General features: G+C 66.7%; 51 protein-coding genes and 1 pseudogene (2 of these 52 cut by a window edge). 16 read left to right on the forward strand and 36 right to left on the reverse strand.

What is annotated here, in order from left to right:
- Nucleotides 1-367 carry the final stretch of an ABC transporter substrate-binding protein gene (locus V6W80_RS01055; RefSeq protein WP_064309189.1) on the forward strand. Its footprint begins 1211 nt before the window's first position, so the window shows 367 of its 1578 coding nt (coding positions 1212-1578); its start codon lies off the left edge, out of view; the stop codon is at nucleotides 365-367.
- A gap of 36 nt (nucleotides 368-403) precedes the next feature.
- Here V6W80_RS01055 and V6W80_RS01060 read toward each other — a convergent pair whose 3' ends face one another.
- From V6W80_RS01060 to V6W80_RS01105, 10 genes are all read right to left on the reverse strand, one after another.
- Nucleotides 404-733, reverse strand: a complete 330-nt coding sequence (locus V6W80_RS01060) for a Na+/H+ antiporter subunit G (protein WP_093255117.1) — start codon at nucleotides 731-733, stop codon at nucleotides 404-406.
- Nucleotides 734-747: 14 nt separating this feature from the next.
- Nucleotides 748-1017: a K+/H+ antiporter subunit F gene (locus V6W80_RS01065; protein WP_007159900.1), complete on the reverse strand. Its 270-nt coding sequence runs from the start codon at nucleotides 1015-1017 to the stop codon at nucleotides 748-750.
- Complete coding sequence (locus V6W80_RS01070) at nucleotides 1002-1499, reverse strand: Na+/H+ antiporter subunit E (protein ID WP_026083993.1); 498 nt, start codon at nucleotides 1497-1499, stop codon at nucleotides 1002-1004. Before V6W80_RS01070 ends, V6W80_RS01065 begins: the two co-directional genes overlap by 16 nt.
- Complete coding sequence (locus V6W80_RS01075; RefSeq protein ID WP_338545654.1) at nucleotides 1496-2995, reverse strand: monovalent cation/H+ antiporter subunit D; 1500 nt, start codon at nucleotides 2993-2995, stop codon at nucleotides 1496-1498. The genes V6W80_RS01070 and V6W80_RS01075 overlap by 4 nt, the downstream gene beginning before the upstream one ends.
- The gene (locus V6W80_RS01080; protein ID WP_017642337.1) at nucleotides 2992-3321 is read right to left on the reverse strand and encodes a Na+/H+ antiporter subunit C; all 330 of its coding nucleotides are present in this window, start codon (nucleotides 3319-3321) and stop codon (nucleotides 2992-2994) included. Before V6W80_RS01080 ends, V6W80_RS01075 begins: the two co-directional genes overlap by 4 nt.
- Nucleotide 3322: 1 nt before the next feature.
- Nucleotides 3323-6130, reverse strand: coding sequence for a monovalent cation/H+ antiporter subunit A (locus tag V6W80_RS01085; RefSeq protein WP_338545655.1), 2808 nt, complete (start codon nucleotides 6128-6130; stop codon nucleotides 3323-3325).
- Between the two features lie 431 nt (nucleotides 6131-6561).
- Nucleotides 6562-7995: a TolC family protein gene (locus V6W80_RS01090; protein ID WP_338545656.1), complete on the reverse strand. Its 1434-nt coding sequence runs from the start codon at nucleotides 7993-7995 to the stop codon at nucleotides 6562-6564.
- Nucleotides 7992-11168, reverse strand: a complete 3177-nt coding sequence (locus V6W80_RS01095) for an efflux RND transporter permease subunit (protein WP_338545657.1) — start codon at nucleotides 11166-11168, stop codon at nucleotides 7992-7994. Before V6W80_RS01095 ends, V6W80_RS01090 begins: the two co-directional genes overlap by 4 nt.
- Nucleotides 11169-11323: 155 nt before the next feature.
- Complete coding sequence (locus V6W80_RS01100) at nucleotides 11324-12541, reverse strand: efflux RND transporter periplasmic adaptor subunit (RefSeq protein ID WP_338545658.1); 1218 nt, start codon at nucleotides 12539-12541, stop codon at nucleotides 11324-11326.
- A gap of 197 nt (nucleotides 12542-12738) precedes the next feature.
- A complete protein-coding gene (locus V6W80_RS01105; RefSeq protein ID WP_017642332.1) occupies nucleotides 12739-13659 on the reverse strand; it encodes a LysR family transcriptional regulator in 921 nt (306 codons plus the stop codon).
- A gap of 150 nt (nucleotides 13660-13809) precedes the next feature.
- On the opposite strand from V6W80_RS01105, the gene V6W80_RS01110 reads away from it, so the two are divergent.
- Nucleotides 13810-14826 carry a zinc-dependent alcohol dehydrogenase family protein gene (locus V6W80_RS01110; protein ID WP_017642331.1) on the forward strand — a complete coding sequence of 339 codons (1017 nt, stop codon included), beginning with the start codon at nucleotides 13810-13812 and terminating at the stop codon, nucleotides 14824-14826.
- 69 nt (nucleotides 14827-14895) lie between these two features.
- Here V6W80_RS01110 and V6W80_RS01115 read toward each other — a convergent pair whose 3' ends face one another.
- Both V6W80_RS01115 and V6W80_RS01120 read right to left on the reverse strand, forming a co-directional pair.
- Nucleotides 14896-15957, reverse strand: a complete 1062-nt coding sequence (locus tag V6W80_RS01115) for an acyltransferase family protein (RefSeq protein ID WP_017642330.1) — start codon at nucleotides 15955-15957, stop codon at nucleotides 14896-14898.
- 303 nt (nucleotides 15958-16260) lie between these two features.
- Complete coding sequence (locus V6W80_RS01120) at nucleotides 16261-16557, reverse strand: YciI family protein (RefSeq protein WP_017642329.1); 297 nt, start codon at nucleotides 16555-16557, stop codon at nucleotides 16261-16263.
- A gap of 197 nt (nucleotides 16558-16754) precedes the next feature.
- Between V6W80_RS01120 and V6W80_RS01125 the strand changes: the two genes are divergently transcribed.
- Nucleotides 16755-17708 (forward strand): sulfonate ABC transporter substrate-binding protein, encoded by a 954-nt coding sequence (locus V6W80_RS01125; RefSeq protein WP_338545659.1) that lies wholly within the window; start codon nucleotides 16755-16757, stop codon nucleotides 17706-17708.
- A gap of 5 nt (nucleotides 17709-17713) precedes the next feature.
- On the opposite strand, the gene znuB is transcribed toward V6W80_RS01125, so the two are convergent.
- The 3 genes from znuB to V6W80_RS01140 are packed head-to-tail and all read right to left on the reverse strand — an operon-like array spanning nucleotide 17714 to nucleotide 19744.
- Nucleotides 17714-18499 (reverse strand): zinc ABC transporter permease subunit ZnuB, encoded by a 786-nt coding sequence (gene znuB, locus V6W80_RS01130; RefSeq protein ID WP_133860006.1) that lies wholly within the window; start codon nucleotides 18497-18499, stop codon nucleotides 17714-17716.
- Nucleotides 18492-19262: a zinc ABC transporter ATP-binding protein ZnuC gene (gene znuC / locus V6W80_RS01135; protein ID WP_295516927.1), complete on the reverse strand. Its 771-nt coding sequence runs from the start codon at nucleotides 19260-19262 to the stop codon at nucleotides 18492-18494. The genes znuB and znuC overlap by 8 nt, the downstream gene beginning before the upstream one ends.
- On the reverse strand, nucleotides 19259-19744 hold the full coding sequence (locus V6W80_RS01140; protein WP_338545660.1) for a Fur family transcriptional regulator: 486 nt from the start codon (nucleotides 19742-19744) through the stop codon (nucleotides 19259-19261). Before V6W80_RS01140 ends, znuC begins: the two co-directional genes overlap by 4 nt.
- Before the next feature lie 65 nt (nucleotides 19745-19809).
- Between V6W80_RS01140 and znuA the strand changes: the two genes are divergently transcribed.
- The 4 genes from znuA to V6W80_RS01160 all read left to right on the forward strand — a co-directional run bounded on the left by znuA (nucleotide 19810) and on the right by V6W80_RS01160 (nucleotide 23899).
- The gene (znuA, locus tag V6W80_RS01145) at nucleotides 19810-20799 is read left to right on the forward strand and encodes a zinc ABC transporter substrate-binding protein ZnuA (protein WP_338545661.1); all 990 of its coding nucleotides are present in this window, start codon (nucleotides 19810-19812) and stop codon (nucleotides 20797-20799) included.
- Nucleotides 20800-21316: 517 nt separating this feature from the next.
- Nucleotides 21317-21994, forward strand: coding sequence for a response regulator transcription factor (locus V6W80_RS01150; protein WP_017642323.1), 678 nt, complete (start codon nucleotides 21317-21319; stop codon nucleotides 21992-21994).
- Complete coding sequence (locus V6W80_RS01155; RefSeq protein ID WP_026083992.1) at nucleotides 21991-23385, forward strand: ATP-binding protein; 1395 nt, start codon at nucleotides 21991-21993, stop codon at nucleotides 23383-23385. The genes V6W80_RS01150 and V6W80_RS01155 overlap by 4 nt, the downstream gene beginning before the upstream one ends.
- A 61-nt stretch (nucleotides 23386-23446) precedes the next feature.
- Nucleotides 23447-23899 (forward strand): thioesterase domain-containing protein, encoded by a 453-nt coding sequence (locus V6W80_RS01160; protein WP_017642321.1) that lies wholly within the window; start codon nucleotides 23447-23449, stop codon nucleotides 23897-23899.
- Between the two features lie 251 nt (nucleotides 23900-24150).
- Here V6W80_RS01160 and V6W80_RS01165 read toward each other — a convergent pair whose 3' ends face one another.
- Entirely contained in the window at nucleotides 24151-25854 is a 1704-nt protein-coding gene (locus V6W80_RS01165) for a peptidoglycan D,D-transpeptidase FtsI family protein (RefSeq protein ID WP_338545662.1), read from the reverse strand.
- A 129-nt stretch (nucleotides 25855-25983) separates the two neighbouring features.
- Between V6W80_RS01165 and V6W80_RS01170 the strand changes: the two genes are divergently transcribed.
- Entirely contained in the window at nucleotides 25984-26298 is a 315-nt protein-coding gene (locus tag V6W80_RS01170) for a YkgJ family cysteine cluster protein (protein WP_017642319.1), read from the forward strand.
- A 723-nt stretch (nucleotides 26299-27021) separates the two neighbouring features.
- On the opposite strand, the gene V6W80_RS01175 is transcribed toward V6W80_RS01170, so the two are convergent.
- Complete coding sequence (locus V6W80_RS01175; protein WP_160924246.1) at nucleotides 27022-27426, reverse strand: YkgJ family cysteine cluster protein; 405 nt, start codon at nucleotides 27424-27426, stop codon at nucleotides 27022-27024.
- 3 nt (nucleotides 27427-27429) lie between these two features.
- Nucleotides 27430-28002 carry a xanthine phosphoribosyltransferase gene (locus V6W80_RS01180; protein ID WP_160924245.1) on the reverse strand — a complete coding sequence of 191 codons (573 nt, stop codon included), beginning with the start codon at nucleotides 28000-28002 and terminating at the stop codon, nucleotides 27430-27432.
- Nucleotides 28003-29595: 1593 nt separating this feature from the next.
- On the opposite strand from V6W80_RS01180, the gene V6W80_RS23895 reads away from it, so the two are divergent.
- Complete coding sequence (locus V6W80_RS23895; RefSeq protein ID WP_430707830.1) at nucleotides 29596-30240, forward strand: methyl-accepting chemotaxis protein; 645 nt, start codon at nucleotides 29596-29598, stop codon at nucleotides 30238-30240.
- 52 nt (nucleotides 30241-30292) lie between these two features.
- On the opposite strand, the gene V6W80_RS01190 is transcribed toward V6W80_RS23895, so the two are convergent.
- From V6W80_RS01190 to V6W80_RS01240, 11 genes are all read right to left on the reverse strand, one after another.
- On the reverse strand, nucleotides 30293-30559 hold the full coding sequence (locus V6W80_RS01190; protein WP_058791715.1) for a hypothetical protein: 267 nt from the start codon (nucleotides 30557-30559) through the stop codon (nucleotides 30293-30295).
- Between the two features lie 89 nt (nucleotides 30560-30648).
- Nucleotides 30649-31761, reverse strand: a complete 1113-nt coding sequence (locus tag V6W80_RS01195) for a hypothetical protein (protein ID WP_338545664.1) — start codon at nucleotides 31759-31761, stop codon at nucleotides 30649-30651.
- A 77-nt stretch (nucleotides 31762-31838) separates the two neighbouring features.
- Complete coding sequence (gene bioD / locus V6W80_RS01200; protein ID WP_338545665.1) at nucleotides 31839-32510, reverse strand: dethiobiotin synthase; 672 nt, start codon at nucleotides 32508-32510, stop codon at nucleotides 31839-31841.
- A gap of 112 nt (nucleotides 32511-32622) precedes the next feature.
- Complete coding sequence (bioC, locus tag V6W80_RS01205) at nucleotides 32623-33456, reverse strand: malonyl-ACP O-methyltransferase BioC (protein WP_338545666.1); 834 nt, start codon at nucleotides 33454-33456, stop codon at nucleotides 32623-32625.
- On the reverse strand, nucleotides 33437-34162 hold the full coding sequence (locus V6W80_RS01210) for an alpha/beta fold hydrolase (protein ID WP_338545667.1): 726 nt from the start codon (nucleotides 34160-34162) through the stop codon (nucleotides 33437-33439). The genes bioC and V6W80_RS01210 overlap by 20 nt, the downstream gene beginning before the upstream one ends.
- Before the next feature lie 7 nt (nucleotides 34163-34169).
- Nucleotides 34170-35345: an 8-amino-7-oxononanoate synthase gene (gene bioF / locus V6W80_RS01215; RefSeq protein WP_338545668.1), complete on the reverse strand. Its 1176-nt coding sequence runs from the start codon at nucleotides 35343-35345 to the stop codon at nucleotides 34170-34172.
- Nucleotides 35346-35428: 83 nt separating this feature from the next.
- Entirely contained in the window at nucleotides 35429-36478 is a 1050-nt protein-coding gene (bioB, locus tag V6W80_RS01220) for a biotin synthase BioB (RefSeq protein WP_007159868.1), read from the reverse strand.
- Between the two features lie 429 nt (nucleotides 36479-36907).
- On the reverse strand, nucleotides 36908-38458 hold the full coding sequence (locus V6W80_RS01225; protein ID WP_338545669.1) for a phospholipase D family protein: 1551 nt from the start codon (nucleotides 38456-38458) through the stop codon (nucleotides 36908-36910).
- Nucleotides 38455-39735, reverse strand: a complete 1281-nt coding sequence (locus V6W80_RS01230; protein WP_338545670.1) for an NAD(P)/FAD-dependent oxidoreductase — start codon at nucleotides 39733-39735, stop codon at nucleotides 38455-38457. The genes V6W80_RS01225 and V6W80_RS01230 overlap by 4 nt, the downstream gene beginning before the upstream one ends.
- A 36-nt stretch (nucleotides 39736-39771) precedes the next feature.
- Entirely contained in the window at nucleotides 39772-40581 is an 810-nt protein-coding gene (locus V6W80_RS01235; RefSeq protein WP_338545671.1) for a class I SAM-dependent methyltransferase, read from the reverse strand.
- A gap of 67 nt (nucleotides 40582-40648) precedes the next feature.
- Nucleotides 40649-41137 carry an Lrp/AsnC ligand binding domain-containing protein gene (locus tag V6W80_RS01240; protein WP_007159864.1) on the reverse strand — a complete coding sequence of 163 codons (489 nt, stop codon included), beginning with the start codon at nucleotides 41135-41137 and terminating at the stop codon, nucleotides 40649-40651.
- A gap of 157 nt (nucleotides 41138-41294) precedes the next feature.
- On the opposite strand from V6W80_RS01240, the gene dadA reads away from it, so the two are divergent.
- The 4 genes from dadA to V6W80_RS01260 all read left to right on the forward strand — a co-directional run bounded on the left by dadA (nucleotide 41295) and on the right by V6W80_RS01260 (nucleotide 44817).
- Nucleotides 41295-42593, forward strand: a complete 1299-nt coding sequence (dadA, locus tag V6W80_RS01245; protein ID WP_160924236.1) for a D-amino acid dehydrogenase — start codon at nucleotides 41295-41297, stop codon at nucleotides 42591-42593.
- Nucleotides 42568-42924 carry a RidA family protein gene (locus tag V6W80_RS01250; RefSeq protein WP_059313211.1) on the forward strand — a complete coding sequence of 119 codons (357 nt, stop codon included), beginning with the start codon at nucleotides 42568-42570 and terminating at the stop codon, nucleotides 42922-42924. Before dadA ends, V6W80_RS01250 begins: the two co-directional genes overlap by 26 nt.
- A 90-nt stretch (nucleotides 42925-43014) precedes the next feature.
- Entirely contained in the window at nucleotides 43015-44085 is a 1071-nt protein-coding gene (gene alr / locus V6W80_RS01255; protein ID WP_338545672.1) for an alanine racemase, read from the forward strand.
- Between the two features lie 177 nt (nucleotides 44086-44262).
- Nucleotides 44263-44817: a cupin domain-containing protein gene (locus tag V6W80_RS01260; RefSeq protein WP_064309213.1), complete on the forward strand. Its 555-nt coding sequence runs from the start codon at nucleotides 44263-44265 to the stop codon at nucleotides 44815-44817.
- 253 nt (nucleotides 44818-45070) lie between these two features.
- Here the strand turns inward: V6W80_RS01260 and V6W80_RS01265 are convergent, their stop codons facing one another.
- Entirely contained in the window at nucleotides 45071-45622 is a 552-nt protein-coding gene (locus tag V6W80_RS01265; protein WP_338545673.1) for a DinB family protein, read from the reverse strand.
- A gap of 148 nt (nucleotides 45623-45770) precedes the next feature.
- Between V6W80_RS01265 and V6W80_RS01270 the strand changes: the two genes are divergently transcribed.
- Both V6W80_RS01270 and V6W80_RS01275 read left to right on the forward strand, forming a co-directional pair.
- Nucleotides 45771-46748: a glycosyl hydrolase 53 family protein gene (locus V6W80_RS01270; protein WP_231357184.1), complete on the forward strand. Its 978-nt coding sequence runs from the start codon at nucleotides 45771-45773 to the stop codon at nucleotides 46746-46748.
- A gap of 284 nt (nucleotides 46749-47032) precedes the next feature.
- The gene (locus V6W80_RS01275; protein ID WP_338545674.1) at nucleotides 47033-49645 is read left to right on the forward strand and encodes a cellulase family glycosylhydrolase; all 2613 of its coding nucleotides are present in this window, start codon (nucleotides 47033-47035) and stop codon (nucleotides 49643-49645) included.
- A 419-nt stretch (nucleotides 49646-50064) separates the two neighbouring features.
- On the opposite strand, the gene rep is transcribed toward V6W80_RS01275, so the two are convergent.
- Both rep and V6W80_RS01285 read right to left on the reverse strand, forming a co-directional pair.
- Entirely contained in the window at nucleotides 50065-52074 is a 2010-nt protein-coding gene (gene rep / locus V6W80_RS01280) for a DNA helicase Rep (protein WP_338545675.1), read from the reverse strand.
- Nucleotides 52075-52135: 61 nt separating this feature from the next.
- Nucleotides 52136-52828: a hypothetical protein gene (locus tag V6W80_RS01285; RefSeq protein ID WP_064306873.1), complete on the reverse strand. Its 693-nt coding sequence runs from the start codon at nucleotides 52826-52828 to the stop codon at nucleotides 52136-52138.
- A 173-nt stretch (nucleotides 52829-53001) separates the two neighbouring features.
- Between V6W80_RS01285 and V6W80_RS01290 the strand changes: the two genes are divergently transcribed.
- Complete coding sequence (locus tag V6W80_RS01290) at nucleotides 53002-53586, forward strand: flavin reductase family protein (RefSeq protein WP_257704778.1); 585 nt, start codon at nucleotides 53002-53004, stop codon at nucleotides 53584-53586.
- A gap of 38 nt (nucleotides 53587-53624) precedes the next feature.
- Here the strand turns inward: V6W80_RS01290 and V6W80_RS23900 are convergent, their stop codons facing one another.
- The 4 genes and pseudogenes from V6W80_RS23900 to V6W80_RS01305 all read right to left on the reverse strand — a co-directional run.
- A complete protein-coding gene (locus V6W80_RS23900) occupies nucleotides 53625-54359 on the reverse strand; it encodes a methyl-accepting chemotaxis protein (RefSeq protein WP_430707831.1) in 735 nt (244 codons plus the stop codon).
- Between the two features lie 12 nt (nucleotides 54360-54371).
- Nucleotides 54372-55586, reverse strand: a pseudogene (locus V6W80_RS23905) (methyl-accepting chemotaxis protein); the annotation flags it as partial.
- A 91-nt stretch (nucleotides 55587-55677) separates the two neighbouring features.
- On the reverse strand, nucleotides 55678-56007 hold the full coding sequence (locus V6W80_RS01300; RefSeq protein ID WP_037063379.1) for an Arc family DNA-binding protein: 330 nt from the start codon (nucleotides 56005-56007) through the stop codon (nucleotides 55678-55680).
- Nucleotides 56008-56038: 31 nt separating this feature from the next.
- Nucleotides 56039-56351, reverse strand: partial view of a LysE family translocator gene (locus tag V6W80_RS01305; protein WP_017639876.1) — the end only. Its footprint extends 329 nt past the window's final position; 313 of the gene's 642 nt are visible here — the last part of the coding sequence; the start codon falls outside the window, past its right edge — the gene reads right to left on this strand; the stop codon is at nucleotides 56039-56041.

Consider the following 56351-nt stretch of genomic DNA (forward strand, 5'->3'; position numbering starts at 1 on the left):
CGAATTGATCCGCCGCGCCAAGACCGGCGAACACGATCTGCTGTTCATGGGCTGGGCTGGCGACAATGGCGACCCGGACAACTACCTGACACCGCAATTCTCCTGCGCCTCGGTGCAGTCGGGGCTGAACTTCGCCCGTTATTGCGACAAGACCCTGGATGGCGCCATCAGCAAGGGCAAGACCCTGTCCGACCAGATGGCCCGGGCCACGGTGTACCACCAGGCGCAGCGCATCATCCACGACCAGGCGCTGTGGCTGCCGTTGGCCCATCCGACGGTAACGGTGCTGGCCAAGAGCGGCGTCGAGGGCTATCAGCCCAATCCCTTCGGGCGGCAGGACTTCAGCAAGGTCAGCGGCGGTCGCTAGGACCGCCTGCGGTGCGGCGAGCGGTGCGCGGTCAGCCTAGCGCCAGGGCTGGCCGTCGGTGCGCTCCACCTGCTTGACCTTCTGCTGGATGGCGGCGCGCGCCAGCATATGGGCGCTGACCGGCGCGGTGATGAAGATGAACAGGGCGATCAGCAACTCGTGCAGGCTGAGACCTTCGCCCTGGCTGCTGAAGAACAGCATCGAGGCGATGATGGTGCTGCCCACGCCCAGGGTGGTGGCCTTGGTCGGACCGTGCAGGCGCATGAAGAAGTCCGGCAGCCGGTACAGGCCGATGGCGCCGATGAGGGCGAAGCTGCTGCCGATGAGCAGCAGGGCGCAGATCAGGAGTTCGAGCCAGAAGGGCATTGGGTAGCTCCCTGTTAATCGATGATTTCGCCATGCAGCATATGCTTGCCCAGCGCCACGGTGCCGACGAAACCGGTTACGGCGATGAGCAGCGAGGCTTCGAAGAAGACGTCGGTGGCCAGCCAGATACCGAACAGGATGATGATCGCCAGGACGTTGATGTAGAGGGTGTCCAGGGCCAGCACCCGATCCGGGATGTCCGGTCCCTTCACCAGGCGATAGACGTTGAGCACGGCGGCCACGCCCATCATCCCCATGCACAGCAGGGTCACGTAGGTGAGCATTCGAAGATCTCCTTGAGCGGGGCTTCATAGCGCGTCTTGACCTGATGGATCACCGCGTCCTTGTCCGCGACATCGAGACCGTGTAGCAGCAGGGTCTTGCGATCGCCGCTGAGGCCGGAGGAAACGGTGCCGGGGGTGAGGGATACCACGCAGGCCAGCAGGGTGAGCAGGAATTCGTCCTCGATGTCGATGGGCACCTCGATGAACGCCGGCTTGAGCGCCTCGGTCCGGCCCAGCACCAGGCGGGCGACGTGCAGGTTGGCGACGATGATGTCGTATACCACCATCAGCATGTAGCGCAGCAGGAGGACCGGGCGGCGCAGCCGGGGCGCGTGCAGCAGGAAGTCCTGGCACAGCAGCGGGATGCCCCAGCCAAGCAGCAGACCCAGCAGCAGCTGGCCCAGACTCAGGCTGTTGTTGAGCAGCAGCCAGGTCAGGGTCAGCAACCCGGTGAGCAGTGGGTGCGGTAGCCAGCGTTTCATGGGCCAACCCCCCGGACGATGTCGAAGTAGGGTGTGACGTCCAGCAATTGCCGGGCGGTTTCCAAGGCGTAGCCGTGCAGCGGCGCGGCCAGCGCCATCAGCAGCGGGCTGCCCAGCAGCAGGCCGAGGGTGGCGGCGAGCTGGACCGGATCGAGGCGGACGTCCAGGGCGGCGCTGTTGCCGCGCCAGAACAGCGTGGTGCCGGCGCGGGACAGGGCGATGATCATGCCCAGGCCGCCCAGCAGCACCACCGGCCAGATGATCAATGCCGGCCAGGCGGTGCCGGTAGCCTGCAAGAGCATCACCTTGCCGAGAAAGCCGGGGAAGGGCGGCAGGCCGGCGACGGATAACGCACCGAGAAAGAACAGGCCACCGAGCAGTCGTGGGTGAGCCAGCTGCGGACCGCTGTTGAGGGTATCGCCCTGCGCCCCGCGTTGCTGGGCGATGAGATCCGCCAGCAGGAACAGGGCGCCGGCGATCCAGGTGCTGTGCACCAGGTAGAAGAAGCTGGCGGCCAGGCCCGCGACGCTGCCCAGGGCCACGCCGGTCAGCAGCATCCCTACCGAGATGACCACCAGGTAGCCAAGCAGGGCCTTGAGGTGATGGGCCGCCAGGGCGCCGAACACCCCGGCCGCCAGGGTGACCGCCGCCAGCGGCCAGAGCCAGGGCAGGACATAGTGGGCCAGGGGGCCGGCGGCCGTGCCGAATACCAGCAGGAAGACGCGGACGATGGCGTAGAGCCCGACCTTGGTCATGATGGCGAACAGGGCGGCGACCGGGGCGCTGGCGGCGGAATAAGCACTGGGCAGCCAGAAGTACAGCGGCAGGATGGCGCCCTTGAGACCAAAGACCACCAGCAGCAGAAAGCCCGCGGCGGCCAGCAGCGGTGCCTGTTCGGGATCGGCGTTGGCGACCCGGAGGCCGAGGTCGGCCATGTTCAGGGTGCCGAGCAGGCCATAGAGCAGGCCGATGCCGATCAGGAACAGCGCCGAGCCCACCAGGTTGAGCACCACGTAGTGCAGGCCGGCGCGGACCCGGGCGGGGCCGGCGCCATGCACCAGCAGGGCATAGGAGGCGATCAGCAGGATCTCGAAGAAGACGAAGAGGTTGAACAGGTCGCCGGTGAGAAAGGCGCCATTGATGCCCAGCAGCTGGAACTGGAACAGCGCATGGAAATCCGGGCCACGCTTGTCGTCGCCGCGGCAGGCATAGAGCGCCGCCCCGGCGGCCAGCACCGCCACGCTGACCAGCATCAGCGCGGCCAGGCGATCCAGCAGCAGGACGATGCCGAAGGGCGCCGGCCAGTCGCCCAGGGCATAGACCTCCAGCTGACCGCTGTTGGCTCGCTGCAGGAGCAGCAGTGCCAGCGGCAGCAGGGTCCAGGTGGCCAGCAGCGACAGTCCGCGCGCGGTGCTGGCGGACAGCCGCGGACGCATGAGCAGGAAGGCGCCCATGAACAGCGGTACGAGAATCGGCAGGATGATCAGGTGCTTCATCGGCGCGGCTCCTCGCCATCCACGTGGTCGGTACGCAACTCGCCGAGGGCGCGTAGCGACAGGGCCACCACGAAGGCGGTCATGGCGAAGCCGATGACGATGGCGGTGAGCACCAGCGCCTGGGGCACCGGATCGGCCTGCTCGGCGGCCTTGCCGATCACCGCCGGCACGCCGGTGCGCAGGCGGCCCATGGCGAACAGGAAGAGATTGACCGCGTAGGAGAGCAGGGTGAGGCCGAGCACCACCGGATAGAGGCGCGCCCGGAGCAGCAGGTACACGCCGCTGGCGGTGAGGACCCCAAGGGCCGTGCAGAACAGGATTTCCATGTTAGAGCACCTCCTGGCTGGAGCCGTCCTTGTCCGTCTCGTCCCGGCTGACATGGCCGAGGTTGGAGAGGATCAGGAGGGTGGCGCCGACGACGGCGAGGTAGACGCCGAGATCGAAGATCAGGGCGGTGGCCAGTTCGGTCTTGCCGATCAGGGGGATGGCGAAGTAGTCGAAGGCGGTGGTGAGGAAGGGGTAACCGAAGGCCAGCGAACCCAGTCCGGTCAGGGCGGCGATCAGCACGCCGAGGCCGCAGATGGCGTGGTAGCTGATCGGCAGGCGCCGCTGGGTCCAGGTCACGCCATGGGCCACGTACTGCAGGATCAGGGCGATGGCGGTGATCAGGCCGGCGATGAAGCCGCCGCCGGGCAGGTTGTGGCCACGCACGAAGATGAAGGCCGATACCAGCAACGCCAGCGGCAGCAGCACCCGCGCCACGTTGTTGAGGATCATCGGGTGGCTGTCGCGGGACCAGGGCGTGCCCTTGGGGTCGACCAGCGGATGCGGCAGATGCAGGTGCTTGAGCAGGCCGTAGACGCCGGCGGCGGCGATGGCCAGCACGGTGATCTCGCCGAGGGTGTCGAAACCACGGAAGTCCACCAGGATGACGTTGACCACGTTGTAGCCACCACCCCCGGACACCGAGTTGGCCAGGAAGAAGTCGCCGATGCCCTCGTAGGGGCGGGTCAGCACGGCATAGGCCAGCAGCGCCACCAGCAGGCCCAGGCCGCCGGCCAGCAGGACGTCGCGCAGGCCGCGCAGGCTGCTGGATTCGATGGGGGTGCGATCCGGCATGAAGAACAGCGCCAGCACCAGCAGGATGACCGTCACCACCTCCACCGACAGCTGGGTCAGGGCCAGGTCCGGAGCCGAGTAGCGGGCGAACAGCAGCGAGACGATCAGGCCCACGGTGCTCAGGGTCATCAAGGCCTTGAGCCGGTTGCGGTGGAAGAACACCGTCAGCACCGCGGTCAGCATCAGGATGCCCAGGCCCAGGGCGGTGAGCGGATCGAAGGGCGACAGCGCGACCGGACCGTGGAGGCTGTCCAGCCCCGACAGTGCCGCCACCAGCAGCACCAGGGTGGCCGCCAGCATCAGCGCGATGTAGCCCTGCAGCGAGCCGCTTTCCAGGCGCCCGGTGAGCCGCTGGGCGAAGCCGATCAGCCGGTTCAGGCTCTGCTCGAAGACCAGGCGGGCGTCGACGTCGGGCAGTCCCTCCTGCCAGCGGAACAGGGGCTGGCGGAAGGCATAGACCAGTACGCCGCCGACCATGGCCAGGATGCTCATCACCAGGGCGGTGTTGAAGCCGTGCCAGATGGCCAGGCTGTAGTCGGGCAGGCTGCCGCCAAGGGCGGCGCTGGCACCTGCGGCCAGCAGCGGCGCCACGGTGTAGCCCGGTACTACGCCCACCAGCAGGCAGAGCAGCACCAGGATCTCCACCGGGATCTTCATGTAGCGCGGCGGTTCATGAGGCGGGTAGTGGGGCAGGTCGCGTGGCTCGCCGTTGAAGAAGACGTCGTGGATGAAGCGCAGCGAATAGGCCACCGAGAAGACCCCGTAGAGCACCGCCACCGCCGGCACGACCCAGCTGAAGCTGCCGAACAGGCCGTGATTGAGGGTCTCGTTGAAGAACATCTCCTTGCTCAGGAAGCCGTTGAGCAGGGGCACCCCGCCCATGGCCGCGGCGGCGACCATGGCCAGCACCGCGGTATGCGGCATGTAGCGCCAGAGCCCGGCCAGACGGCGCATGTCGCGGCTGCCGGTCTCGTGGTCGATGATGCCGGCGGCCATGAACAGCGAGGCCTTGAAGGTGGCGTGGTTGAGGATGTGGAACACCGCCGCCACGGTGGACAGCTGGGTGTCGAGGCCGAACAGCAGGGTGATCAGGCCGAGATGGCTGATGGTGGAGTAGGCCAGCAGGCCTTTGAGGTCGTGCTGGAACAGCGCCAGGATGGCGCCCACCACCAGGGTGGTGAGGCCGGTGAGGGTGACGATGTAGAACCACCACTCCGAATCGGCCAACGCCGGATAGAGCCGCGCCAGCAGGAAGACCCCGGCCTTGACCATGGTCGCCGAGTGCAGATAGGCCGATACGGGCGTCGGCGCGGCCATGGCCTGGGGCAGCCAGAAGTGGAAGGGAAATTGCGCGGACTTGGTGAAGACGCCCAGCAACACCAGGATCAGCGCCAGTGGATAGAGGGCATGGCCGGTGATCAGCGGGCCGGCGGCGAGCACGTCGGTCAACTCGAAGCTGCCGACGATATGGCCGATCAAGAGGATGCCGGCGAGCAGGGCCAGGCCGCCGCCGCCGGTGACGGTCAGGGCCATGCGCGCGCCCTGGCGGGCTTCCTTGCTATGGCTCCAGAAGCCGATCAGCAGGAAGGACGACAGGCTGGTCAACTCCCAGAACACCATCAGCAGCAGCAGGTTTTCCGCCAGCACCACGCCCAGCATGGCGCCCATGAACAAGAGCAGGTAAGCGAAGAAGCGCCCGACCGGCTCGTCCTTGCTCAGGTAATAGGTGGCATAGAGGATCACCAGCAGGCCGATGACCAGGATCATCAGGGCGAACATCAGCCCCAGACCGTCCAGGCGCAGGCTGAGATTCAGCCCCAGGGCCGGCAGCCAGTCCACCCGCTGCAGCAGCACGGTGCCGTCCAGCACCGCTGGGAGTTGCGTGGCCAGCAGGGCCAGGGCCAGGGCGGGCGCCACGGCGGTGCCCAGGGCGCAGGCGCGCCGACCGAAGCGATCGGTCGCCAGCGACAACAGTGTTCCCAGGAAGGGCAACGCGATGATCAGCGCCAATACCATGCCTGCATCCTTTAGCTGAGCGCCTCACGGCGGTGGATAGATGGTGCTCCCTCGAGACCTCGAGCGGCATTCGATGCGTCCACGCAGAGATCGCCAAGACGGCGAGAGGTGTCGGAATCGATCTTCGAGTTTCGTACAAGAACCGAAGGTTTAATAACCTAAGGTGATAATAAAAGAGAGACCACAAAATCCTAGCCCTGTCTCCCTTACAAAATATTAGGAAACAGGCACGCCGTGTCCAGCACGGGTCTCAAACACTTGGCAGGCGCTGTGCGGGTCTCACTAAGACCTCTAATACGGGCTTTTGCTCAGATCTGTGCGGAGGAGGGCACCCGGTGCGGCACCCTGGGCGCCGCACCGGGTAGTGCGAAGAAAAAACCCGACACGCCAAAGGAGCAAGAGAACACGCGTGTCGGGGGTAAGCGCCAGCGTCAGAGCGCCGGCGCGGGGGAAGCGTTACCCTGGGCGAGACGGGCGGGCTGCACGTCCCAGCCGCCACCCAGGGCCTTGTAGAGGGCGACGATGCCGCGATAGAGCTCGATCTCGCCCTGGGCCTGCTGGTCCTCGGCGGCCAGGCGTTCGCGCTGGGCATCGAGCAGCACCAGGAAGTCGGTACCGCCTTCGCGATAGCGGATCTCGGCCTGGTCGGCGGCGGCACGACTGGCCACCGACTGGCGGATCAGCGCCTGCAGGCGCTCCTGGCGCCGCCCGTAGTCGCTGAAGGCGTTGGCGCTCTCTTCCAGGGCGGTCAGCACCTGCTGCTCGTAGTTGGCCAGGGCCTCGTCGGAACCGGCACGGGCGCCGCGCAGGCGGGCGCGCACGCTGCCCAGGTCGAAGGCGGCCCAGCTGATGCTCGGGCCGAGGCCCCAGGCGCGGGCGGCACTGCTGCCGATCTGCGAGCCGCGTCCGGCGGTGAAGCCGAGAAAGCCCGAGAGACTGACCCGCGGGAAGAGATCGGCGGTGGCCACACCAACGTCGGCGGTGGCGGCGGCCAGCCGGCGTTCGGCGGCCGCCACGTCCGGACGGCGGCGCAGCAATTCGCCGGGATCGCCGATGGGCAGGCGCTTGGCGATGGCCGGCAGGGCCTTGGGCGAGAGATCCACGCTCAGGGCATCCGGGCGTTGGCCGAGCAGGGTGGCGATGCGATTGCGCGCTCGGGTGGCCTGGGCCTGGAATTCCGGCAGACTGGCTTCGGTGGCCGCCAGGCGCGCTTCGCTGCGCTGCACGTCCAGGTCGCTGCCCATGCCTTCGTCTCTGAGGGTCACGGTCAGGCGGCGCGCCTCGCGTTGGTTACCCAGGTTGTCACGGGCAATGCGTTCGCGCAGCTGGGCGCCGCGCAGGTCGCCATAGGCGTCCACCAGTTCGGCGATCAGGCTGACCTGCAGCGCGGCGAGATCCGACGCCGCGGCTTCGGCGCGGGCATCGCTGGCTTCCAGGGTATGGCGGACGCGCCCGAACAGGTCCAGCTCCCAGGCCATGTCCAGGCCCAGGTCATAGCGTTCGCTGTTGACCCGCTCTTCGGTCAGACCGGGTTGCTGGGCCTTGCCGAGCTGGCTGCTGGCACGGCTGGTAACCGTCGGATAGAGGTCGTTGGCGTCGTCGTCGCGCAGGGCGCGGGCGGCGCGCAACCGGGCGAAGGCGGCGCGCAATTCGCGGTTGCCGTCCAGGCTGCTGGCCACCAGGGCGTTGAGGGTCGGGTCCTCGAACTGGCGCCACCAGAGCGCCTCGAAGCGGCCCTGGTCGTAGGCGCTGGGCTGCTGGCTGGCCTTGAGTTGCGCGGGCGCCTGCTCAGGCGCCTGGTAGTGCGGGCCGACGGCGCAGGCGGAGACCGCCAGCGCCAGCAGCAGGGGAGCGAAAGCCTTCATGCCTGGGCCTCCTGGGCAACGGCGGAGCGAGCCTGGCGACGCTCCACGAAGGCGCGTACCAGCACATAGAAGAGCGGCGTGAGCAGCAAGCCGAAGAAGGTCACCCCGAGCATCCCGGAGAACACCGCGACGCCCATGGCATGACGCATCTCGGCGCCGGCGCCAGTGGAAGTCACCAGGGGCACCACACCCATGATGAAGGCGAAGCTGGTCATCAGGATGGGTCTCAGGCGCAGGCGGCAGGCCTCCAGCACCGCGGCGACGCGGTCCTTACCGGTGGCCTGCTGGTCCTTGGCGAACTCGACGATGAGGATGGCGTTCTTGCACGCCAGGCCCACCAGCACGATCAGCCCGATCTGGGTGAAGATGTTGTTGTCGCTGCCGGCCAGGATCACCCCGGTAATGGCCGAGAGCAGGGTCATGGGCACGATCAGGATCACCGCCAGCGGCAGACTCCAGCTCTCGTACTGGGCGGCCAGTACCAGGAAGGCCAGCAGCACGCAGAGCGGGAACACCAGCAGGGCGGTATTGCCGGAGAGGATCTGCTGGTAGGTCAGCTCGGTCCATTCGAAGGTCATGCCGTTGGGCAACTCCTGCTTGAGCAGCGCCTCGATGGCCGCCTGGGCCTGGCCGGAACTGTAGCCCGGGGCCGGCGCACCGTTGATCTCGGCGGTGAGGAAGCCGTTGTAGTGCATCACCCGGTCAGGCCCCGCGGTATCGCTGATCTTGACGAAGGTGGACAGGGGCACCATCTCGCCGCGGTCGTTGCGCACCTTGAGCTGGCCGATCTGCTCGGGCTCCAGGCGGAAGCGCTGGTCGGCCTGGACGTTGACCTGGAAGGTACGGCCGAAGCGGTTGAAGTCGTTGGCGTAGACCGAGCCCAGGTAGGCCTGCAGGGTGTCGAAGATGGCGTCGATGGGCACCCCGTGGGTCTTGGCCTTCTCGCGATCGATATGGGCATCGATCTGCGGCACGTTGACCTGGTAGCTGGTGAACAGCGACTCCGGTGCCAGCTCCGGCAGCTGCCGGGCCTTGGCCAGCACGCTCTGGGTCTGGGTGTAGAGCTCCTCGTAACCCAGGTTGCCACGGTCTTCCACCTGCAGGCGGAAGCCGCCGATGCTGCCCAGCCCCTGCACCGGTGGCGGCGGGAAGATGGCGATGATGGATTCCTGGATGGCGGCGAATTCACCGTTCAGCTGGGCGGCGATGGCGCCGGCTGACAACTGGGGATCACGGCGCTCCTCGAAGGGCTTCAGGGTCACGAAAACGATGCCGCTGTTGGGGCTGTTGGTGAAGCCGTTGATGGACAGGCCCGGGAAGGCCACGGTGCTTTCCACGCCGGGGTGCTTGAGGGCGATGGCCGACATGCGGCGGATGACCTCCTCGCTGCGATCCAGGGTGGCGGCGTCGGGCAACTGGGCGAAGGCCACCAGGTACTGCTTGTCCTGGGGCGGCACGAAGCCAGTGGGGGTCTTGATCAGGCCCAGGCCCGTCAGGCCGAGCAGCACCACATAGAGCACCAGCACGATGGAGCCACCGCGCAGTACCCGGCGCACGGCGCCGACGTAGCCGTGGCTGGCCTTGTCGAAGAAGCGGTTGAAGGGCGCGAACAGCCAGCCGCCGAACAGCCGGTCGAGCAGCCGCGAGAAACGGTCCTTGGGCGCGTCGTGGCCCTTGAGCAGTACCGCGGCCAGGGCCGGCGACAGGGTCAGGGAGTTGAAGGCCGAGATCACCGTGGAGATGGCGATGGTCAGGGCGAACTGGCGATAGAACTGCCCGGTGAGGCCGGAGATGAAGGCGGTCGGCACGAACACCGCGCAGAGCACCAGGGCGGTGGCGATGATGGGCCCGGTCACCTCGCCCATGGCGCGCCGGGTGGCGGCCACCGGATCGAGGCCGAGGCCGATGTTCCGTTCGACGTTTTCCACCACCACGATGGCGTCGTCCACCACGATGCCGATGGCCAGCACCAGGCCGAACAGGGACAGCGCATTGAGCGAGAAGCCGAAGGCGTGCATCACCGCGAAGGTGCCGATCAGCGACACCGGCACCGCCGCCAGCGGAATGATCGAGGCGCGCCAGGTCTGCAGGAACAGGATCACCACCAGCACCACCAGGATGATGGCCTCGAACAGGGTGTGCACCACGGCCTCGATGGAGCCGCGCACGAAGATGGTCGGGTCGTAGACGATCTCGTAGTCCATGCCCTGGGGGAAGCTTTGCTTGAGCTCGGCCATCTTGGCGCGTACCTGGTTGGACAGGTCGATGGCGTTGCTGCCGGGGCGCTGGAAGATCGGGATGGCCACCGCCGGCTGATTGTTCAGCAGCGATCTCAGGGCGTACTGGTTGGAGCCCAGTTCGATGCGGGCGATGTCGCGCAGCCGGGTGATCTGGCCGTCGCTGCCGGCGCGCACGATGATGTTGGCGAATTCTTCCTCATCCACCAGGCGGCCCTGGGTGTTGATGGCCAGCTGGAAGCTGGTGCTGCCCGGGGCTGGCGGCGCGCCGAGGGCACCGGCGGCGACCTGGCGATTCTGCTCGCGGATGGCGGTGACCACGTCGCTGGCGGTCAGGCCGCGCGAGGCCACCTTGTCCGGATCGAGCCAGACGCGCAGGGAATAGTCGCCCATGCCGAACAGCTGGACATCGCCCACGCCGTCCAGCCGTGCCAGCTCGTCCTTGACGTTGATCAGGGCATAGTTGGACAGATAGAGCATGTCGTAGCGCTGATCCGGCGAGGTCAGGTGCACCACCATCGCCAGGTCCGGCGAGGCCTTGTCGGCGGTCACGCCGAGGCGCTGCACCTCTTCCGGCAGCTTGGGCAGGGTGCGGGTGACGCGGTTCTGCACCTGCACCTGGGCGGTGTCCAGGTTGGTCCCCAGGGCGAAGGTGATGGTCAGGGTCAGCTTGCCGTCGGCGGTCGACTGGGACGACAGGTAGAGCATGTGCTCCACGCCGTTCATGGCCTGCTCCAGAGGCGCGGCCACGGTCTCGCCGATCACCTTGGGGTTGGCGCCGGGGAAGGTGGCGCGCACCACCACGGTGGGCGGGACCACCTCGGGGTATTCGCTGATCGGCAACTGGAACAGCGAGATGGCCCCGCCGATCAGGATGATCAGCGAGAGCACGGCGGCGAAGATCGGCCGGCGGATGAAGAACTGGGAGAAGTTCATCGGGCTTTCCTTGGGCAACAGGCGGCCGTCGCGCTCATCGCGGCCATGGGCCGCTCCTACAGTGGTGTCCGTGCCTGTAGGAGCGGTCCACGACCGCGATACCGCGATGCCTGGACGGGTAGAAGTCTGAAACGGGACGGGGTGGAGCCTGGGGTCTAGCGACTACCCACCTTGAGCGGCTGGGTGGGCGCCGGCAGGCTGGCCAGGACCGCGTCACGCTGGCGCTTGAGGGCGGCCAGGGTGGTGGCATCGGCCATGGGCACCGACTGGGCGTCGACGGTCATGCCCGGGCGCACCCGCTGCAGGCCGTTGACCACGATGCGATCGCCGGCTTCCAGCCCCTTGCGCACGATGCGCAGGCCTTCCAGGCGCGGACCCAGGTCGACGGTGCGATAGGCGGCCTTGCTCTGGCCATCCACCACCAACACGAATTTCTTGCCCAGGTCGGTGCCTACGGCGGCGTCCTGGATCAGGGTGCCTTCGTAGGTGCCGCTGCCCACCAGCCGCAGCCGGGCATAGAGCCCCGGGGTGAAGCGGCCGTCGGCGTTGTCGAACACGGCGCGGCCATGGATGGTGCCGGTGCGTGGATCGAGCTGGTTGTCCATGAAGTCCATGTGGCCTTCGTGGGAGAACGCGTCCTCGTTGGACAGCGCCATGTAGACCGGGCTGGCCGCGCCGCGTTGACCCTGGCGGGCGAGGGCCTGCTGCTTGAGGAAGACGCGCTCGTCGGCGTCGAAGTAGGCATAGACCTTGTCGGTGGAGACCAGGGTGGTGAGGCGGGTGTCGCCGGCGTTGACCAGGTTGCCGGCGGTGACCTCGGCACGGCCGACGCGCCCGTCGATGGCGGCGCGCACCTCGGTGAAGCCCAGATTCAGGCGCGCGGCGTCCAGTTGCGCCTGGGCGGCGGCGACGCTGGCCTTGGCTTCCTGGGCGGCGCTGCGGCGGGCCTCGACGATTTCCGCGGAGATGGCGTTGCTGCTGCGCAGGCGTTCGCCGCGGGCGGCTTCGTCGGCGGTGCGGCTGGCGTTGGCGCGGGCCTGTTGCAGCTCGGCTTCGAGGCGCTTGACCTCGGCCTGGAAGGGCCGCGGATCGATCTGCAGGAGGAGGTCGCCGCGCTTGACCCGGGCACCCTCGTGGAACAGGACGCGGTCGACGTAGCCGGAGACGCGCGGACGCACCACCACGGATTCCGGCGCTTCCAGGCGGCCGGTCACCTCGTCCCATTCCACCACCGGCTGGCGCAGCACCTCGGCGGCGCTCACCTTGGGCGCGGGCGGCGCGGCGCTGGCCTGGGGATGGGAATCGCCGCAGGCGGCAAGCAACAGCGTTGAAGTCAGGGCCAGGGGGCCGAGGGTTTTCGCGAAGAGATCCATGTTCGAGTCCGCCCGAGGTGGAAAGAGGTCAGGGAGGCGAGTCTGCCGCCGGGTAAGGTCGGCGACGAATCGAAGGGCTCGAACTTATTTATCGATGGCGATGATGGTTTTGCTGTAGGTATCGCTGGCGGTGATGGCCCTTGCTGGAAAGGGCCGCGGTTGAGCCCTTCTGCCGAATCAAGAGCAGAATCCGTTTCTCAAAGGCTGTCCGGATCGCCAATGAACATCTGGATGCGCGACCTCAGCCAGCGCTCGCCGGGGTCGTGATCCTGGGCACCGCTCCAGGCCATGGGCAATTCATGGCCGCCGTCGTTCAGCTCGGCGGGCGGGTCTTCGTAGCGAAGGCCGCCGGTGCTGGCCAGCAGGCGTGCGGTGTAGTCCGGCACCATCACCAGCAGATCGGTTTCCGCCAGCAGCGAGCCCAGGCCATTGAACTGGGGTACCGCCAGCACCACCCGGCGCTGGCGGCCGAGCTTGTCGAGCAATTCGTCGATATAACCGGTGAGGTCGCCGGCATAGGACACCAGGGCATGGGGGCGGGCGCAGTATTCGTCCAGGGTCAGGCGCCCGGGCTTGCTGTCGGCGCGCAGCACCTTGAAGCCGAAGCGGCGCACCGGGCGGCGCTTGGCATTGGCTGGCAATTCCTCGGTATAGCCCACCGCCACGGTGATCTCGCCGGAGGCCAGCATGCCGGCGGCGGTCAGGTAGTTCATTCGTCGCACCACCAGGGTGGTGCCCGGCGCCTCGATGCGGATGCGCCTGAGCAGCGGCGGCAGCAGGGCGAATTCGACGTCGTCGGACAGGCCGACGCGAAACACCCGGTCGGCGCTGGCCGGCTCGAAACTCTGGGTCCGGCTCACCGCGCTGGAGATCTGGTCCAGCGCTGGAGACAGCAGGGCGGCGATCTCCTGGGCCCGGGGGGTCGGCTCCATGCTGCGCCCGGTACGCACGAACAGCGGATCGTCGAACAGGGTGCGCAGTCGCGCCAGGGCGGCGCTGATGGCCGGCTGGCCGAGAAACAGCTTTTCCGCGGCACGGGTGACGCTGCGCTCGAGCATCAGGGTCTCGAACACGATGAGCAGGTTGAGGTCGACGCGGCGCAGATCGGTACGGTTCATTCAGGCCCCGATAGGGAGTGGATCGATACCCCCGATGTCCATTATCGATGGGGATGCATAGAATCCTAAGGCAAGGCTGGTTAGAGTCCTAGCCATAAGCAGTCCGCCTCGGCAACGGTTCCGGGGTCGGCATCAACGCGAGGTAGTGCCATGTCCCGCCTGATCCAGTTCACCCAATTCGGCCCGCCGGAGGTGCTCGCCTGCATCGACCGGCCCACGCCCGTGGCGGGGCCAGGCGAGGTGCTGGTGCGGGTAGAGGCCATCGGCGTGAGCTGGTACGACGTGCTCTGGCGGCAGAATCTGGCTCCTGAGCAGGCCGTGCCCCCGGCCGGTCTCGGCTGCGAGCTGGCCGGGGTGGTCACCGCCTTGGGCGAAGGCGTGGCCGACCTGGCGGTGGGCGATCGCGTGGCCAGCTTTCTCGGCCACGACATCAATCGCTATCCGGCCTATGGCGACGACCTGGTCTATCCGGCCACCTCCCTGGTGCGCTACCCGGACGTGCTCACCCCGGTGGAAGCCGCGGTGCACTACAATCCGCTGCTCACCGTCTATACCGCGCTGATGCACCAGGCGCGGCTGCAGCCCGGCGAATGGGTGCTGATCACCGATGCCAGTCGCTGTTGCGGTCCGGCCTCCATCCAGCTGGCCAAGGCCCTGGGTGCCCGGGTCATCGCCAGCACCCACGACGCCGCCGACCGTGACTACCTGCGCGAACTGGGCGCGGAAAGGGTCATCGCCGCCGAGGAAGAGGATCTGGTCAGCCGCATCGCCAGCATCACCGACGGCGTTGGCGTGCACGTGGCCCTGGATGCCCTGGGCGGTCCGCAACTGGCGCTGCTCGGCGAGGCCATGGCGCCCCGCGGCCGGTTGCTGCTCTACGGCCTCAACGGCGGCAACCAGACCCCCTTGCCGGCCTGCGCGGCCTTCAAGAAGAAATTCAAGCTCTACATCCACTGCGTGCAGGACTTCACCGGCCAGCCGGAGATGGGCCTGGAAGCCGATTGTGCCGCGGTGCGGGAAGCCTTGCAGCACATCGACCAACTGACCCGTGATCGCCTGCTCAAGGCGCAGATCAAGCAGGTCTTTCCCTTCGCGCAGTTCGTCGAAGCCCATCGCTGCATGGAGCAGTGCCCTACCCGCGGTCGCGTCGTCCTCAGCGTCGAGTGACGGGCCAGGCAATAAAAAACCCACGCCAAGGCGTGGGTTTTTTCATGACCGGTCGCCCTTGCAGGTCGCCTAGGCCGTGGCTTTCTTTTGCAGCGGCGGCGTGGCGCGATTGACTCGCGTCTTGGCACCAAAGAAGGCCACGCTGAGGAAGTGCAGCGGACTGATCCGTTCCAGCACCAACTTGAGCGCCACCGGCAGGAACAGACCCATGACCATGCTGACGGTGAACACCACCCAGGTGTCGTGCACCTGCAGCTTGTTCAGCACGATGCGCGCCCCGGCGGTGCCGAAGACGTGGAACAGGTAGATCTCGAAGGAGAAGTACCCTAGCCAGGCCAGCGGCTTGAAGTAGAAGCGGCGGGCGATCAGCAGGCTGATGGCGGCAAGACCCAAGGCGGTACCGATGATGGCCATGTCGGTCTCGTCGAGATCGACCAGTTCGAACAGATAGGCCTGGTCCATGGCCACCAGGATCACCAGGGCCACGGCCATGGTCACGACATTGCGTTGGGTGATGAGCTGCGCGCCGAAGCGGTAGAGACCCAGGCCCAGCAGGAAGAAGGGGAACAGCTGGACCGCCTTGTAGAGGCTGAACAGGTCCGGGAAGCTCTCCCAGGCGAAGGACGCCGCCAGGGCCACGGCGAACACCAGGCCGAAGTTGCGCAGGGTCAGCAGCAGTCCGGCCTTTTCCAACAGGGCGATCACCACGAAGATGCAGAAGATCGACTGCAGGAACCAGAAGTGTGCGTAGCTGAAGAAGTAGATGCTGAAGATGTCGGTCAGCTGCGGCTTGTAGTTGGTGTTGGGCACCGCCATCTGCAAGGCGAAGAACAGCGTCGACACCACCAGCAGAGGAATGCCGATGCGTTTGAACTTGCCCTGGTAGAAGCGTGACAGGTCGCTGCCGGTATTCACCGGGCGCAGCGCATAGACGTAACCGGAGATGGCGGTGAACAGCGGCATCCGTACGTAGACGAGAGAATCGTAGAGATAGCGCAGCACGGAGTCGTCCGGCACCTTCATGCCGAGGGTGGACGAACTGCCGATCACGTGGCCCGCTACCATCAGAAACAGCGCCAGTCCGCGGATCGTCTCGATGCGCAGATCCTTTTCAGGCGTGGTCTTGGTCATGCTGAGTCCTCTGTACTAGCTAAGCGAGACAGCGTCTCCACGGGCGTGGGGAACGGATGTCGGCGCATCAGATCATCTGAGCCCGGTGAGCTTAGGCTAGTTCGTTAGCTTCCTTGCGGTAGCGGCGGGAAAACTCCGGCTTTTCTTGCGCTGCATCACTTTTCTGTGAAGCGATTACTAGAAGTGTGAACTTGCAACGGCGGCGAACAACGTTGATTCAGATGGCATTGTGCCAGGCTTAAGGTGTTCTTAAGCCAGCTTGCGCTAGGCAGCGGCGGCCTGGGCAGACCGCCGTGGCTTGGCTCAGACGAAGGCCTTGCCGTCCAGAATCGCCTTGCGCCAGCGGGTGATACGCACCTCGCCAGGCAGCCCGGCAGTGGTGAAGGGATCGCGGGCAATGAAGGCTTCGGCCTCGGCGCGGGTTTCCACATCGACGATATAGACGCTGCCGCTGGCGGTCTCGCCGTCATCGCTGAGCTTGGCACCGCAGGCCAGCAGGGCGGCGGCGTTCTCGCGCAGGAAATCCAGGTGAGCCGGGCGATGCTGCTGGCGCAGGGCCAGGCTGTCCGGCTTGTCGAAGGTCTCGATCAGAAAAGGCATGGCGGGCTCCGATAGGCTCGGCGGCCCCGATGGCCGCCGCTGGCGCAGGGTGGCGTGATCCTGGGGCCAGCGTCAATCGGACCTTGGCCGTCCATTGATGCCTGGCCTGGGCATAGCCTTAGCAGAGAAATGTATTAAACATTCAGGTCTAGATAGGCCAGGCTGACCTTTCCAAATGGAATATAAGGAAGGTCACCATGGTTCGTTCCTCTCTCCGACGATGGCTGGCGCAAGGCGCTGTTCTGCTAGCCGCACTCGGTGTGCTCGCTTCGGTACAGGCCGCCGACCAGCCGTTGCGCATCGGTTATCAGAAGGGCGGCGGTCTGCTGGCCGTGCTCAAGGCCCAGGGCACCCTTGAGCAGGCCCTAGGGGACCAGGGCTATCAGGTGAGCTGGCGCGAGTTCCAGGCTGGGCCGCAATTGCTGGAAGCCCTCAATGCCGGCAGCATCGACGTCGGTTATACCGGCTCCCCGCCACCGATCTTCGCCCAGGCGGCGGGGATCGATCTGGTCTACCTGGGCGCCGAACCGGCCAGCGAGGCGGTGGAGGCCATCCTGGTGCCGGACGGTTCGCCGATCCGCGACGTCGCCGAACTCAAGGGCAAGAAGGTGGCCGTGCAGAAGGGGTCGAGCGCCAACTTTTTGCTGGTCGCGGCTCTGGAAAAGGCCGGGCTGAGCTTCAAGGACATCCAGCCGGTCTATCTGCCGCCGGCCGATGCCCGCGCCGCCTTCGTCAACGGCTCGGTGGACGCCTGGGTGGTCTGGGATCCCTATCTGGCGGCCATCCAGCAAGGCCAGCCGGTGCGAGTGCTGGCCGACTATAAAGGTCTGCTGCACGCCAACAGCTTCTATGAGGGTTCGCGGCGCTTCGCCGATGCCCATCCCGAGGCGATCCGCCTGTTGCTGGCGGAACTGGCCAAGGCTGGTGCCTGGGCCAATGCCCATAAGCCGGAGGTGACGCGCATCCTGGCCGAGCAGATCGGGCTGCCGGAAGCGGTGATCGCCACCTGGCAGGCACGTACCCACTACGGGGTGACGACGCTGACGCCAGAGATCATCGCCACCCAGCAACAGACCGCCGACATCTTCAAGGCCCAGGGGCTGATTCCCCGGGCGGTGGAGGTAAGCCAAGCGGTCTGGCAGGCGCCCTAGGACGACTAGGCGCGACGAGGCAGCAGGTAGCCCAGCAGAAACATCCCGGCAGCGGCCACTACCACCGAGGGTCCGGCCGGGGTGTCCTGGTACCAGGACAGGGTCAACCCCAGGCACACGGCGGCCATGCCCAGCAGGCTGGCGCCACAGGCCATCTGCTCGGGGCTGCGGGCATGGCGCTGGGCGGTGGCGGCGGGAATGATCAGCAGCGAAGTGATCAGCAGCACCCCGACGATCTTCATGGCCACGGCGATGACGATGGCCACCAGCAGCATCAGTGCCAGGCGGATCCAGGTCACCGGCAGGCCTTCGACCTGGGCCAGCTCCTCGTGCACGGTGATGGCCAGCAGCGGGCGCCACAGGCAGGCCAGGGCCACCAGCACCACGGCGCTGCCGCCAAGGATCCAGCGCAGATCGGCCGGGCCCACCGCCAGCAGATCACCGAACAGGTAGCTCATCAGGTCGATGCGCACCTCGTGCATGAACGACAGCGCCACCAGGCCCAGGGACAGGGTGCTGTGGGCAAGGATGCCCAGTAGGGTGTCGGCGGCCAGGCCGCGGCGGCGCTGCAGCACCACCAGCACCACGGCCAGCGCCAGGCAGCCGACGGTGACGGTCAGGGTCGGACTGACATCCAGCAGAAAGCCCACGGCGACCCCGAGCAGGGCAGCATGGGACAGGGTGTCGCCAAAATAGGCCATGCGCCGCCAGACCACGAAGGAGCCGAGGGGACCGGCAACGAGGGCGAGGGCGAGACCGGCGAGCAGGGCATACAGCAGGAAATCAGCCATGCTTGCAGTGGGCTCCATGAACATGCGGCGTCTTGACCACGCTGCCATGCAGGTCGTGGGCGTGATCGTGGTGATGGTGATAGACGGCGAGGTTGCGCGCACTCTGGCCGAACAGCGCCTGATAGGCCGGATCGCCGCTGACCTGCTCGGGATGGCCGGAGCAGCAGATGTGGCGATTCAGGCAGATCACCTGGTCGGTGGCGCCCATCACCAGATGCAGGTCGTGGGAAACCATCAGCACGCCGCAGCCATGGCGCTCGCGCAACTGGCCGATCAGCCGGTACAGCTCGCTCTGGCCGTTGATGTCGACGCCCTGCACGGGCTCGTCGAGCACCAGCAGCTCGGGCTGGCGAAGCAGCGCGCGGGCCAGCAGCACCCGCTGCAGCTCGCCGCCGGAAATGCTCTGCAGGGGACTGTCGATGACGCCCTCGGCGCCTACCTCACCCAGGGCGGCCAGGGCACTGGCGCGATTCACGCCCGGCACCAGGCGCAGGAAACGCAGCACCGACAGCGGCAGGGTGGCATCCACCTGCAGCTTCTGCGGCATGTAGCCGATGCGCAGCCGCGGGCGACGCCAGACACTGCCGCGATCGGGCGTGAGCAGGCCGAGCACGCTGCGCACCAGGGTGGTCTTGCCGGCGCCATTGGGGCCGATGAGGGTGACGATGCGGCCGGGGTCCAGGGTCAGGCTGACCTGATCGAGCACCGGCTGCCCGGCAAAGGTCACGCCGACATCCTGCAGCCGGATCAGCGCCTCGCTCATGCCTGCTTCCGGCAGGCGGCGCACTGACCGACCACTTCCACGGTCTGGCCTTCCACCTGGAAGCCCACGGCGCTGGCGCCATCGAGGATCGCCTGGTGCACGGCGGGCTGTTCCAGTTCGATGCTCACCTGGCAGCTGCGGCAGATCAGGAACTGCCCCTGGTGGGCCTCGCCGGGATGATTGCAGCCGACGAAGGCGTTGAGCGAGGCGATGCGGTGCACCAGGCCGTTCTCGACCAGGAAATCCAGTGCCCGGTAGACGGTGGGCGGCGCCGCGCGGCGACCGTCCTGCTCGCTGAGCACGGCCAGGATGTCGTAGGCGCCGAGCGGCTTGTGGCTTTGCCAGACCAGCTCCAGCACCCGCTTGCGCAGCTCGGTGAGGCGCACGCCGGCGCGGCTGCAGAGTTCGTCGGCCTCGGCCAGGGCGTGGGCGACGCAGTGCGAATGATCATGGGGCCGAAAGGCCAGGGGGGCGTCGGACATGAAACGGTACCTTGAGAGCCAGGACGTTATTATATTGCACCTCTCTTAAGAATCGGGATTTTCACGTGCCACGCCTCCTACCCCTCGTCGCTTCCCTGCTGCTCGCCTGCACCCTGCTGCCCGCCCAGGCCGAGGTGAAGGTGTTGACCAGTATCAAACCCCTGCAACTGATCGCCGCGGCCATCCAGGACGGCGCCGGACAGCCTACCGTGCTGCTGCCGCCGGGCGCCTCGCCGCACCATTACGCCCTGCGGCCCTCGGACCTGCGCCAGGTACGCGAGGCCGGGCTGGTCTACTGGATCGGCCCGGATCTGGAGACCTTCCTGCCGACGGTGCTCAAGGAACGCCAGGGCCCCAGCGTGGCCATCCAGGACTTGCCGGGCCTGCACCTGCGTCGCTTCGGCGCCGAGCACGCCCATGAGCCGGGCGACGATCATGACGAGCATGAGCACGAGCACGAGCACGAGCACGAGCACGAGCACGAGCACGGTGCGGCGCCCGGGTACGCCCACGACCATGACCACCGCCCCGGTAGCCTGGATGCCCACCTCTGGCTTACCCCGGCCAATGCCCGGGTGATCGCCACGCGCCTCGCGGCCGACCTGAGCCAGGCCGATCCGGCCAACGCCAGTCGCTACGCGGCCAACCTCAAGGCCTTCGAGCGTGGACTGGCCGCCAAGGACCAGGCCCTGCGCGCCCAGCTGGCGCCGCTGGCCGGCAAGCCCTATTTCGTTTTCCACGAGGCCTTCGACTATTTCGAGGAAGCCTATGGCCTGGGGCATCGTGGCGTCTTCGCCCTGGGTGCCGACGTCCAGCCCGGCGCGCGCCATGTGGCCGCCATGCGTGAAGAGCTCAAGGCGGCCGGTCCGACCTGTGTCTTCACCGAACCGCCGCTGCAGCCGAAGATCGCCACCACCCTGAGCAGCGGCCTGCCGGTGACCCTGGTGGAGCTCGATCCCCTGGGGGCCCGCATTCCGGTCGATAGCCAGGGCTATGCGACCCTGCTGCAACAGGTGGCCGACACCCTCGACGGCTGCCTCGGCAAGCTCCCCTGAGCCCCCCGGATAACGATTCGGCAAGGGCTACCGTTCGTCGCCCTTGACCTGCCCTGGTGATCGTTCAGCTGGCGTTCAGGACGAGTTCAGGCAGCGTTCAGGGCCCTTGGCCTAATCTGCAACTGTCAGATCAGCAACGCCGAGGTCGCCCGGATATGTTCACCCTAGCGCAGCTCCCGCTAAGGCAGATCGTCCGGACACTTCGACCCGACCTGGCGATGTTCATCCTTGTAACTCCACTGCAGGGTCACCAAGTCAGCTCTGGTCCCCTGTAGCCGTCTCACGACGGAGCCGTCCCCCAACGGCAGTTTCCGATCCCCATGAAGTGCTCCTTACCTCTCCAACCGGAGAGGTTTTTTTTGCCTGGAATAAAGTAAGTGTCCCCATCCATCCGCTCCCTGCTCTCGCCGTCAGCCGGCTCCAGGCGCCATAATCGGGCCCAGGGCGCTGCTGCGCGACGTACGCGACAGATGCAGTCGCAGCCACAGAAAGTCTCGTTAGCTGTTCAGGAGTCTGCATGAAGATCCTCGTCGTCGAAGACGAAAACCTGCTGCGCCACCACCTCAAGGTGCGTCTGGGTGAAGCCGGTCATGTCGTCAATGCCGTGGCCGATGCGGAAGAAGCGCTCTACAGCGCCCGCGAATTCCATCACGATCTCGCCATCATCGACCTGGGCCTGCCCGGCATGAGCGGTCTCGATCTGATCCGCCAGCTGCGCAACCAGGGCGCCACCCTGCCGATCCTCATCCTCACCGCCCGTGGCAGCTGGCAGGACAAGGTCGAGGGCCTGGGTGCCGGGGCGGACGATTACGTGGTCAAGCCCTTCCAGTTCGAAGAACTGGAGGCTCGCCTCAATGTGCTGTTGCGTCGCTCGGCGGGCTTCGTCCAGCCGAGTATCCGCGCCGGCTCGCTCAAGCTGGACCTGGGGCGCCAACAGGCCTTCAACGAAGACCAGCCGCTGCAGCTGACCGCCTACGAGTACCGGCTGCTGGAATACCTGATGCGCAACCATCAGCAGGTGATCACCAAGGAGCGGCTCATGGAGCAGCTCTACGACGATGACGGCGAGCACGACAGCAACGTCATCGAGGTGCTGGTGGGGCGCCTGAGGCGCAAGCTGGAAGCTAACTGCCAGATGCAACCCATCGAAACGGTCCGGGGCCGCGGCTACCTGTTCACCGAGCGCTGCCAGTGATCCGTTCGTTCCGGGTACGGTTGCTGCTCAGCGCGGCGCTGCTGGTCATCGTCTGTCTGGCGTTGATCGTGCCGGCGATCCGCAATGCCTTCGACCGTACCGTGGAAAACTTCGTCGCCGCGCGCCTGGAGGCCAACGCCAACACCCTGATCGGGGCGGCGCGGGCCATCGACGGGCGCCTGGCGATGCCGGAGATGATCGCCGAAGAGGTCTTCGACCGACCCGGTTCGCCCATCCTCGGCTACGTCTACGACCAGAACGGTCGCCTGCTCTGGCGCTCGCGCTCGGCGATCAAGGAGCGGCCCAACTACCGGCCGACCTTCGACGGCGGCGGGGTCAAGCTGGTCAAGGCCACCGACGACCAGGGCCAGGGTTTCTTCGTCTTCGATCGCGAGGTGCTGCTGGGCAATCCGCCGGTCGCCGGCTTCAGCGTGGTCACCATGCAGCCGGCCGAGGAGTACGAGCGGTTGCGCGCGACCTTCGTCCACCAGGTGATCCTCTGGCTGGTCGGGGTGCTGGGTGCGCTGCTGGTCCTGCTCGCTCTGGTCATGCAATGGAGCCTGCGACCGCTGCGCCGCCTCAGCCAGCAACTGGACGCGGTGGAAACCGATCAGCGCGAGTTGCTCGACGAAAACAACGTACCCAGCGAGATCAGTCGCCTGATCCGTTCGCTGAACCGCCTGCTCGATCACGAACGCCTGCAGCGCGAGCGCTACCGCGACACCCTGGGCGATCTGGCCCATAGCCTGAAGACGCCGTTGGCGGTCTTGCAGGGAGTGACCGAGGAATTGCGCCGTCGGCCGCAGCTCGACCAGGAGGTCGGCACCCTGCAGACCCAGATCGAGCGCATGAACCAGCAGGTGATGTACCAGCTGCAGCGGGCCACCCGCCAGGGCGGCGCGGTGCTCAGCCGGCCGCTGGAGCTGGCGCCGCTGGTGGAGTCGCTGTTCAGCACCCTGGACAAGGTCTATGCCGAGAAACGCGTGCAGGCGGAAATGGATTTGCCGCCGAATCTGCGGGTGCAGGCCGAAGAAGCCGCCATGCTGGAGGTGTTCGGCAATCTCCTGGAAAACGCCTATCGCCTCTGCCTGACCCAGGTGCGGGTCAGCGCCCGCCGTCATACCGAGCACTGGATCCTCGACATCGAGGACGACGGCCCCGGCATTCCCGCCGAGCGCCGCGAAAGCGTGCTGCGTCGCGGCATGCGCATGGACAGCCGCCACCCTGGGCAGGGCATCGGCCTGGCTGTGGTGCAGGACATCCTGGAAGGCTACCGCAGCAGCCTGACCATCGATGAATCCAGTCTGGGCGGCGCCCGTATCCGCTTCCGCTTGCCGGCGGCGATTTCCCCGGAGCGGCCTTCCTTGGTGCACAATGGGGCCAAGACGTGACCCATGGGTCATGGCTTGCGTCTGCTCCTGATAGTGAAATTCTGTCTGTAAGGACCCCGGCATGAGCCGCGACTGCCGTCACCTCGAATCCCTGTTGCACCACGATATTCCCATCACCAAGGCCCTGGGCCTGGAAGTCCGCGACTGGAGCGAGCAGCGCCTGCAGCTGCATGCCCCGCTGGATGCCAACATCAACCACGCCAGCACCATGTTCGGCGGCAGCCTCTACTGCGTGGCCGTGCTGGCCGGTTGGGGCTGGCTGTACCTGCGCCTGCGCGAAGCCGGCATCGAGGAAGGCCACATCCTCATCCAGGAAGGCCAGATCAGCTATCCGCGGCCCATCACCGCCGATGCCCTGGCCTATGGCGAGCCGCCCGAGGCACGGGCCTGGGAGCGCTTCGAGACCACCTTCCGCCGCCGTGGCCGCGCCCGCATCACCCTGCAGTCGCGCATCGTCACCGAGAGCGGCGAGGATGGGGTGCGCTTTACCGGTCAATACGTGCTGCACCGCTGATAGCCTGTCCAAAGTCTGCTGCGCGTCGGCCAAACTGCGTTGAAAAGACCCTGGGCCGCCAGCCCGGTCGGAATGCTCATTTACCACTCGTAAACTCGCACGCGAGTCCGATCCGCTTCCTCAGGTCTTTTCGCGGGGCCGCCCAGGCTTTGTTTGGCTCTAGCTCGCGAGCCTTTGAACAAGCTCTGGCCAGGTAGCGCGGTACGCAAAGGGCGACCCTAGGGTCGCCCTTTTTCGTTTCCGTTATCCGCTCAGCCGTGGGAGTGAGACTCGGCTTTCGCCTGCTGTGCGGTATTGGTGTCGGGCAGGTTGTCCGGCGGTACCGCCAGGGCACGCAGGGCGCCGGACATGATCTCGCTGAAGGTCGGCGCCGAGACCAGACCGCCGAAGTAGCCTTCCTTGGTCGGGGTATCCAGCATCACCGCCAGCACCAGCTTGGGATCGGCCGCCGGCGCCATGCCGACGAACAGCGAACGGTAGGCGTGCTCGGTGTAGCTGCCGGCGCCGGCCTTGCGCGCGGTACCGGACTTGCCCGCCACATGGTAGCCGGGCACCCGGGCACGGATCACGCCACCGTCGTCTTCCACCACGTGGTTGAGCATGGCGCGGATGCGCCGGGCGATGGCCGGGTCCATGGCCTGGACGCTCTGCTGCTTCTGGTCCTTGAGCAGGGTCAGGGGGGTGAGCAGGCCGTCGTTGGCGATCACCGAATAGGCCTGGGCCAGCTCGGCGACGTTGACCGCCAGGCTGTAGCCAAAGGACATACTGGCCGTGGCGATCTGCGACCACTTGGTGTGGCCGGGCAGGTAGCCGGCGTTCTCGCCGGGAAAGCCCAGGGCCATCGGATTACCGAAGCCGACGCGGCTGAGCTGTTCGTAGATGGGCAGCGGCCCGATCTGCAGCGCCACCTTGCTCATGCCGATGTTGGAGGAATTGAGCAGCACCCCGGTCATGGTCAGGACACCGCGCCGGGCCACGTCGTGGATGGTGTGACCGTCGATGGTCATCCAGCCCGGCGCCACGTCCACAGTGCTGTTCTCGTTGAACTTGCCCGAGGCCAGGGCCACCGACATGCTGAACGGCTTGATCACCGAGCCGGGCTCGAAGGCGTCGGTCAAGGTGCGGTTGCGCATGTTGGGGATCTGCAGCGTGGCGCGGTTGTTGGGGTTGTAGGAGGGGAAATTGGTCATCGCCAGGATCTGGCCGGTCTTGGGGTTGACCAGCACGGCGGACCCGGACTGGGCGCCGAACTTCTCCACCGCGGTCTGCAGCGCGCGATAGGCGATGAACTGCAGACGCAGGTCGATGGACAGCGCCACGTCCTTGCTCGGTTGCGGCTGGCGCACCACGCGGATGTTCTTGACCACCGAGCCACGCGGATTGATCAGCACCTCGCGCACCCCGCCACGGCCGGCCAGCCAGTCTTCGAAGCCCAGTTCCAGGCCCTCCTGGCCATGGCCGTCGATGTTGACCATGCCGATCACCTGGGCCACCAGGTCGGAACTGGGATAGTAGCGCTTGTATTCCTTGATCTGGCGCACCCCGGGCACGCCGAGGGCCATGATGTTCTCGCCATCGATGGGCGACAGCGCCCGGGCCAGGTAGAGGAAGTGCTTTTCCGGATGGCCGAGGATCAGGTTGCGGAGTTCGGCTTCGGGCTTGTGGATGGCCTGGGCCAGGCGCCCCAGCTGGTCGGCGCTGTCCTGCATCTCCGATGGATTGCACCAGATGGTCACCACCTCGGTGGAAACCGCCAGGGGCGCGCCGTTGCGGTCGGTGATCATGCCGCGGGTGACCGGAATGGGAATATGGCGCACCGAACGGCGATCGCCCTGGTCACCCAGGAAGGCGGCATCGATCAGCTTGAGGTAGGTGATGCGGCCAGCGACCACGCAGGTCAGCAAGACCAGCACGACGACCACGACATAGAAGCGATAGCGGGGTGCGGCCGTCATGGCGGCTCCTGCGCGAGAAGAAGGCTTGGGCATGGTCACAACTGGTTACAACCGTCAGGGACGCGCATGGTAACTGCTCCAGCCATCGGCCGGAAACCGCTGGGCGGTCGAGGGCGGTACACTGCGCACATGAGCGACATCCCCCTGCACGATCTTTCCACCCCTGCCGTGACCTGCGAGAGCTGTCAGGCCTGGTGCTGCCGCCAGGAAGTCCTGCTGTTCGACGATGCAGGCGTGCCCGCCCGCTACATCGAGGAAGACTGGACCGGCACCCGCATGAAACGCCTAGACGACGGCTGGTGCGCCGCCCTGGATCGCGAGCAGATGAATTGCAGCATCTACGAGGTGCGACCCTGGGTCTGCCGGATCTTCGACATGGCCGGTCCGGAATGCCTGGAAGAGCGGGCGGACATGAAAAGGGCGATGGAGAGCGGCGAGTTCTAGCGTCGCCCTGGCCAACCCTGTTGGGCTTCGCTGCGCTCAACCCAACCTACGCGTCCAGCCTTGAGGCACCTGTAGGTTGGGTTGAGACGGCTGTTTCGTCGAAGCCCAACGATGCAGGCATGCGGTGATACGTCCCGTTGGGCTTCGCTGCGCTCAACCCAACCTACGCGTCCAGCCTTGAGGCACCTGTAGGTTGGGTTGAGACGGCTGTTTCGTCGAAGCCCAACAATGCAGGCATGCGGTGATACGTCCCGTTGGGCTTCGCTGCGCTCAACCCAACCTACGCGTCCAGCCTTGAGGCACCTGTAGGTTGGGTTGAGACGGCTGTTTCGTCGAAGCCCAACAATGCAGGCATGCGGTGACACGTTCCGTAGGGCTTCGCTGTGCTCAACCCAACCTACGCGTCCAGCCTTTGGGCACCTGTAGGTTGGGTTGAGACGGCTGTTTCGTCGAAGCCCAACAATGCAGGCAGGCGGTGACACGTCCCGTTGGGCTTCGCTGCGCTCAACCCAACCTACGCGTCCAGCCTTGAGGCACCTGTAGGTTGGGTTGAGACGGCTGTTTCGTCGAAGCCCAACGATGCAGGCAGGCGGTGATACGCCCTGTTGGGCTTCGCTGCGCTCAGCCCAACCTACGCGGCTAGCCTCGAGGCACCGTAGGTTGGGTGGAGACGGCTGCTTCGTCGAAGCCCAACAAGGCGGGCATGCCTCGGCGGACCGCCGTCTAGCGCAGCTTCTGCGGCTTGTAGGCGCAGTAATTCGGCCGTGGGCCGACCCGTGGGTGGTTGCGGCAGGTTTCCGGGCGCTGGTCGTAGATGGTGCACAGCCGCGTCTTGGGATGCAGATAGACGCAATCGTTGTTGGACAGTCGCACCAGGGTGAACAACCCGGTCTTGGCGTTGAGGCGCTCCACCACACCGTCCTTCTTGAGCCGCTTGGCGATGTCCTTGAGCGGCTCGCCCTTCTCGAACTCGTCCACCACGCCCATGCGGATCAGATCGGACAGGCGAGCTTCCACCGGCAGGGTGCAGCAGCTGGACACGCAGTCCAGGCACATGGCCTTGTCGTAACGGATCCAGGTTTCGGTGCGATCGAGATCGGCCCCGAGAATGCGCAGTATCTGAGCCATGGCTTACTCGGCGAAGGTGACCTGACCATCGGCCAGGGAGGCGACGCGGGCCAGGGATTCGACGCGATAGCCCTGGGCATCGAGTTCGGCACGACCGACCTGGAAGGACTTCTCGATGACGATGCCGAGCCCCGCGACCTGGGCACCGGCCTGACCGATGATGGAGATCAGCGCCTTGGCCGCCTTACCGTTGGCGAGGAAGTCGTCGATGATAAGCACCCGGTCGTCGGACGACAGATGCATGGTCGAGACGGCTATGGTGCTCTCCGTCTGCTTGGTAAAGGAATAGACGCTGGCCACCAGCAGGTTGTCGGTCAGGGTCAGCGACTGGTGCTTGCGGGCAAAGATCACCGGCACACCCAACTCCAGCCCGGTCATCACCGCCGGGGCTATCCCCGAGGCCTCGATGGTCACGATCTTGGTGATGCCGGCGTCGGCGAAGCGGCGGGCGAACTCCTGACCGATGTCGCGCATCAGCGCCGGATCGATCTGGTGGTTGAGGAAGGCATCGACCTTGAGCACCTGCTCGGAGAGTACTTGGCCTTCGCTGCGAATCTTGGCTTTGAGGCGTTCCACGCGGACGGTCCTTTAACGGCAACGCCCGGGCCTGAGTACAGGACCGGGTCTGGGAATACGGGAGGGCGGCGATTGTGCCCTATCTTTCAAGAAAGTCGTTAGTTTGCCGACAAATCGACCTACCGCTATCCGCAACGGGTAGACGGTGCTTGGCGGTGGCTGGCACAGGAGTGGTCGAACATGAGGATTTTGTTGTCACCGGGAATTCGCGTGCTGAGCCAGCTCGGCTTCGCCCGCAAGTTCGCCCTGCTGCTGGTGCTGTTCATCCTGCCCTTGGCGGTCAGCCTCTGGCTGCTGGGCGCCGATTTCCAGGCCAAGCTGGCCACCGTCAGCGGCGAGCGCAGTGGCGTGCGGCTGCTGCAGCGGCTGGACGCCGTGGAAGAAGAGCTGACGATCCGACGCAACCTGACGGCGCGCTGGAAGGCGATCGACACCAGTCGGGAGGCGACGCCGGCCGTGCAGACGGCCATCGCTGCCCTGGAAAGTCACAACGGCAGTCGTCGCGAGCGGCTCGCCCAACTTGAACGGCAACTGGAGACCGAAGGGGTCAGCGCGGATGTGCGGGCTCGCTTCAAGACCTTGCAGCAGGCGCTCGCCGGTCTCGAAGTCACTGATCTGCGCGGCTTGGGCTGGTGGCCGGACGGTTATGACAGATTCACCGCGGCCCTTGCCGCCGTCCAGGCGCTGCGTGAGGAAATTGCCCTGGACAGCGGCCTCATCCTCGATCCCTGGCTGGAAACCTATCTGCTGATGCAGATCGGCACCACCCAGTCGGTTGAACTGTACGACCGCCTCGGTCGCTTGGCCAGCGTCGGTCAGGCCAGTGTGGTCTCCGGCCAGTTCAGCCTGCAGAGCCGCCTGCAGTTGCGCGACCTGCGTGCCCGCGTTGGCGACTCCACCGAAAGCCTGGCCAAGGCCGCCCTCCTGCTTGGCAGCAAGCTGCCCGCCGACCTGGCTGGCTGGAAGGACGACTACCAGAAAGTCAGTGGCCAACTGGAGGCCAGTCTTAAGACCCTCGACCAGGGGGTGTTCGGCGGCGAGATCACGCTCAGGCCGGAGCAGTTCGAAGCCACCCTGGACGGGGTCCTGCAGGGGCTGCAGACCTTTCGCCAGCAGACGCTGAAGAGCCTGGACCAACGACTGCAATACTATGGCGCCGATGCGGTGCGCAGCTTCGTCGCCATCGCCGCCGGTTTCGGCCTGCTGCTGGTGGTGACCTGCTACCTGTTGCTGTGCATGCAGACCGCCATTCGTGGCAGCGCACGGCGTATCACCGCCCTGGCCGAAGGGCTGCGCGACGGCGATCTGACCCGCTCGGCCCAGGTGAGCGGCCGGGATGAGCTGGCGGAGATCGGGCGGGCGCTGGACCTGGCGGTGGCGCAATTGCGCAGCAGTCTGCAGGCGGTCGATCAGGAGAGTCGCCAGGTGGGCGTGGCGTCCGGCGAGCTTGGGCAGCAGGCCGAGGCGGCGCTGGGCGCCGTGGAAGTCCAGCGCCAGCAGATCACCCAGATCGCCACCGCGGCCACCGAACTGGCCGCCACCGCCCAAGGCGTGGCGCGGAGTTGTGAAGAGGCTGCCGGCCGCGCCGAGCAGATGCGCGGCATCGCCGAGGTCAGCCAGAGCGACAGTCGCCAGACTACGGCCAGCATCCAGCGGCTCAACCAGCGCCTGGACGAGACGGCCGCGGCCATGGCCCAGGTCGACGCCCAGGCCGGACAGATCCAGCAGGTGGTGGATGTCATCCGCGGCATCGCCGAGCAGACCAACCTCTTGGCCCTCAACGCCGCCATCGAGGCGGCCCGGGCGGGTGACCAGGGACGGGGCTTCGCGGTGGTCGCCGACGAAGTGCGCTCGCTGTCGCAACGCACCCAGGCCTCCACGGCGCAGATCGCCGGCACCGTCGGCAGCCTGAGCAGCACCGTGGCCCAGGCCGTGGCCCTGATGCAGGAGGCCTGTGGTCAGGCCGCCAGCGACGCCCAGTCCATCACCGGGCTGGGGCAGCGGCTGGAAGCGATCGCCGAATCGGTGCAGGGCGTCTCCGACACCCTGGCGCAGATCGCCACCGCCGCCGAGCAGCAGGCGGTCACCGCCGATCAGGTCAGCGGCAACATCCAGCAGGTCGATGGGGCCGCGGCCGATCTGCTCGGCAACGCGCGCACGGTGCAGAGCACGGCGGTGGGTCTGGAGGCGGGCAGTCGCACCCTGACGGCCAACACCACCCGTTTCCGCCTGGGCTAGAACGCAGAAGGGGCGCCTCGCAGGGCGCCCCTTCCACTCACATAATTGCTGATCAGGCCCGAGTATCGAGCAGCCGTCCCAGGGTTTCCTGGGAGGCCTGCATGACCTTGGTACCGGCCAGCGCCTGGTACTTGCCGACATCCAGGTTGACCAGTTCGCTGGCCAGATCGGCCTGGCTGTTGGTAGTCGCGCCCAGGGCTTGCTGCTCGTTGCGCGCCGTCTGGGAGGCGAGGGCGGCACCGGCCTTTTCGACCGTGCGGCTGCCGTTCTGGTAGGCCTGCACGCCGGCATAGAGCGAATTGCTTGAAGTCACGTTCATGGACAGCGTCCTCGACGGTGATGTCAAAGGGCTATTGAAGCAGCTTTGACGCCAAAGAACCAGCAGCCCGTGTCACCGCCTGTGTCCAGCTATTGCTGGATCGTCGCCCGGTTGCCCTGGCCGCTCTGGCGCAGGTCGACGTGGTTACCCGCGTCGATCTGACTGATCGAGGCGTACTGGCCAGCGCCCTGCTGACTGGCGCTGACCTGGGCGCCGCTGCTCAGACCGGCAGAGAAGGAGTGACCATCGCCCAACTGCTCGACGCCGAGTTCGATGTGGTCGCCGAGCCAAACTGCACTGACCTCGTTGTCGTTGCCCTGGGAGACTAGGTTCAAGCGGGAATCGTCGCCGCCGATCAGGACGCCAACCCTGTTGCGATCGCCTTGCTGGTGCAGGTCGAGGCGGTTGCCGTTGCCGTTCATGATCGCCTGGACGGCGTTGTCGTCGCCCAGCTGCCGCGCGCTGACGCTCTGGACGCCGCCCTCGGGACCGGTCTGCTGCACCGCCGCGCTGTTGCGATTGCCGATCTGGACCAGCCGGACCTCTTGCTGCCGCGAGCCCTGGCGGGCGCCGGCCTGGTTGTCGTCGCCCCGCTGCTCGACCACCGCCCGGTTGGCGCCGCCGCCCTGCAGCAGATTGACCTCGTTGCGCGCGCCCAGACTCAGCACGTCCTGCACATGATCGTCGCCCACCTGCCTGAGTCGCGAGTGGCTACCGCTGTCGCGACCGTCCTGGAACAGGTTCAGCTGGTTGCGCGCGCCCTGCTGCTCGATGAGCATCCGCTGGTCGTCGCCGCCCTGGCGCACCAGGGCTTCGTTCTGCAGACCGCCCTGGACGATCTCCACGCCATTACGCTGGCCATGGCCCTGATAGACATAGGCATGGCTCTGGCTGGCCTCGCGCTGGTCGATGACGATCTCGCGCGCACCGCCGGCGGCCTGGGTGACATTGGTGAAGTTGCCGACGCCGCCCTGCTCGACGCGGGTGCGGTCGCCCTGGGAGTCGCGCTGGGTGAGATAGGCCTGGCTGGCGCGACCGGTCTGGACGACTTCCAGGCTGCCCTGGCGGGTATCGGGTTCCTGGCTCAGGAAGGCGCCGAGGCGTTCGCCGTGCTGCTCCACGCGGGTCTGGTTGTCCAGCGCCCAGGCGGTGCTGGTCAGGCCGAGCAGGCCCAGGCAGGTCAGAAACTTCGAGGTAGACACTAGGGCTGATCCGGCGGCGAGAGTCAGGGCAGTCTGCCGCCGGCCTGGCCCTGCGGCCATCGCCCGAAAGACTGATATCAGCGGGGCAGGCGCAGGTGCGCGGCGACCGCCGCCGGGGTGGCCGCGGCCAGGTGCGGTACCGTGCCCAGGCAGGGCGCCGGCAGGCGCTCGTGCAGGGTGGCGAGGTTGTCGTCCAGGCGTAGGGTGGCCGGCGCGACCAGATTGGCTACCCAGCCGGCCAGCGGCAGGCCATCGGCGAGGATGGCCTCGGCGCTGAGCAGGGCGTGATTGATGCAGCCCAGGCGTACACCCACCACCAGGATCACCGGCAGGCCCAGTTCGCGGGCCAGGTCGGACAGGGATTCGCGCCCGGCCAGGGGCACGCGCCAACCGCCGGCGCCTTCCACCAGGGTGAAGTCGGCCTGCAGCGCCAGGATCCGGCGCACCGGCGCGGCCAGGGCGGCGACGCTGAGGTCGATACCCGCCTCACGGGCGGCCAGGTGCGGCGCGATGGCCGGTTCCAGGGCGATGGGATTGATGTCGGCATAGCCGAGCGGTAGCGAGGTCTCGCCCAACAGCGCCAGGGCATCACCGTTGCGCAGGCCGTCGGCGGTGCGTTCGCAACCGGAGGCCACCGGCTTGACGCCGGCGGTTGTGAGGCCCTGCAGGCGCGCCTGGTGCAGCAGGCCAGCGGCGATGGTGGTCTTGCCAATCTCGGTATCGGTGCCGGTGACGAAATAGGCGGGCATGGCGGTCATTCCTTAGAGCTTGTTCAAAGTCTCGCGAGCTAGAGCCAAACAAGGCGAAAATGGCTGAGGAAGCGGAGTTTACGAGTGGTAAATGAGCATTCCGAAGGCATTTTCAACGCCGTTTGGCCGACGCGCAGCAGCCTTTGAACAGGCTCTTGCGCAGCAGAACGTGGATCACCTGATAGGTGGCCGGCAGGCCGGCGGGCTGGCGCAGGCTTTCATAGGCGCGGGTAAAGGCCGCCAGCCGCTGGCGCCCGGTGAGGCCCTGGGGGCGACCCTGGTTGAGGTTGTGGGCACCGATGGCCTTGAGGTGCTGGGTCAGGGCGCGCAGATCGGGGAAGTGCAGGCGTTCGGGCTCGACGTCCAGCGCCAGCACCTGCAGGCCAGTGGCCGCGGCGGCGTCGGCATAGGCCGCCTGGCGGCGGAAGCGATTGACGTGCACCTGGTCGTCCACCTGGGCCCAGCTCTGGCGCAATTCGGCAAGGGTGCCCTCGACCAGGCTGCTGAAGGCCAGTACACCGCCCGGGCGCAGGATGCGGCGCGCCTCGGCTAGTACGGCGTGCAGGTCCGGGCACCACTGCAAGGCCAGGCTGGACAGGACGAGATCGCAGCAGGCGTCGCGCAGCGGCAGGCGTTCGGCGTCGGCGGTCAGGTAGTGGCGGGCGCCGGCGCCTTGCGTACGGGCGTGGCGAAGCATGCCGGGGGCCAGGTCGAGGGCCAGACCTTCCGCCTGTGGATGGCGCCGGGCCAGGGCCCGGCTGCAATAGCCGGTGCCGCTGCCCAGGTCCAGCCAGCGCTGCGGATCTTGGAGGGGCAGCCGACCGAGGAGGCGATCGGCGACCTGGCGTTGCAGCAGGGCGGCGCCGTCGTACTGCGCGGCGGCGCGGGAAAAGGACAGCGCCACCTGGCGCTTGTCGGGCAATACGTCAGCCATCGCGTCCTGCATAGATGAATTCACGGATACGGGTGGCCACCTCGTCCGGGCGCTCCAGCGGCAGGCCATGGCTGGCATGTTCCAGCACCTCGACATGGGCGGTGGGCAGCTCGTCGCCCAAGGCCTGGGCGGCGGTAGCCGGGACCAGGGCGTCATGGGCACCGAACAGGTGCAGCTGGGGACCGCTGAAGGCCTGAAGGGCGGCGCGGGTGTCCAGGCGTGCGAGCAGCTCCAGGCCGGCGATGACCGCCTCGGGATCGACCTCGGGCAGGGTTACCTGCAACTGGCGGGCGAGGGTGCGGCTGTCGCGCGCGCCCTGGGCCACCAGCAGGGTGAAGCGCTTGAGGGTCAGCTCGGCGTCCAGCGAGCAGGCCTCGAAGAAATCGGTGAAGACGCTGCGCGCCATGGCGGTCTGCCAGCCGGCGCGGGCGACGAAGCAGGGATTGCTGGCCAGGGTGATGAGGCCGTGCACGCCCTCGGGGCGGCGCAGGGTGAATTCGCTGGCGAGCATGCCGCCCAGCGACCAGCCACCCAGCCAGACGCCCTCGGCGATGCGGGCTTCCAGGTCGGTGAACCAGTCCTGGGTGTCGGCCAGGGTCGGCAGTGGCTCGATCAGAACGTCGAGAAAGGGTTCCTGCTCGACGAGTTCGTCACGCAGGGGCTCCAGCGGAGCGTTGCCCAGGCCCCAGCCGGGCAGCAAGATCAGGGTATCGCGCATTGGTCGGTCACTTATCCGCGTCGGGCGGTAATTCGGCCATGGCCTGGGCCAGAGCGTCGAGCAAGAGGTCCACGTGCGCTTCGCGATGGGCCGCCGTCAGGGTCACCCGCAGGCGGGCACTGCCGGCCGGTACGGTGGGCGGTCGGATGGCGGTGACCAGGATCCCGCGTCGGCGCAGGGCGGCGGAGAGTGCGAGGGCGCGCGCGCTGTCGCCGACCAGGATCGGCTGGATCGGCGTGGCGCTGAGCATAAGGTCCAGGCCGAGGGCCGTCGCGCCCCTGCGGAATCTCTGGATCAAAGTGTGCAGAAGCTCACGGCGCCAGCCCTCTTCGCGGACGAGCTGCAGGGCGGCCAGGGTGGCACAGGCCACCGCCGGCGGCTGGCTGGTTGTGTAGATGTAGGGGCGGGCGAACTGGATCAGCGTCTCGATCAGCTCCTCGCTGCCGGCGACGAAGGCCCCGGCGGTGCCGCAGGCCTTGCCCAGGGTGCCGACCAGCACCGGGACCTGGCGCTGGTCCAGGCCGAAATGCTCGACGATGCCGCCGCCGGTGGCGCCCAGGGTGCCGATGCCGTGGGCATCGTCCACCAGGGTCCAGGCGCCGTGGCGCTGGGCGACCTGGCAGAGTTCGGGCAGGGCGGCCAGATCGCCGTCCATGCTGAAGACGCCGTCGGTGACCACCAGGGTGTCACCCGCGGCCTTGGCCAGGCGCGTGGCCAGGCTGGCCGGATCGTTGTGCAGATAGCGGCCGAAGCGCGCACCGCTGAGCAGGCCGGCGTCGAGCAGGGAGGCGTGGTTGAGACGGTCTTCCAGCACGGTGTCGCCACGACCGACCAGGGCGGTGACCGCCGCCAGGTTGGCCATGTAGCCGGTGGAGAACAGCAGGGCGCGCGGCCGACCGGTGAGTTCGGCCAGGGCCTCTTCGACCTGGTGGTGCGGGCCGCTGTGGCCGATCACCAGGTGCGAGGCGCCACCGCCCACGCCCCAACGCTCGGCGCCATTGCGCAGGGCGGCGATCACCTGGGGATGATTGGCCAGGCCCAGGTAGTCGTTGCTGCAGAAGGCCAGCAGGGGTTCGCCATCCACCACTACCTCGGGACCCTGGGGCGCCTCCAGCAGCGGGCGGCGCCGATAGAGGTGCTCGGCGTGACGCTGGGCCAGGCGGGCGGCGAGATCGAAGGCCATGGGATGGGTATCTCAGTGGTCGTTAGAGCCCCTCAACCCAACCCTCTCCCGAGGGGGAGAGGGGGAAGAACGGGGCGTGAGGGTCAGGCGGTGGCGGCGTCGTAGAAGAGCTCGCTGTTGCGCTGTTCCACCAGGGCCTGCTCGATGGCGGCCTGGTGCACCTCGTCGGCATGCTCTTCGCGGGCTTCGGGCTGGATGCCGAGGCGGGCGAACAGCTGCATATCCTTGTCGGCCTGGGGGTTGCCGGTGGTCAGCAGTTTTTCGCCGTAGAAGATGGAGTTGGCGCCGGCCAGGAAGGCCAGGGACTGCATCTGCTCGTTCATCTGCTCGCGACCGGCGGACAGGCGCACGTGGGACTTAGGCATGAGGATGCGTGCCACCGCCAGGGTGCGGATGAAGTCGAAGGGATCGACGTCCTTTTCCTCGGCCAGCGGGGTGCCCTGGACCTTGACCAGCATGTTGATCGGCACCGACTCGGGGTGCTCGGGCAGGTTGGCCAGCTGGATCAGCAGGCCGGCGCGGTCATCCACCGACTCGCCCATGCCGAGGATGCCGCCGGAGCAGATCTTCATCCCGGCTTCGCGGACGTAGGCCAGGGTCTGCAGGCGCTCGCCGTAGGTGCGGGTGGTGATGATGTTGCCGTAGAACTCCGGCGAGGTGTCCAGGTTGTGGTTGTAGTAGTCCAGGCCGGCGTCGGCCAGGGCGCGGGTCTGCTCCTGGTCCAGGCGACCGAGGGTCATGCAGGTTTCCAGGCCCAGGGCCTTCACGCCCTGCACCATCTGCAGGACGTAGGGCATGTCCTTGGCGGAGGGGTGCTTCCAGGCGGCGCCCATGCAGAAACGGGTGGAGCCGATGGCCTTGGCCTCGGCGGCCGCCTCCAGCACCTTCTGCACCTCCATCAGCTTTTCCTTTTCCAGGCCGGTGTTGTAGTGGCCGGACTGGGGGCAGTACTTGCAGTCTTCCGGACAGGCGCCGGTCTTGATCGACAGCAGGGTGGAAACCTGCACGCGATTGGGATCGAAGTGCTGGCGGTGCACGCCCTGGGCCTGGAACAGCAGGTCGTTGAAAGGCTGCTGGAACAGGGCGCGGACTTCGGCAAGAGTCCAATCGTGACGCAGGGCGGTAGCGCTCATGGGAGATCCTCAAGGCATTGGACGGCCAGTACTGGAGCGAGGCCGGTGAATGCGGTCGACCTTAGCTGAAGTGTTGGTCGACTACTGCTCATAAAACGACCAATTACCGGATTTTTTGCAGGGGGATTGACCGAGTCGTAGGTTGGGTTGAGCGCCAGCGAAGCCCAACAGGTTCAGCGCTGTGCCTGTTGTTGGGCTTCGACGATGGAGCTGTCTCAGCCCAACCTACGGGCGTCCAGCCGTTGGCTCGCGTAGGTTGGGCTGAGCGGCAGCGAAGCCCAACGGGGTTGGCACGTTGCCCGTAGGTTGGGTTGAGCGTGAGCGAAGCCCAACGGGGTTGGCGCGGTGCCGTTTGTTGGGCTTCGACGATGGAGCCGTCTCAGCCCAACCTACGATCCAACGCCCTCTCGCTCTGGGTGAGGGCGAAGCCTAGAGCATCCGCTCCAGCCCCACTGCCTTGACCACCCAGGCGTTGAAGCGGCGCCAGGCGCTGCCGGGCTCGTGGTGCAACACCCGGGGTTGGCCATTGCGCTCGCTGACCCACTGGAGATGCACCCGTCCCTGATCTTCGCTGCGTTGCACCGCGTAGGACACGCTGGGGTCCATGCCCTGCAGCATCAGCTGCCGCAGACGACCGGTGAGGGCCGGGCTGTCCACCATTACCCCGACCTCGGTGTTCCACAGCACCGAGCGCGGATCGAAATTGAAGGAGCCGATGAAGGACCAGCGCCCATCGATGGCCATGGCCTTGCTGTGCAGACTGGATTCGGATTCGCCAAAACTGTAGGGCAGGGCGGAGCGTTTCTGGTCCGGGCGGGCACGCAGCTCGAAGAGTTTGACGCCCTGGGCCAGCAGGGCCGTGCGATAGGGCGCGTAGCCGGCATGCACGGCGGGCACGTCGGTGGCTTCCAGGGCGTTGGTCAGCACCCGGACATCGACCCCTCGGGCGGCCAGGCCGCCCAGGTAGGCGACTCCCTGATTCATGGGCACGAAGTAGGAGGAGACCAGCAGCAGCTCGTGCTGGGCGCCATCCAGGATCGGTTGCAGCTGGCGGGTCAGCAGCAGCTGCCAGTCCGGCTCGTCGTCGGCCAGCACCTTGCGCGGTGCATCCCAGAACGCCTGGGCGTGAGCCCAGGTCAGCTCCTGCAGCCAGCCGTCGAGCTGGGGCGCGGTGGCATAGCGGCGCAGGCGGTTGTACAGCGCCAGGTCGCGGGTACGCTCGCTGTCGAGATAGTGGTGCAGCCGTGCGCGCAGCCGCACCAGGGCAGAGGTCGAAGGCGCGAACCAGCGCAGCCGCCGCGCCGGCTGGCTCAGGGGGCTGTTCCAGTACTGGTCGAAGCTGGTGCCCAGTTGCCGCGCCACCGGGCCAGCGGCGAGCAGGTCGAGATCGGTGAAGTTCATCTCCGGGCGGGCATCGAAGTACTCGTCGCCCAGGTTGCGGCCGCCGACGATGGCCACGCTGTCGTCGGCCAGCCACAGCTTGTTGTGCATGCGTCGATGCTGGTGGTTGAGATCCACCAGCCGACCCAGGGCCCGGGTCGGACCGGTGCTGCGGCCCAGGTGCAGCGGATTGAAGACGCGGATCTGCACGTTGGGATGGGCCGCCAGCACGGCGATCTGGTAGTCGTTGCCGTCGCTGCTGGTGTCATCGATGAGAAAGCGGATGCGCACGCCGCGATCCGCCGCCTTGAGCAGTTCGTTGACCAGCAGCCGCGTGGTCAGGCCGTCGTGGACGATGTAGTACTGGATGTCCAGGCTGCGCTGGGCCTTGCGGATCAGCTCGGCGCGGGCGGTGAAGGCATCGGTGCTGGTTTCCAGCAGGCGCAGGCCCGAGAGGCCCGGGTGGGCGGCGCCGGCCGCGCGTACCTGGCTGTCCAGGACAGTGCCGGCGACCGGCAGGACTTTGGAGGCTTGGCGCGGGATAGGCGTGGCGCAGCCGGCCAGCAGCGCCAGCAGCAGGGGGACGACCAGGCGGATCACAGGCGGTCCTTGAGGCGGTACCAGAGCATGCCCAGGGCCAGCAGTGGCGAACGCAGGTGGCGACCGCCGGGAAAGCGCGCATGGGGCACCTGGGCGAAGAGATCGAAACCGGCCGATTGGGCCAGGATCGCCTCGGCCAGCAGATGGCCGGCCAGGTGGGTGGCATTGACCCCATGGCCGGCATAGGCCTGGGCGTGGAAGACGTTGGGCTGCTCGCGCAGCCGACCGATCTGCGGCAGGCGATTGGCGCCGATGCCGATCATGCCGCCCCAGGCGTAGTCCACCCGCACGTCCGCGAGTTCGGGGAAGACCTCCAGCATCTTCGGCCTCATGTAGCCGGCGATGTCCTTGGGGTCGCGCCCGGAATAGTGGCAAGCGCCGCCGAACAGCAGGCGGCGGTCGGCGGACAGGCGGAAATAGTCCACCGCCACGTTCTGGTCACAGACCGCCCGGTTGCCCGGCAGCAGCCGCGCGGCACGCTCGGCGGACAGCGGTTCGGTGGCGATCACATAGCTGCCAGCCGGCAGCACCTGGGCGGCGAGATCGGGTTGCAGGTCGTCGATGTAGGCGTTGCAGCAGAGCACCAGGGTGTCGGCCGAGACCCGGCCGCGGGCGGTATGCACCTGCACCTTGGAGCCGTATTCCAGGCGGGTGACCTGGCTGTCTTCGTGCAACTGCACGCCTAGCGCCCGGGCCGCGGCGGCTTCGCCAAGGGCCAGGTTGAGCGGATGCAGGTGACCGGAGCCCTCGTCCACCAGGGCACCCTGGTAGCGATCGGAGCCGACCACCTCGGCCAGTTGCGCCTTGGGCAACAATCGCAGCGGATGGGGATAGCCCAGGGCCTGGAGCGCGCTGTGCTCTTCCTGCAGGTGCTGCCAGTGGCGCGGCTTGTTGGCCAGGTCGGCGAAACCCCAGGTGAGATCGCAGTCGATGCCGTGGCGGGCGATACGTTGGCGGACCAGCTCCACCGCTTCGAAGCCCAGCCGCTTGAGCTCGCGCACCCCCTCGGCACCGATGACCGATTCGAACTGCTCGACGTCATGGCCAACGCCGCGGATCAATTGCCCACCGTTGCGCCCACTGGCACCCCAGCCGATACGCCGGGCCTCCAGCAGCACCACCCGGGCGCCGCGCTCGGCCAGTTCCAGGGCGGTATTGAGCCCGGAGAAGCCACCGCCGACCACGCAGACATCGGCCTGGACCTCGCCCTCCAGGGGCGGAAAGCTCAGCGTCTGGTTGGCGGTGGCGGCGTAGTAGGAAGGCGCGTGGGGCTGCATGGAAGACGGAGGTCTGCTAGGGACAAGGGAACCATGCTAAGCCGTCGGGCGTTGTGCCACCAGGGTAAAGCTCATCGGCAGCTGGGCGGCCTGGCCGATGTAGCGGTCGTAATCCACCTCGCGATTGGAGTGCGGATGCTCCTCCAGCCGTTGCAGAATCAGGCCGGCGTCCAGGCTGGCGGTGACGATGGCGCCCAGGGTGTGGATATGCCAGTAGCTCGTTGCGCCCTGCCCATGAGATTCGCCGTCATAGGCGATGAGCGCCTCGCTGACCAGGGGCTCACGGCGGAAGTAGCTGTAGTGGGGCAGCAGCGGCTGGTCCGCGTGGGGCTCGAACATTTCCAGGAACGGATGGGTCTCGTAGATCACCAGGCGCCCACCCGGGGCCAGCAGACCGGCCACCGCGGCGAAGAAGGCCGGCAGATCCGGCATCCAGTTCAGCACGCCGATGGTGATCAGCACCAGGTCATGCTGGCCGAGATCCTCGGGCAGCGCATAGATGTCGGCGGCTACCAACCGGGGCGTCAGGCCTGCCGCCGCGGCCAGTTGCTCGCCCTGAGCGAGGAAGGCGGGCGACTGGTCGATGCCCAGTGCGGGCCGGGCGCCGAGTGTCGCCAGGGAGAGCAGTTCGCGGGCGTTGTTGCAGCCGACCTGGGCGCAGCTCAGGCCGCGGATGTCAAGGTCGCCGAGGGTGGCGGTCAGGCAGGCATCGAGGACCGAAAAGCCCGGTTGCCGGGCCTGTTCCAGCAGGCGCTGCCAGTCCTCACCCTGGGCATGGAGCGGCGCCGACACCTCCCAGGCCTGACGATTGGCGGCGGTGATGAGCTGACGCTGGCGTGGGTCCATGGGCGGCCTCCTTGGCCATCAGGCGAAAGACCGCAGCCTAGACGCCCAGCGCCGGGATCGCCAGCTGTTAGTCCGGCACCGGCAGGCTCAGGGTCTCCTTGATCTCTTCCATCACGATGTAGCTCTTGGATTCGCGCACGTGGGGCAGCTTGAGCAGGATGTCGCCCAGTAGCTTGCGATAGGAGGCCATCTCGGAGATGCGCGCCTTGACCAGGTAGTCGAATTCGCCGGAGACCAGGTGGCATTCCAGCACCTGGGGCAGCTTGAGCACGGCGCGGCGGAATTCCTCGAAGGTATCGCCGGACTTGTAGTCCAGGCTCAGTTCGACGAACACCAGCAGACCGGCCTTGAGGTGCTGTGGATTCAGCCGAGCGTTGTAGCCCTGGATGATGCCTTCGCGCTCCAGGCGGCGGACGCGCTCGGTGCAGGGCGTGGTGGACAGGCCCACGCGCTCGCCCAGTTCGGTGAAGGAGATGCGGCCATCGTCCTGGAGGATGCGCAGGATGTTGCGGTCGATCTTGTCCAGCTCGCGTCTGGCCTGGTGATGGGTACGCATCGCGGAGGTCTCTGCCAAAGGGGGCTTTACCGGAAAATTACTCCGAATATAGGCAATTCTTCAGTGATTAGCACTGCGTGCGGCTTTCTATACTTGCCGTATCTGCCTTCATTCCGACGAAAGCCGGCGAAATCCTCTCACCGGCCAGGAGCTAGCGATGCGTGTACTGGTTTTGGGTAGCGGCGTCATCGGCACGACCAGCGCCTACTATCTGGCCCGTCAGGGTTTCGAGGTGGTCGTGGTCGATCGCCAGGCCGGTCCCGCCCTGGAGACCAGCCATGCCAACGCCGGTCAGGTCTCCCCTGGCTATGCCTCGCCCTGGGCTGCGCCCGGCGTGCCGCTCAAGGCATTGAAGTGGCTGTTCCAGAAGCACGCGCCCCTGGCTATCCGTCTGACCGGCGACAGCAGCCAATACCTGTGGATGGCGCAGATGCTGCGCAACTGCACGGCTGCGCGCTATGCGGTGAACAAGGAACGCATGGTGCGGCTGTCCGAATACAGCCGCGACTGCCTGGACGAGCTGCGCCAGGACACCGGCATTGCCTACGAAGGCCGCCAGCTGGGTACCACCCAGATCTTCCGCACTCAGCAGCAGGTGGAGGCCGCGGCCAAGGACATCGCCGTCCTGGAGCGTTCCGGCGTGCCCTTCGAACTGCTCGACCGCGACGGTGTGGCCCGGGTCGAACCGGCGTTGGCGGCGGTCAAGCACAAGCTGGCCGGCGGCCTGCGCCTGCCCAACGACCAGACCGGTGACTGCTTCCTGTTCACCAATCGCCTGGCCGAGGAAGCCCGCCGCCTGGGCGTGGAATTCCGCTTCGGCGCCGACATCCAGCAACTCAGCGCCAGTGGCGACCGTATCGATGGCGTCAAGGTCGATGGCGAACTGCTCACCGCCGATCACTATGTGCTGGCTCTGGGCAGCTATTCGCCGCAATTGCTGGCGCCCCTGGGCATCCGCGCGCCGGTCTATCCGCTCAAGGGCTATTCGCTGACGGTGCCCATCGTCGATGCCGCCATGGCGCCGACCTCGACCATCCTCGACGAGACCTACAAGGTCGCCATCACCCGCTTCGACGACCGCATCCGCGTCGGCGGCATGGCCGAGATCTGCGGCTTCGATCTGAACCTGGATCCGCGGCGCCGTGCGACCCTGGAAATGATCACCGGTGACCTCTATCCTCGCGGTGGCGACCTCGCCCGGGCCAGCTTCTGGACCGGTCTGCGACCCGCCACCCCGGACGGGACCCCCATCGTCGGCGCCACCCGCTATCGCAACCTGTTCCTCAACACCGGGCACGGGACGCTGGGCTGGACCATGGCCTGCGGCTCCGGTCGCCTGCTGGCCGACCTGATCGCACGCAAGCAGCCGCAGATCAGCGCCGAGGGTCTCGACATCTCCCGCTATTCCGCCACCCAGGAGTCCCCGCGCAATGCCCGTACAGCGTCTGCACACTGATCGCCGCCTGAGCGAAATCAATATCCATAACGGCACCGTCTACCTGGCCGGTCAACTGGCCGACGACTTTTCCGGCGACATCTACCAGCAGACCCGCGAGACCCTGGCCAATGTCGATAAATTCCTCGCCGAGGCCGGCAGCGACAAGGAACACATCCTGGTGGTGACCATCTTCCTGCGCGACATTGCCCTGCATTTCGAGGGCATGAATCGCGCCTGGGACGAATGGGCCGCCCAGGGCGCCACCCCGGGTCGCACCACCGTCGAAGCCAAGCTGGCCAAGCCGGACATCCTGGTGGAGATGAACGTCATCGCCGCCGTCAAGGCGTAAGACCGCTATTCCCCCTCTCCCTCTGGGAGAGGGCCGGGGTGAGGGTGTTTCACGCCCCCCAAACTTTCCCTCTCTCTGCCGAGACCTCCCATGCGTCCCGCCCGCGCCGTCATCGACCTTGCCGCCCTGCGCCAGAACTATCGCCTGGCCCGTGAACTCTCCGATGCCCGTGCCCTGGCGGTGATCAAGGCCGATGCCTATGGGCACGGCGCGGTGGCAGTGGCCAAGGCCCTGGCCAGCGAGGCTGACGGCTTCGCCGTGGCTTGTATCGAGGAGGCGCTGGAGCTGCGCGCCGCGGGGATCCGCGCGCCCATCCTGCTGCTGGAAGGCTTCTTCGGCATCGACGAATTGCCGCTGATCGCCGAGCACGATCTCTGGACGGTGATCCACGCCGACTGGCAACTGGAGGCGCTGGAGCGGACCGCCCTGGCGCGCCCGCTGCAGGTCTGGCTGAAGCTGGATTCGGGCATGCACCGGGTCGGCTTCTTTCCCCAGGACTACGCCGCCGCCTATCACCGGCTGCTGGCCAGCGGCAAGGTCAGCGGCATCGTCAAGCTCACCCACTTCGCCCGCGCCGACGAACCGGACAGCCCCGCCACCAGCGTGCAGATCGCCACCTTCCGCGCCGCCACCGAGGGCCTGCCGGGCCCCACCAGCCTGCGCAATTCCCCCGCGACCCTGGGCTGGCCCCAGGCGGCTGGCGACTGGGTGCGGCCGGGGCTGATGCTCTATGGCGTGACGCCCTTCGCCACGCCCCAGGCCGCCGCCGAGCGGCTGCAACCGGTGATGACCCTGACCTCCCGGGTGATCGCCGTGCGCGAATTGCCGGCCGGCGAACCGGTGGGTTATGGCGCGCGCTTCGTCACCGCCGGGCCGACCCGAGTCGGGGTGGTTGCCTTGGGCTATGCCGACGGCTATCCGCGCCATGCGCCCAATGGCACCCCGGTGGCCATCGAAGGGCGTCCCGGCCAGCTGATCGGCCGGGTATCCATGGACATGCTCACCGTCGACCTCACCGATCATCCCCAGGCCGGGGTGGGCAGCGAGGTGGAATTCTGGGGCCGCCAGGTGTCGGTGGCGGACCTGGCCGAGCGCTGCGACACCATCCCCTACCAGTTGCTGTGCAACCTCAAGCGGGTGCCGCGCAGCTATCGCGACTAGCCCCTGGGCGGTCTTTGGCCGCTATCCAAGTCAGGTGAGGGCGGCAAGGCCGCACGTCCGCCCTGGTGTTGTAAATCTCGAACAGCGTTGCCATGATGCCGAACACCGTGCCGCGGCACGCCTATCGCGCGTGGCCTGGCCACGTCTCACCCGCCTGCTCGAGGAGTCTTCTCCACCTTGGACGTCGGTGCCCGCCTGCAAACCATCCGTACCCTCAAGGGCCTGTCCCAGCGCGAGCTCGCCAAGCGTGCCGGGGTGACCAACAGCACCATCTCGATGATCGAGAAGAACAGCGTCAGCCCCTCCATCAGCTCGCTGAAAAAGGTGCTGGCCGGCATCCCCATGTCTCTGGTGGAATTCTTTTCCCTGGACCTGGAACAGGACGCGCCGACCCAGGTGGTCTATCGCGCCAATGAGCTCATCGACATCTCCAGTGGCGCCCACACCGTGCGCATGCGCCTGGTCGGCCGGGCCCATCCCAGTCGCGCCCTGGCCTTTCTCGACGAGACCTATCCACCGGGCGCCGACACCGGCGAAGAGATGTACGCCCATGAGGGCGAGGAGGCCGGCCTGGTGGTGGAAGGCCGGCTGGAACTGACCGTGGGCGGCGAGGTGCACATCCTCGAGCCGGGCGACAGCTACTACTTCGAAAGCAGCCGCCCGCATCGCTTCCGCAATCCCTTCGAAGCCCCCGCCCGGCTGATCAGTGCGACCACGCCGGCGAATTTCTGAGCACCCGCAGCACGGCGGTTGCAGGGTGGAAAACGGCGCGGCCCTTTCCCTCTGGAAGCCTGTGCCGGCGGCGCCCTCATCCCAACCCTCTCCCGGAGGGAGAGGGGGCTGTCCGAGTGGACGCTCGAGTTCCTCGGTCCGGGTAGATTCGTGAGCAGACCGCAGGTTGGGCTGAGACAGCTCTATCGTCGAAGCCCAACATCGCCGCCACGCTGAGGTAAGGCCCGTTGGGCTTCGCTGCGCTCAACCCAACCTACGGGGCGATTCCCCACAACTCCCCTTCATCAATCCCCAACGCCGCCAGCTCCGTCCGGCGCAGCGGTTCGTCCTGGGCGAGAAAGAATTCGTCCAGTTGCGGCGGGGCGACGCCGCTGGCCAGGAGCAGGGCGTGGGCCTGGCCGCGGTGGTGCAGCTGGTGCACGAAGAGATGCTGCAGGGTGCGCAGTCGCTGTTCCCGTACCGGGCCGCTGGCGCGGGGCAGGGTGATGAGCGTGGTCAACTGCTGGGGAACGAGGCCGCGACACAGGTCGATCAGGCGCTGGTCGCTGGCGATCTGGGCCGCACGCAGCGTCGCCAGGTCAGGCCAGTCCGTGTCCTGATAAGGCCGGGGCTGGTCATGTAGCGCATCGAGATAGAAGAGATCCACGTCCAGCAGATGGCCGAGCAGGGCCCAGAGCGAACCAAAGAAGGCGGCGGGTTGGGCTGCGTGCAGGGCAGCGGCCGGCAAGGTGGTGCAGGCGACCAGCAGGCGGTGGTTCGACCAGCGATTGTTGCAGGCCTGGGCCAGCAGCAGGTTGGCGGTCATGGGCAGGTCCTCGACACGGCGCGCGGACACCTACTGTAACGCGCCTGGTTGTGCGGGGGGTCGCAGCCTGGAGTCATCCATGATTGAGGCACTGGCGGCGCTTTGCCATGCTCCGCCGCTCTGCTGCCCACCTGCAAGGATGCGTCTGATGCCTCGAATGTCGCCCTGGTTCGGCCTGGTCGCTGCCCTGTGCCTGGGTGGCACGGTCCGGGCCGCCGAGCCTGTCACCCTGCCCGAATTGCCCTACATCCCCCTGGGGGTGGTCGGTCACGACAACAACGCCGCCTATCCCGATGCGCAGATGGAAAAGCGCCTGCAGCTGCTCGACCGCTACAACCTGCGCAGCTACCGCTCCGGCGAATTCCTGCTGCTGGATCTGCCGCGCCTGGATCGCCTGGTGGCCCTGGCCCGCCAGTACCACATCACCCTGAGGCCGGTGATCACCCAGCAACTGACCCAGGCCCAGGCCTATGCCCTGGCCAAGCGCTATGCCAACGACATCAAGATCTGGGAAATCGGCAATGAGCAGGATCACTCGCGGATCGGCGCCAGCATCCGCATCAGTCGGCTGGTGGATATCTATCGGGGCATCCGGCGCGCCTCCGACGAGCTGAACGCCGATCTCAAGACCACCATCAACGTGATGTCCTGCAATTCCTACGACACCGGGCCCAAGGCGCGCTGCCCGGGCGATCGCCTGGGCTCCATGTGGTTTCTCGATCAGGCAAAGGCCGCCGGTTTCGATTTCGACTACATCAGCTTCCACTACTACCCGCATTACCACGACCGCGGTCACTGGATGGATCTCTACCTGGGGCAGATGCGCGCCATGGCGGCCAAGTACCGGACGCAGATCTTCTACAACGAGGTCAATTGCGCGGAGATCTACAAGGGCACCACCGACGGCGGCCGGCCGGGCGATCGCAGCTGTTATGACAGCCTCGAGTACATCCTCTCCGAGCTCAATGGGCGCTATCGCGACATCGTCCGCGAGATCAACGTCTATGAACTGCTCGACGAGCCGACCCATCCGGTTGCCCATGAGCGTCACTTCGGGCTGATGTACGACCTGGATCGGCCCAAACCGGTCATGGAACTGGTCCGCCGCTATGCCGGAGCGCCTTGAGCCGCCAGAAAACAGACAAGTCTGACTTTTGCCTGGGGATCGGCTCTTTGCGTGACCATGCAGTCAGCGACGAGTGGTAGCGAAAGTGCCATCATCGGCACCGTACATCTGGCAAAACACCGCGTTCACCCTTGCTTCGTGATGGCACGGGTTCTTCTTGGTCTAGCGCTTGCACTAGGCTTCGCAGGTGCTGGGGAAACGATCTTCCCCGGCAGTTTTCCTGCTGTACCGAGGTGGGATGCACGGATCGAATCGCGCACCTCGGCCTATCTGGTTCCTTCTTGATGACAATCCTTAGCTCCATCTCCCGCCGCCTGCCGCGTCAGGCGCTGCTCTTGCCTGCCCTGTTCGCCACCGCTTCGCTTGCCACCTCCGCCCAGGCCGTTGACCTGGTCGGTCTTAACTTCTCCGGCGCCACCTTTGCCGCCCAGATACTGCCCGGTGTCAACGACCGCAACTTCATCTTTCCGGCCGAGAGCCATTTCCAGCAGTGGAGCGCCAAGGGCGTGAAGCTGGTGCGCTTCCCCATTCTCTGGGAGCGCCTGCAACCGTCCATGGGGGTCAATCTCGATCCCACCTACGCCGGCCTGGTCGATCGCACCCTGGGCTACGCCCAGAAGTACGGCGTCAAGGTCATCCTCGATCTGCACAACTACGCCCGCTATCAGGGCAAGGTCATCGGCGCGGGCGAAGTCCCCTACGAGGCCTTCCAGAATCTCATGACCCGTATCGCCCAGCGCTGGGGCACCCATGCGGCGCTCTATGGCTACGACATCATGAACGAGCCCCACGACGCCGTGAGCAACTGGCCGATCGCCGCCCAGTACGGCATCGATGGCGTGCGCGCGGTCGACTCGACCCATCCGATCTTCATCGAGGGCAACGGCTGGGCCGACACCACCCGTTGGCCGCAGTGGAACGACGCCCTGCTCAAGCTCAATGATCCGGCCAACAACCTGATCTTCATGGCCCAGGCCTTCTTCGACGGCAGCCTGAACGTGGCGACCCTCTCGCCCAGTTATGGCGTCGAGCGGCTCAAGCCCTTCGTCGCCTGGCTCAAGGCCAACAACAAGCGCGGCTTCATCGGCGGCTTCGGCGTACCTGACACGGATGCGCGCTGGTTGCCCATCCTCGACGGCATGCTGGCCTATCTGAAGCAGAACTGCATTCCGGCCACCTACTGGGCCGCCGGGCCGGGCTGGGGTACCTACAATCAGGCGGTCGAGCCGATCAATGGCAAGGAGCGTCCGCAGTGGGCGGTGCTGGCCAAGTACCTGGACAAGGACAGCTGCGTCGCCATCGGCCCGCAGGTAGCGCCGACCGCCGCCACACCACCCAAGACCGGGACCGCCACCAGCGGTGCGACCACGGGCACCACCGGCGGTACCGGCGCCACGGGCACTGCTGGAGCGACCACTGGCACCACCACCGGCGTCGCGCCGACCACGGGTACCGGCACCACGGGGACCGCCACGGGTAGCACCGCCACGGCAGGGGCGACCACCGGCGCCGCCACGGGCACCGCAGGCAATGCCGCCAATGCCACCAAGCTGACCACCGTCGAGCAGCTCTACCTGGCCTACTATGGCCGGGCGGCCGATGCCGGTGGCCTCAACTACTGGGCCTCGCGACTGGCCAGCGACCTGAGCGTCGAGCAACTGGCGGCCACCTTTGCCGCCAATGGCGAGTCGACCACGCTTTACGGATCCCTGAGCGGCGCCGCCCTGGTCAACAAGGTCTATCAGACCCTCTATGGCCGGAGCGCCGACAGCAGTGGCAGCGCCTATTGGAGCAGCCGGCTGGCCAATGGCGTCACCTCCCGGGCCAACCTGCCGCTGGAAGTCCTGCGCGCCGCTGCCGGCGACGACAAGGCCGCCTTCGACAAGAAGGTGAGCGCGGCGCTGGCCCAGGGCACCACCACGACCACGCCGACCCCTGCGGCCAGCGTGCAACCGGTGCAGAACGTGGTCCAGCCGGTCACTGGCGGGGCGGTCGCCTCGGCCCCGCTGAGCGGCTACAAGAACATCCCCCTGGGGGTGGTCGGCCACGACAACAGCGCTGCCTATCCGCCGGCCGAGATGGAAGCCCGGTTGCAGGTCCTGGCGGCGCGCAACCTGCGTACCTATCGCTCCGGCGAGTACCTGGTGATGAACCTGCCCGAGCTGGATCGCCTGGTTGCCCTGGCCCGCAAGTACAACATCACCCTGCGGCCGGTCATCACCCACAAGCTGACCCAGGCGCAGGCCTATGCCCTGGCCAAGCGCTACGCCAACGACATCAAGATCTGGGAGGTCGGCAACGAGCAGGACTATTCCAAGGCGGGTGCCCAGGAGCGCATCAATACCCTGGTCGGCATCTACCGCGGGATCAAGCAGGCTTCGGATGAGCTGGGCGCCAACCTCAAGACCACCATCAACGTGATGGCGTGCAACTCGGACGACCGCACCGCCACCGCCCGTTGCCCGGGTGATCGCAACGGTGCCATGTGGTTCCTCGACCAGGCCCGGGCGTCAGGCTTCAACTTCGACTACATCAGCTTCCACTACTACCCGTACTTCGACGACAAGGGCTACTGGATGGACATGTACCTGGGGCAGATGCGCGCCATGGCCACCAAGTACAGGACCAAGGTGTTCTTCAACGAGATGAACTGCGGCAACGTCTACCAGGGCAACACCGATGGCGGCCGTGACGGCGATCGGGCCTGCTACGACAGCGTCAAGCAGATGCTCACGGTGCTCAACACCAGCTACAAGGATGTGGTGGCCGAGATCAACGTCTACGAATTGCTCGATGAGCCGAGTCTCTCGGTGATCCACGAGCGCCACTTCGGGATGATGTACGACCTCAAGCGACCCAAGCCGATCTTCGACATGGTGACCAACTTCGCCAAGTAAGCGCCCGGCGCGGCCATAGCACCGCCCCCGTTGCCTGACCGGCAGCGGGGGCGTTGTCGTTTTGGGGGTAGGGATCTAGGCTGGGTGGGCCCTCACCCCGGCCCTCTCCCCGGGGGAGAGGGGGAAGAGCGGCGTGGGGGAGGTGCGAGGGTGTCAGGCTGGTGCGGTGCGGGCCCTCATCTCGGGTGAGAAGGGGAAGAGCGGTGTGGGTGCAGGGGGGCTGTTTGCTCCCCTCTCCCCGGGGAGAGGGGCTGGGGGTGAGGGTGTCAGCCCGGCGCGGGGTGGGCCCTCACCCTAACCCTCTCCCCCGGGAAGAAGGGACTGATCGGCGTATGGCGAAACCCGGTGGTGACTGCGGACGCCCCCTCTCCCTCCGGGAGAGGGCTGGGGTGAGGGTGATCCCAGTGAAGGCCTTCCCCTCAACGCTTGAGCATCGCCCGCATCGCCGCCAGGGCATCGTTGCCGCGGGCGGCCTTCTGCTCCTGGGGGGCCTCGTCCAGGCCTTCCCATTGCAGGTCCTCGGGCGGTAGCTCGTCGAGGAAGCGGCTGGGCGTGCAGTCGATCAGCTCGCCGTACTGCTTGCGCCGGGTGGCGTAGGTGAAGGCCAGGGTCTGGCGCGCGCGGGTGATGCCCACGTAGGCCAGGCGGCGCTCCTCCTCGATGGTGTCGGCCTCGATGCTGGAGCGGTGCGGCAGGATCTCTTCCTCCATGCCCATGATGAACACATAGGGGAATTCCAGGCCCTTGGAGGCGTGCAGGGTCATCATCTGCACCCCGTCGGCGCCTTCCTCTTCCTCCTGCTGGCGTTCGAGCATGTCGCGCAGGACCAGCTTGGCGATGGCGTCCTCGATGGTCATCTGGCCGTCCTCGTCCTTTTCCAGGATGTTCTTCAGCGCATCCATGAGGAACCAGACGTTGCCCATGCGGAAATCGGCGACCTTGTCGGAGCTGGCGTTCTGGCGTATCCAGTTCTCGTAGTCGATGTCCATCACCATGCTGCGCAGGGCGCCGATGGGATCTTCGCCGGCGCAGTTCTGGCGCACGCCATCCATCCAGCGCTTGAAGCGCCCCAGGCGCTCGGTGAAGCGGGCGTCCAGGTGCTCGCCCAGACCGATCTCGTCGGCCGCGGCGTACATCGACAGGTCGCGGCTGCCGGCATAGTTGCCGAGCTTTTCCAGGGTGGTGGAGCCGATCTCCCGGCGTGGCACGTTGATCACCCGCAGGAAGGCGTTGTCGTCGTCCGGATTCACCAGCAGGCGCAGGTAGGACATCACGTCCTTGACCTCCTGGCGGGCGAAGAAGCTGGTGCCGCCGGAGAGCCGGTAGGGGATCTGGTGGTGCTGCAGCTTGAGCTCCATCAGCTTGGCCTGGTGGTTGCCGCGATAGAGGATGGCGAAGTCCGCGTAGGGCCGCTGGGTCTTGAGGTGCAGGGTGAGGATTTCCAGGGCGATGCGCTCGGCCTCGCCGTCCTCGTTCTTGCAGCGCAGCACCCGGATCGGATCGCCGTGGCCCATCTCGCTCCACAGCTGCTTCTCGAACACATGGGGATTGTTGGCGATGAGCACGTTGGCGCACTTGAGGATGCGACTGGTGGAGCGGTAGTTCTGCTCCAGCATCACCACCTTGAGCGAAGGGAAGTCGTCCTTGAGCTGCATCAGGTTTTCCGGCCGCGCGCCGCGCCAGGCGTAGATCGACTGGTCGTCGTCGCCCACCACGGTGAACTGGGCGCGCTCCTGCACCAGCATCTTCACCAGCAGGTACTGGCTGGTGTTGGTGTCCTGATATTCGTCCACCAGCATGTAGCGGATGCGGTTGCGCCAGCGCTCCAGCACCTCGGGATGCTCCTGGAACAGCTTCACCGGCATCAGGATGAGGTCGTCGAAGTCGACCGCGTTATAGGCCTTGAGGGTGCGCTGGTAGTGCAGGTAGACCACCGCGGCGGTCTGCTCCTTGGGCGTGCGCGCCTTTTCCAAGGCCTCTTCCGGCAGGATGAGGTCGTTCTTCCAGTTGCCGATGTAGTTCTTGATCTCGTCCAGGCCGTCGTCGCCCTGGTACTCCTTCTGCATGATGTCGGTGAGCAGCGCCTTGATGTCGCCCTCGTCGAAGATGGAGAAGCCCGGCTTGTAGCCCAGATGCACGTACTCGCGGCGAATGATGTTCAGCCCGAGGTTGTGAAAGGTCGAGACGGTCAGGCCGCGGCCTTCGCCGGCCTTGAGCAGGCTGGCCACCCGCGCCTTCATCTCGCGCGCCGCCTTGTTGGTGAAGGTCACGGCGCAGATGTACTGGGCGCGGATGCCGCACTGCTGTACGAGGTAGGCGATCTTGCGGGTGATGACGCTGGTCTTGCCGGAGCCGGCGCCGGCCAGCACCAGCAGAGGGCCGCTGATGTAGGCCACGGCTTCGGCCTGGCGGGGGTTGAGCTTGGACATGGCGGACCGAGGGGTGACGACGCTGGGCGGGGGATTCTACCAGCGCTGGTCCGCCTCGGTCTCAAGGCTTGGGCGGTGGCGCGACGAAGGTCAGCTGGCGCGGATAGCCGTACTTCTCCCCGGGCAGCGCCGGGCTGTCGAGAAACACCGCCATGCTGCGGCCGAATTCGTTGACGTAGGTGACGGCATAGTCCTGGCCGTCGGCCAGGCGGACGATGGCGCCGGTCTTGAATTCTTCGCGATTGCGCTCGGTGACCGGGATGGAAATGCCGGCGGCCTTGCGGTAGACGCCCTTGAGCCAATCCTGGTTGGTGAAGTCGTTGATCGGGGTGCTGAAGCGCCCTGGCAGGCGCTGCAGGTGCCGACCGGTGCCGGGGGCGTCATCCACCGCCAGCCGCCGCGGATAACCCACGGCCTCGGCATCCAGCGGCTTGCCCTCAAGGAACACTGCCAGATTGTCGCCGACGCGTTGGACATCGGTGATGGCACGCCACTCGCCGTCGCCCAGCTGCGCCTGACGACCGCTGATGAAGCCCTCGACGTTGGCTGGCGTAGCGGGAATGGTCAGACCGGCCACGCGGCGCAGCACACCGCGATCCCAGTCTTCGTTGCTGAAGTCGTTGATGGAGCTGGAGAGCAGCGGCTGGGTGGCCGGGGCGCTGTGCGGCGGTTTGGCGTTCTCGGCATGGGCCAGCGGCAGGCCGAGATAGCAGGCGCAGAGCAGCAGAAGGGAGCGAGCCAGGCAGGTGGGCATAGCGGTCATCCTTAACGCAGGTTTCTTGTCGATCCCATACCGGGAGTGGGCGATAGACCCCTGATGTCTCCCGGCGTTTGGCGAGCGCAATGCAAAGCGGCAATTTTTTTCCCGCTCGGCGCCGGACGGCAAGGGCTGCGTTACCCTGGGGCTTTTCCCACCGGAGTCCATCCATGAATTCGACCCTTGCCGCCGTCCCCCTGGCCAAGGCCTATCGGCTGCTCAACCATGGCCCCACGGTGCTGGTCAGCGCCGCCCACGACGGCCGGCGCAACGTCATGGCCGCGGCCTGGGCCATGGCGGTGGATTTCGAGCCGGGCAAGGTGGCGGTAGTGCTGGACAAGCAGACCTGGACCCGCGAGCTGTTGGAAGCCGAGGGCAGCTTCGTGCTCAGCGTGCCCTGCGCGGCCCAGGTGGATCTGGTGCAGACGGTGGGCAATACCACTGGCCGGGAGCTGGACAAGTTCGCCGCCTACGGCATCGAGACGCTGGCTGGCGAAAGGGTCGGTGCGCCTTTGATCGCCGGCTGCGTGGCCTGGCTGGAATGCCGGGTGCTGCCCGAGGCGCACAACCAGCAAGGCTACGACCTGTTTCTTGGCGAGGTGGTCGCCGCCCGGGCCGATGCCCGGGTGTTTCGCGAGGGGCGCTGGGATTTCCGCGGTCAGGACAGCCTGCGCACCCTGCATCACGTCGCCGGTGGTCACTTCCTGGTGATCGGCGACGGTATCCAGGGACAGCTGCTCACGCCCAAGGCCTGAATCGGACGACGCCAGCGCTGGCGTCGTCGGGGCCGGGGTCAGACGCGGAAGCGCGCGACCATCTGCTGCAGATCGCCGCCCAGGCGGGCCAGTTCGTTGACCGAGGCCGCGGCATGGGCGTTGGCAGTGGCGGACTCCTCAGCCAGGCCGCTGACCTTGACCACGTTGCCGTTGATCTCCTCGGCCACCAGGCTCTGCTCTTCCACCGCGGTGGCGATCTGCTGGTTGAGACTCTGGATCTCCGCCACCGTCTGGTAGATGACGTCCAGGGCGCGCTCGGCGTCCTGGGCCAGGGTCACGGTGCCCAGGGTACGGTCACGGCTGGCCTGCATGCGCGCACTGGCCTCGGTGGTGCCCTGCTGCAGGGTGGCGATGAGTTCGCCGATTTCCTGGGTGGATTCCTGGGTACGTTGCGCCAGGGACCTGACCTCGTCGGCCACCACGGCGAAGCCGCGGCCCTGTTCGCCGGCGCGGGCGGCTTCGATGGCGGCATTGAGCGCCAGCAGGTTGGTCTGCTCGGCGATCGCCTTGATCACGTCGATGACGCTGCCGATGCGACCGCTGGCGGCGTCCAGGCGCTCCATGGCAGCGCCCAGGCCCTGCACCTCTTCGGCGGCCAGGGTGATTTCCTGGGCCGCGCGCTTGACCGTACGGCTGCCTTCGCGCGCCATGTTGTCGGCGTTCTGCGCGGCGCTGGAGGCGTTGGCGGTGTTTTGCGCCACGTTGTGCACCGTGGCCGCCATCTCGTTCATGGCGGTGGCCACCTGGTGCATCTCGTCACGCTGCTGGGTGGCGCCACGGCTGGTCTGGACGCCAAAGGCCGAGAGTTCGTCGGCCGCGCTGCTGAGTTGCCCCACGCCGCTGGCGATGCCACCGACGAGCTGACGCAGGTCAGCGGCCATGGCCTGGGTGGTGCGTTGCAATTCGCCCAGTTCGTCACGGCGGGTCACCGCGTCGCTCGGGGTCAGGTCGCCGGCGGCGACGCGCTTTAGCATGGCCATGGCGGTCGCCAACGGCTGGGTGATCTGGCGGGCGATCAGCCAGGCGGCGGCGATGCCGATGAGCAGGGCGATCAGGCTGGTCAGCAACAGCTTGAACAGGGCGGCCTGGCGTTCGGCGGCGGCGGACTTGAGCTGGCCCTCGCCCAGTTGATCCAGCAACTGCACCAGCTTGTTGCCCTGCTCCTGCAGGCTGGCGACCGTGGCCTGGGCCTGGCGATTCTGCGCGACGATGGATTCGAAGAAGGCGCGATAGCGGGTCACGTCCTGGGTGGCGCTGTAGAGGCGGGCGGCGGTGTCGCCGTCGATCTGCTTCTGGGCGCTGGCCAGGGTCTGGAGCAGGCCGTCGATGACCTTGAGCGTCGCCTGGGACTTGCTGTCGTCGGGGGTGCCGAGGAAGCGGCGGATGGCCAGGCGCACGCCGACCATCTGCGCCTTCATCTCGGCCACGGCTTTGAGGTCGGCGGTGCTGTAGCTGCCACCCGGCGCGAAGACCAGGTCGAACAACTGGTCGAAGGTCTCGGTGACGTTATCGGAGACCCGGGTCAGCTCCTTCTGGGCCTCGGCGCTGGTCTGATTGGACTGCTGCAGGGCGGTGAAGCGCTCCTGGTAGGTCTTCATCTCCTGCTGAATGCTGTGCAGGATGGCGACGTTGGCCGGGTTGCTCAGCAGGCTCAGGCCCTTGGCGACATCTTTCGCGACCACGGCCAGATCGGTCTGCTGCCGAGCGACGCTGGCGGCACTGGGATCGAGCAGGTAGTTCTTCTCGTCGATCCTGACGTCGAGAATGTGGGCCTTGAGCTCACCGCTGTAGCGCGTCTTGGTGATGCGATCGAGCAGGGTGTTGGCGGTGAGATAGCCGAACAGGGCTACCACCGTCACCATGACCAGCAGGGCGCCGAAGCCCAGGGCCAACTTCTTGGAAATGCCGAGATTGCTCAGCCAGGAGGCTTTGGAAACAGACATGGGAGTACCGGAAGCGAGGTCGAAGACCCCCTTCATCGGCCGTCCCGATCGATACTTGAAAGCCGCACGTCAGGGCTGGTCGCCAGGCTAGCGGCCTGCTGCCGACCGGCGGTGGCGCCGGACGCCGTCAGGCGGTTTCGCGGCTGTTCACGGGTACTGGCAATTCCAGTTCCAGCACCGAGATCAGCGCCTTCTGCTGGCGCTCGTTGAGCTGGCGGAAGCGCTGCAGCAGCAGTTGCTCGCTGGCATTGAGCAAGTCGTCGTCCGCTTCGCCCTGCTGCTGCTCCAGGACCCCGTCCTGCACCAGGCTGCGTTCCAGCCAGGCGACGATCTCGGTGTTCATGCTGTGGCGATGGGAGCGGGCCACGGCGGCGATGCGTTCACGCATGCCATCGGGCAGGCGAACGACGAATTTTTCCGTGGGGATTCCAGCGGGAGCGCGGTGGACGTAAGGCATGGCGGACCTCCAAAAAACGGGGTGGCTGACGTCAAAGCGCCGACAACAGCAGTCGACCGGCGAAGAAAACCAGCACCAGGCCCATGGTTCTCTCGAACCAGTGGCCCAGGCGCAGGAAGGTCTGGCGAACGCGTGGACTGGAAAACAGCAGGCTGACCAGGGCGAACCAAGCGGCGTTGACCGCGCACATCCACAGGCCATAGAGGCCCTGGACGGTCAGCGGCGTGCTGCCGCTGACCACGGTGGTGAAGATGGCCAGAAAGAACAGGGTGGCCTTGGGATTGGTGGCATTGGTCAGGAAGCCGGTCAGGAAGGCCCTGCCGGGTGACTGCCGCTGCAGGTCG

Origin of the sequence: Pseudomonas benzopyrenica, from assembly GCF_036884265.1 — a bacterium.
GTDB lineage: Bacteria > Pseudomonadota > Gammaproteobacteria > Pseudomonadales > Pseudomonadaceae > Chryseomonas > Chryseomonas benzopyrenica.

Bases quoted from the DNA above. Each gene is read 5' to 3' on its own strand.
- V6W80_RS01060 (WP_093255117.1), bottom strand. From the start codon at position 733: ATGCCCTTCTGGCTCGAACTCCTGATCTGCGCCCTGCTGCTCATCGGC.
- V6W80_RS01065 (WP_007159900.1), bottom strand. From the start codon at position 1,017: ATGCTCACCTACGTGACCCTGCTGTGCATGGGGATGATGGGCGTGGCC.
- V6W80_RS01070 (WP_026083993.1), bottom strand. From the start codon at position 1,499: ATGAAACGCTGGCTACCGCACCCACTGCTCACCGGGTTGCTGACCCTG.
- V6W80_RS01075 (WP_338545654.1), bottom strand. From the start codon at position 2,995: ATGAAGCACCTGATCATCCTGCCGATTCTCGTACCGCTGTTCATGGGC.
- V6W80_RS01080 (WP_017642337.1), bottom strand. From the start codon at position 3,321: ATGGAAATCCTGTTCTGCACGGCCCTTGGGGTCCTCACCGCCAGCGGC.
- V6W80_RS01085 (WP_338545655.1), bottom strand. From the start codon at position 6,130: ATGGTATTGGCGCTGATCATCGCGTTGCCCTTCCTGGGAACACTGTTG.
- V6W80_RS01090 (WP_338545656.1), bottom strand. From the start codon at position 7,995: ATGAAGGCTTTCGCTCCCCTGCTGCTGGCGCTGGCGGTCTCCGCCTGC.
- V6W80_RS01095 (WP_338545657.1), bottom strand. From the start codon at position 11,168: ATGAACTTCTCCCAGTTCTTCATCCGCCGGCCGATCTTCGCCGCCGTG.
- V6W80_RS01100 (WP_338545658.1), bottom strand. From the start codon at position 12,541: ATGGATCTCTTCGCGAAAACCCTCGGCCCCCTGGCCCTGACTTCAACG.
- V6W80_RS01105 (WP_017642332.1), bottom strand. From the start codon at position 13,659: ATGAACCGTACCGATCTGCGCCGCGTCGACCTCAACCTGCTCATCGTG.
- V6W80_RS01110 (WP_017642331.1), top strand. From the start codon at position 13,810: ATGTCCCGCCTGATCCAGTTCACCCAATTCGGCCCGCCGGAGGTGCTC.
- V6W80_RS01115 (WP_017642330.1), bottom strand. From the start codon at position 15,957: ATGACCAAGACCACGCCTGAAAAGGATCTGCGCATCGAGACGATCCGC.
- V6W80_RS01120 (WP_017642329.1), bottom strand. From the start codon at position 16,557: ATGCCTTTTCTGATCGAGACCTTCGACAAGCCGGACAGCCTGGCCCTG.
- V6W80_RS01125 (WP_338545659.1), top strand. From the start codon at position 16,755: ATGGTTCGTTCCTCTCTCCGACGATGGCTGGCGCAAGGCGCTGTTCTG.
- znuB (WP_133860006.1), bottom strand. From the start codon at position 18,499: ATGGCTGATTTCCTGCTGTATGCCCTGCTCGCCGGTCTCGCCCTCGCC.
- znuC (WP_295516927.1), bottom strand. From the start codon at position 19,262: ATGAGCGAGGCGCTGATCCGGCTGCAGGATGTCGGCGTGACCTTTGCC.
- V6W80_RS01140 (WP_338545660.1), bottom strand. From the start codon at position 19,744: ATGTCCGACGCCCCCCTGGCCTTTCGGCCCCATGATCATTCGCACTGC.
- V6W80_RS01150 (WP_017642323.1), top strand. From the start codon at position 21,317: ATGAAGATCCTCGTCGTCGAAGACGAAAACCTGCTGCGCCACCACCTC.
- V6W80_RS01160 (WP_017642321.1), top strand. From the start codon at position 23,447: ATGAGCCGCGACTGCCGTCACCTCGAATCCCTGTTGCACCACGATATT.
- V6W80_RS01165 (WP_338545662.1), bottom strand. From the start codon at position 25,854: ATGACGGCCGCACCCCGCTATCGCTTCTATGTCGTGGTCGTCGTGCTG.
- V6W80_RS01170 (WP_017642319.1), top strand. From the start codon at position 25,984: ATGAGCGACATCCCCCTGCACGATCTTTCCACCCCTGCCGTGACCTGC.
- V6W80_RS01175 (WP_160924246.1), bottom strand. From the start codon at position 27,426: ATGGCTCAGATACTGCGCATTCTCGGGGCCGATCTCGATCGCACCGAA.
- V6W80_RS23895 (WP_430707830.1), top strand. From the start codon at position 29,596: ATGCGCGGCATCGCCGAGGTCAGCCAGAGCGACAGTCGCCAGACTACG.
- V6W80_RS01190 (WP_058791715.1), bottom strand. From the start codon at position 30,559: ATGAACGTGACTTCAAGCAATTCGCTCTATGCCGGCGTGCAGGCCTAC.
- bioD (WP_338545665.1), bottom strand. From the start codon at position 32,510: ATGCCCGCCTATTTCGTCACCGGCACCGATACCGAGATTGGCAAGACC.
- bioC (WP_338545666.1), bottom strand. From the start codon at position 33,456: ATGCAGGACGCGATGGCTGACGTATTGCCCGACAAGCGCCAGGTGGCG.
- V6W80_RS01210 (WP_338545667.1), bottom strand. From the start codon at position 34,162: ATGCGCGATACCCTGATCTTGCTGCCCGGCTGGGGCCTGGGCAACGCT.
- bioF (WP_338545668.1), bottom strand. From the start codon at position 35,345: ATGGCCTTCGATCTCGCCGCCCGCCTGGCCCAGCGTCACGCCGAGCAC.
- bioB (WP_007159868.1), bottom strand. From the start codon at position 36,478: ATGAGCGCTACCGCCCTGCGTCACGATTGGACTCTTGCCGAAGTCCGC.
- V6W80_RS01230 (WP_338545670.1), bottom strand. From the start codon at position 39,735: ATGCAGCCCCACGCGCCTTCCTACTACGCCGCCACCGCCAACCAGACG.
- V6W80_RS01235 (WP_338545671.1), bottom strand. From the start codon at position 40,581: ATGGACCCACGCCAGCGTCAGCTCATCACCGCCGCCAATCGTCAGGCC.
- V6W80_RS01240 (WP_007159864.1), bottom strand. From the start codon at position 41,137: ATGCGTACCCATCACCAGGCCAGACGCGAGCTGGACAAGATCGACCGC.
- dadA (WP_160924236.1), top strand. From the start codon at position 41,295: ATGCGTGTACTGGTTTTGGGTAGCGGCGTCATCGGCACGACCAGCGCC.
- V6W80_RS01250 (WP_059313211.1), top strand. From the start codon at position 42,568: ATGCCCGTACAGCGTCTGCACACTGATCGCCGCCTGAGCGAAATCAAT.
- alr (WP_338545672.1), top strand. From the start codon at position 43,015: ATGCGTCCCGCCCGCGCCGTCATCGACCTTGCCGCCCTGCGCCAGAAC.
- V6W80_RS01265 (WP_338545673.1), bottom strand. From the start codon at position 45,622: ATGACCGCCAACCTGCTGCTGGCCCAGGCCTGCAACAATCGCTGGTCG.
- V6W80_RS01270 (WP_231357184.1), top strand. From the start codon at position 45,771: ATGCCTCGAATGTCGCCCTGGTTCGGCCTGGTCGCTGCCCTGTGCCTG.
- V6W80_RS01275 (WP_338545674.1), top strand. From the start codon at position 47,033: ATGACAATCCTTAGCTCCATCTCCCGCCGCCTGCCGCGTCAGGCGCTG.
- rep (WP_338545675.1), bottom strand. From the start codon at position 52,074: ATGTCCAAGCTCAACCCCCGCCAGGCCGAAGCCGTGGCCTACATCAGC.
- V6W80_RS01285 (WP_064306873.1), bottom strand. From the start codon at position 52,828: ATGCCCACCTGCCTGGCTCGCTCCCTTCTGCTGCTCTGCGCCTGCTAT.
- V6W80_RS01290 (WP_257704778.1), top strand. From the start codon at position 53,002: ATGAATTCGACCCTTGCCGCCGTCCCCCTGGCCAAGGCCTATCGGCTG.
- V6W80_RS23900 (WP_430707831.1), bottom strand. From the start codon at position 54,359: ATGCACCAGGTGGCCACCGCCATGAACGAGATGGCGGCCACGGTGCAC.
- V6W80_RS01300 (WP_037063379.1), bottom strand. From the start codon at position 56,007: ATGCCTTACGTCCACCGCGCTCCCGCTGGAATCCCCACGGAAAAATTC.